Raw genomic sequence first — 54,275 nt, 5'->3', positions numbered from 1 at the left:
GGAGCGACGCCGAACGCTGGGCCGCCGTGCGCCGGGGCGAATGGCGGGCCGAGGCCCCGTTCGACGGCATCGCCGGCTTTCACCTGAACGAGGTCTATTCCTCCTGGGTCCGCCTGGAAGCCATGGTGCGCACCTTTCTGTCGGCGAAGGATCACGGCGACGAGGCGATGAAGACCTTCGTCAACACATCGCTGGGCGAAACCTGGGTCGAGACGGGCGAAGCGCCGGACTGGCAGCGGCTCTACGATCGCAGGGAGAGCTGGCCGGCCGGTACGGTGCCGATGGGCGGCTTGTTCCTCACGGCCGGCGCCGACGTCCAGAAGGACCGGATCGAGGTCGACGTCTGGGCCTGGGGGCGCGGGCTGGAGAGCTGGCTCGTCGACCACATTGTCATCGAGGGCGGCCCCGAACACGCCGCCGCCTGGTCCGCGTTGGACGGTCTCTTGGGCCGCAGCTGGCCGCACGCCTCTGGGGTGGCGATGGGCCTGTCGCGCCTCGCGATCGACACCGGTTTCGAGGCGCCGTCGGTCTACGGCTGGGCCCGGCGCGCCGGCTTCGCGCAGGTGGCGCCGGTCAAGGGTGTCGAGGGTTTCAATCGGGCGAGCCCGGTCTCCGGCCCGACCTATGTCGATGCGACCGCCGGCGGCAAGCGATTGCGGCGCGGCGCGCGGCTATGGACGGTGGCGGTGTCGACCTTCAAGGCCGAGACCTATCGCGTCCTCCGGCTCGAACGGCCGACCGACGAGGAGCGTGCCGGAGGCGCGCGCTTCCCCGCAGGGACCATCCACCTGCCGGCTTGGGCCGACAGCGAGTGGTGCAAGCAGTTCGTCGCCGAGCAGCTGGTGACGGTGAAGACCAGGCGCGGGTTTCAGCGGCTCGAATGGCAGAAGCTGCGCGAGCGTAACGAGGCGCTGGATTGCCGGGTCTACGCACGAGCCGCCGCCTGGATCGCCGGCGCCGACCGCTGGGGCGAGGAGAAATGGCGTGATCTCGAACGCCAGGTCGGCTCGCTCGATCCACGCGACACAGCGGCGCCAGAGACGACGGCCTCTGACCCCGGCACGCCAGAGATCGCCTCCGCGGGTCTGGTGCGCCGAGCACCAGCCCGGCGCGGCCGACGGGTGTTCACGCCCAGCTATCTGAGTTGAGACCATGACGCTTGAGGACATGATCGCGCGCCGCGATGCGCTGCTCGCCGCCCGATGGCGCGGCGTGCGCACCGTCGAGGTCGAGGGGCGCCGCATCACCTATGCGAGCGATGCCGAAATGGCGGCCGCCCTCGGCGACCTCGAACGTCGGATCGCCGAGGAGCAAACCGGCGCGCGCCGTCGCATCGTTCGCACGACGGCAAGCAAGGGGCTCTGACCCGTGCTGGAATCGATCACACGGTGGCGCCGCCGCATCGGCGCTCTGGTGGGCGGCTTTGAAGCGGGACAGGGAAGCCGAAGGCTGCGGCACTTCCAGCCGAGCCGGGCGCATCTCAACACGCTGATCGCGGCCGCCGGCGCCGACATCACCGCGCGCGCCCGCTGGCTCGTGCGCAACAACGGCTATGCGGCGAACGCCATCGAGAGTTGGGCCGGCAATGTGGTGGGCGACGGCATCAAGCCGTCGTCCCTGATCGCCGATGCCGATCTCAAGGCGCGCGTGCAGCGCCTCTGGCTCGACTGGACCGACGACAGCGATGCGGAGGGGTTCACCGACTTCTACGGCCAGCAACGGCGCGCCGCGCGCGAGGTGTTCATCGCCGGCGAAGTGTTCTTCCGCTTCCGTCCGCGCCGGCCCGAGGACGGGCTCATGGTGCCGCTGCAGCTGCAGATGATCCCCTCCGAGATGCTGCCGCTCACCCGCAACGAGCAGCTTCCCGGCGGCAACGTCATTCGCCAAGGTATCGAGTTCGACCGGATCGGCAGGCGCATGGCCTACCACTTCCTGCGCCGCCATCCCGGCGACGTGACCGATCCGGGCCTCTCCGGCGAGACGGTGCGGGTGCCGGCGTCCGAGGTCATCCACGTCATCGATCCGGTCGATGCGGGACAGTTGCGCGGGATTTCCCGCTTTGCGCCGGGTATCGTGAAGCTGTTCCTGCTCGACCAGTACGACGATGCGGAGCTCGACCGGAAGAAGGTCGCGGCAATGCACGCGCTGTTCATCACCACACCGGCGCCGGCGGAGCCCTTCGACGTCGCCGAGAGCGACGAAGGCGGCGAAAGAACGATGGACCTGCAGCCCGGCCAGATCGTCATGCTGGAGCCGGGCGAGGAAGTGCAGACCTCGGCGCCTGCCGATGTCGGCCAGACCTACGAACCGTTCCAATACCGCACGCTGCTGCAGGTCTCGGCGGCGCTCGGCATTCCGTACGCGTATCTGTCGAACGACATGCTGAAGGCGAACTACTCGAACTCGCGGCTCGCGCTGCTGGAATTCCGCCGCCGCATCGAGGCCTATCAGCATTCGGTCATGGTCTGGCAGATCTGTCGACGGGTCTGGGCGCGATGGCTCGATACGGCGGTCATGACGGGCGCGATTGCCTTGCCCGATTACGAACAGCAGCGGCGCACCTGGCTCGGCTGTTCCTGGTTGCCGCCCAAATGGGACTGGGTCGATCCGTTGAAGGACGCGCGCGCCGAGATCGAACAGATCGAGGCGGGGCTGAAGAGCCGGACGCAGGCGCTCGCCGAGCGCGGCTATGACGCCGATCAGGTCGATGCCGAGATTGCTGCGGACCGTGCGCGAGAGCGTCAGCTTGGCCTCTCCTTCGGCAGCGCATCCTCCGACCCCACGCTGCTGAACGATGCTCAGGCAGCACCAGCGGACAACCAGGCGAACGTCGCCGCCGACTGAGGTTTCCATGACACGATTGAATCCGCTGCTCACCCGGCTCGGTGGCCGGCCCTTGGCGATCGCCCCGCGGGCGCTCGACGGCCTGCTCGCCGCCGGCCCAATGCTCGATACACGCCAGGCCATGCTTCCGGCCCGCGATGCGCCGCCGGTGGCGAGCCATTCCGTTACCGATCCCGGCATCGCCGTGGTGCCGATCCTCGGACCGTTGGTGACGCGTGGCGACTGGCTCACCAGTCTTCTGGGCGCCAGCGACTATGGCGAGGTCGCCTCCGCCGTGGAAGCCGCGCTGGCCGATCCTACTGTGCGGGCCGTGTTGGTGGAGATCGACTCGCCGGGTGGCGAGGTCGGCGGTCTCTTCGACCTGGTCGATCGCCTCGTGTCGTTGCGCCAGGATGCGCAGAAGCCGCTCTGGGCTGTCGCGAGCGAAAGCGCGCTGTCGGCTGCCTTTGCCATCGCCAGCGTGGCGGACCGCCTCTACGTCACCCGGACGGCGGAGGTCGGATCCATCGGCGTCGTCGCCATCCATGTCGACGAGAGCGTCGCCGACGTCATGGCCGGCCTCAAATGGACGCTCGTTCACGCGGGCGATCGCAAGATCGAGGGCAATGCCCACGCGCCGCTCTCGGATACGGCGTTGTCGGCGATCCAGGCGGATGTCGACGCGCTCCATGCCGACCTCGTCACCCTGGTGGCGCGCAATCGGAACATGAGTCCCGACGCCGTGCGCGCCACCGAAGCCGCGATCTATCGGGGTCAGCGCGGCATAGGCGCCGGCCTGGCCGACAAGCTCGGCACTGTCGATCTCGCTCTTGTGGATCTCGCCCGGGCGCTGGACCCGCCACGCCTCATCACGGGCGCATCGCAACGCGCCCGCGCTCATCAACCGTCAAGGAGAAAGACCGCAATGACAGTAGAACCCGACCTCAACCCGGCTGCCGAAGACGCCGCCGTCAGCGAGACCTGCGCACCCGATCCGGAAACGCCCGAGGCTCCGCTGTCGGCACCGCCTGCTGGCGCACCGGAAGCAACCGACACGCCCAATACCGATCAAACGGCCGAGCGGCTGCGCGCCGAGTATGCGGAGATCGCCGCCATCGCCGCCCAAGGGGCCCGGCTTGGCGTCGCCATCGACGCCGCCGACGCCATGGCGAAGGGAGTGGCGCCGCATGCGCTGCGAAGCTCCATCCTCGACGCCCTCGCGGCACGCGCCGAGGCGAGCTCTGTCGTCGCCGTGGCGCCGTCACTGGCCGGCTCGCCGTCCTCGAACGGCGGCGAAAGCCCCATCGTGCGTCGTGCGCGTGAGCGCGCCTCGGCCAACCGCAGCTGACGACAAGGAGGATCATCATGACTGTTCTCACCATGTCGCCGACCCGTGGCGACCTGCTCAAATACGAGCTCAATGCGAGCTACTGCCGCGAGGCTGTGACCCTCAAGGCTGGCACGAACTACGCACTCGGATCCGTCCTCGGCCGGATCACCGCCTCGGGCAAGTACCGCCTGTCGCCGGACGCCGAGGTCGTCGGAGACGAGGGTGCGGAGGTCGCAACGGCCGTCCTGATCGAGGCGGTCGACGCGACGGCCGGCGACAGGACCGGCCTCGTGGTTGCCCGCGGTCCGGCGATCGTCTCCAAGGCGGCGCTCGTCTTCGACGCCTCCGTCGATGACGCGGCCAAGACGGCCGTCAAGCACGCCGAGCTGAGCTCTGCCGGCATCGTGCCGCGCGACACCGCCTGATCCACGCTCGTCAGATCCAATCCGTCACCGGCTCCGAGGCGTCCGCCTTCGGGGCCTTTTTCATGCCCGTTCCATCCCAGGGAGACCCGACATCATGGTCGCCATGATCAACCCGTTCGACGCGGGCGGCTACTCGCTCGCCGAGATGACCCAGGCCATCAACATCCTGCCCAACGTCTACACCCGGCTCGGGCAGATGGGCCTGTTCCGCTTCGAGGGCGTCACACAGCGCTCCGTCGTCATCGAGCAGGCGGAAGGCGTGCTGAACCTCCTGCCCACGGTGCCGCTCGGCGGTCCCGCCACCGTCGCCAACCGCGACACGCGCTCCATGCGCTCCTTCACGGTGCCGTGGATTCCCCACGACGACGTGATCACGCCCCAGGACATCCAGGGCGTGCGCGGCTTCGGCGTGGCCGATGCCGCCGACCCGCTCGCCACCGTCATGGAGCGCAAGCTCACCCGCATGCGGGTCAAGCACGCCCAGACCCGCGAGTACATGGAGGTCAATGCGCTGCGCGGCATCGTCAAGGACGGCGCCGGCACCACGCTCTACAACTACTTCACCGAGTTCGGGCTCACGCAGCTTGAGACGGACTTCGTGCTCGGCACCGCCGGCACCCAGGTTCAGGGCAAGGTGCGCGACGTGCTGCGCAAGATCGAGACCGAGCTCAAGGGCGAGACCATGACCGGTGTGCTGGCGATGGTGAGCCCGGAGTTCTTCGACAAGCTGATCGGCCACGCCAAGGTCGAGGAGGCCTACAAGTACTACTCCTCGACCGGGGCGCAGCCGCTGCGCGAGGACACCCGCCGACGTTTTCCCTTCGCCGGCATCCTGTTCGAGGAGTACAACGCCACCGTCACGCTCTCGACCGGCACAACGGAAACGCTGATCCCCTCCGGCGAGGGCATCGCGTTCCCGCTCGGCACGCTCGACACCTTCGTCACCCACGGCGCGCCGGCCAACCTGATCGAGACGGTCAACACGGTCGGCCTTCCGATCTACGCGCGGCAGATTGCCCGCCCCGACGGCAGCGCCATCGAGGTCAAGACCGAGGCCTCGATCCTGCCGATCAACAAGCGGCCGCGTCTCGCCGTGCGCATCTTCTCCAGCAACTGAGCATGAGCATCTTCGCAGAGGCGATCGACGACCTCTTCGCCGATCCCAATCTCGCGCGGGATGCCATCTGGCGGGCAGGCGGCACGGGCGCGCCGGTGACCGTCCGGATTGTCTTGCGACAGCCGGATCGTGTCGAGAGCTTCGGCGAGACGCGCATCTGGAGCGAAGGCGTCATTGGTGATGTACGAACGCATGACGCCCCGAACCTGGCGGAAGCGGATGGCTTCGAAATCGACGGCGCGATCTACGTCGTGCAGGGAGAGCCCGTGCGCGACAGCGAACGCCTTGTCTGGACCGTGGAGCTGAGACCGGCATGAGGCTGTCCTCGACCATCATCGGTGACCTTGGTCGCATCATGGCCGAGGAGGTCAAGGCGGCCGAAAAGGCTGTCACGGCCGGTGTCGGTGAGGCGGCGGAGGGGCTCAAGACCGAGCTCAGAACACAGATCACCAATGCGGGGCTCGGCCCTCGACTGGCGCGCACCTGGCGGTCCGAGACCTTCCCCAAGGGCCAGAGCAGCATCCGGGCGGCGGGACTCGTCTGGTCGAAGGCGCCGGGCATCATTCGCATTTACGAAGACGGCGCCACCATCCGGTCGACCAAGGGTTTCTTTCTGGCCATTCCGACCGCTGCTGCCGGACGCTTCGGCGACGGTGGCCGCAAGATTACGCCCGGCGGATGGGAACGGCGTACCGGGCAGCGGCTGCGCTTCGTCTACCGGCGCAACGCTGCATCTCTGCTCGTCGCCGACAACATGCGGGCGCGGACGGGGAAGCGGGGCGGATACGCCAGAGCCAGTGCCGCCGCTGTGCGCAGAGGACGCGGCTTGGTGACCGTGCCGATCTTCATTCTGGTGCCGCAGGTCACATTCAGGAAGCGGCTCGATGTCGCTTCCGCAGCGAACACTTGGCAGGAGCGGCTGCCCGGCCTGGTCGTCCGCAACTGGGTCGATGGGCGGTAGCCCCGCCTTCGCCTTCTTCGCATCCCAGTGCATGTGCGCGCCGCATTCTGTGCGGCGAGATCACCTGGATTGGCCCCAAGCCTGAGGAAAACCAGTGTCCAGCCGTCGTGAAGCCATCCTCGGAGCTCTCTTCCAGACGCTCGACAATGCGTTGGACGCGAACGTGCGTCGAAATGAGGTCCTTCCCGAGAAGGTGCTGGCAGCCGGTCTCGTCATCCTGCGCGACGGCGATCCGGGCGAGCCGGACGTGACGCTCAATCCGCGCACGGAGTTCTACGCCCACCGGGTCGAGATCGAGGTCTATGTGCCCCGCGATCCGACGGGCGGAGGCGAAGCGGCGCTCGACACGTTGCTCGGATCGATCGGTGCGGCGCTCAGGATCGATCCCTCCCTCGGCGGACTCGCCGAGAACCTGACGCCGTCGGCGCCGGAAACCGGAGCGCTGGCGATCGAGGGGGCGGCCCCGGTCCTGACCGCCCGGCTCGTCGTCACGGTCGAATACCTGGTGAGCGATCCGCTCAGCGACTGATCTTCAGGAACAGGAGTTATCCATGCCCAAGGTACGCGCTTACGGCGCGGACGCCACGCTCAAGGCTTGCCGGGAGGCAAGCTATGGGGTCGCGCCGCTTACCGGCTATCGAAGCCTCGACTTCAAATCGACCGATCTGTCCTCGGCCCAGCCGCTCGGTGACGACCCGCTGCTGGGACGGGGGCGAAACGCGCAGGATCCTTATCGCGGCCTCATCACCGACGAGGGGCAGATCGATATCCCGTTCGACCTGCGCGGCACCGGCTTCTGGCTGACCGGCCTGTTCGGCGACCCCGTGACGACGCCGGTCAATGCCTCTGGCTCGATTTCCTTCGCGGCCAATCCGTCGCCCGGCGACACGATCACGCTCAATAGTACCGTCTGGACCTTCGTCTCCGGGACGCCATCGGGCGACGAGACGGAAATCCAGACGACGGTCACTCAGACCCTCGATCAACTGGTCAACGATCTCAACGCCTCGGCCGATGCCGAGATCGCCAAATGCACCTGGTCCCGGCCGACGAGCACCCAGACGCTCGTGATCGTGTTCGACACGGCCGGCCCGACTGGCAACAGCTTCACCCTTGCAGCATCCGCGGCGAGCGTGTCCGGCCCGACGCTGACCGGTGGCGGCTATGCCCATGTCTGGGAGAGCGGCGCCGACGACATCCCGAGCTACACGATCGAGATCGGCCACCCGAAGCTGACGACCCCGGTCTTCTTCCGCCATCTCGGCACGGTGATGGAGAGCCTCAATTTCGAGATGGGCCAGGAGGGACCGGCAAACGCCCGCCTCGAGCTCGTGGCGCAGGGCGAGGAACGTTTCGCCGCCACCGTCGACGCCAGTCCGGATGCATTCTCGCTGCGCCGTTTCAGTCAGGGACGCGGCTTCATCCGGCGTGGCGGTCAGCCGCTCGCGGGCGTCACCGGCGGCAGTCTCACCTTCTCGAACAATCTCGAACGGGTGCGGGTGATCCGCGAGGACGGCAAGATCGAGGCGGCCGATCCGACCTTCGCGTCCGCCGAAGGCTCGATGTCGGTGCGCTTCGACGGCGCGACGCTGGTCGCCGAAGCCGCCAATGGCGATCCCGTCGCACTGGATTACGGCTTCACCTTCCCCGAGGGTTATGCGCTCCGCTTCGAGCTACCGCGCGTCTTCCTGCCAAAACCCAAATACGCCGTCTCCGGCCCCGGCGGGGTCGAGGCGAGCTTCGACTGGCGCGCCGCCTTCGATGACAGCGAGGGCACCATGCTGCGCGCCCATCTCCTGAACGACGTCATTAGCTACGCATGAGGATGCATCCATGATCCGTCTTGATCTCTCCCGCGAGCCGCGCTGGCTCGATCTCGGCCACGGTGTGCGCCTGCACGTCGGTCCGCTCACGACATCCCTGATGGCGGCGGCGCGCAGCGATCCGACCGTCACCAGCCTGCCCGAAGGGGCATCGAACGAAACCATCGCGGTCGCCATGGCCAAGGCGCTGGCGCGGCTCGTGGTCGAGGACTGGGAGGGCGTCGGTGATGCGGACGGCAATCCCGTGCCGGTCACGCCGGAAGGGATCGATGCGCTGCTCGACATCCTGCCGCTCTTCGAAGCCTTCCAGCTGCGCTACGTCTCGAAGGGTCTGCTGCTGGAAGCGGAAAAAAACGGCTCCGCGCCCTTGCCGAATGGCATTTCAGCGGGGGCGACCAGTATTGCCGATCCTGTCATGTCAACACAGGGCGCATCTGCGGCGAGTGTCCAGCCGTCCTGAACCGCCCCCATACCCTCGAAGTCTGGCAGGTCTGGGATCTCGCCTTGCGGCTCACGGGCCAGCTGCGCGCCATCCCCGGCGCAGTCCTGGGGCTCGACATGACCGCCGCCCTCGCGATCGCCGAGGCGCTCGGGCTCAACACACTCATCTGCGCGGAGCTCTTGCCGGACATCGAGGCAATGATGGTCCGCGGCCTCAATGCGCAAATGAAGGCTGAACACGATGGCTGAGAAAAGGGTGTCCGTGCGCCTTGCCGTCGTCGGCGGCCGCGAGGTTCGCGCCGAGCTGCAGGGCATCGGCGATGCGGGTGAACAGGGCATGCGGCGCCTCTCCCGCGAAATGGATGCGGCGAACACGCGCGTCGCCGCCTTCTATCGCCGGGTTCAGATAGCAGCGGCTGCTGCTGCAGCGGCATTTGCAGCGGGCGCGGCGGCGATGATCCGCTCCGGCCTGCAGGTCATCGACAATCAGGCCAAGCTTGCCGCCTCACTCGGCACGACGGTCGAGAGTATCCAGGTACTGGAGCGCGCCGGTGATCTTGCCGGCGTCTCCATGGGCGAGATCGAACAGGCGACCATCCAGCTGACCCGGCGCCTGAGCCAGGCAGCAGCCGGAACCGGAGCCGCGGTCGGCGCGCTCGAACGTCTCAGGCTGACCTCTCAGGAACTGCAGCGCCTTCCCCTCGACCAGCGCATCGCCGCCATCCAGGAGGCTCTCGCCCGCTACGTGCCCGAGGCCGAGCGTGCGGCGGTCGCCTCCCAGCTCTTCGGCGATCGCGCCGCGCTCACCTTCCTGCGCATCGATACGGCGACGCTTAGGACGGCGACGCAGGACGTGCGGGACTTCGGGGTCGTGGTGTCGCAACAAGACGCGGCCCAGATCGAGCGCACCAATGACGCTATCTCTCGCCTCGGTCTGATCTGGCGTGGGGTCTCGAACCAGCTGGCGGTCGCCGCAGCGCCGGCGCTCGAAGCCGTTGCTGATGCGCTGGCCGCGATCTCACGCACGACCGGTCCGCTCGGGCAGGCCATTCGGCTTCTGTTCGACAATCTCGGACGGCTTGCCTCGATCGCCACCGCCTTCGTCGGGCTCATGGCGGGGCGCTTCGTCGCCAGCATGGTGGTAGCTGCCGTCTCGGTGCGTGGTCTTGCCACTGCGCTCGTTTTCCTGCGCGGGGCGATCATCCGCACCGGGATCGGCGCGCTGGTCGTGGCGGCGGGTGAGCTGATCTATCAGTTCGGGCGGCTCGTGCAGGCCACGGGCGGCTTCGGCGCGGCGCTCAATCTGCTGGGCGATGTGGCGCGTGAAGTGTGGGACCGGATCGGCCTGTTCGTCGAGGTGCTGAAGAACCGGATCGCCGCAGCCTGGCTCGGCATTCAGGCGAACGTCGCCGACGCGCTGCAAGGCGCTCTCGATGCCGTCGTCGCTTTCGGCAATCGGACCGTCAACGTCTTCCAGGGCGCGTTCGACGCCATGGTGGCGATCTGGCGTCGACTGCCGGCAGCGATCGGCGACTTTGCCATCCGGGCGGCCAATGCGCTGATCGCCGCCGTCGAATGGATGCTGAACGGCGCCACGCGCGGCATCAACGGCCTGGTGCAGGGAATTGGCGCCGCGCTTTCAGCGATCGGCATCGAGACCGAAATCAGACTCGTTCCGGATATCGATCTCGGCCGGATCGAAAACCAATTTGCGGGCGCGGCCGAAGGCGCTGGCGCGGCTGCGCGCGACGCCTTCGCGGCCGCCTTCGAGACCGATGCATTTCGCGTTCCGGATCTCGGATTCTCCGCCTTCGCGGAGGATGCCCGTCGCGCCGCGACAAGCGCCCGTGAAACCGCGAGTGCACTTGGTGAACTTGCCGGTGCGCCGCTGGAGTCGGTCGCTGCGCTCCGCGAGGCGATGGCCGGGGCGAACTCCCAGATCGATGAGGCTGCTGCGGCGACGGAGCGGCTTGACACGGCGTTCGGCGCGATTGGTGGCAGTGGCGATGAGGCAGGTGATGGAGCGGGCGGCAGAGGCTCGGCAGGGCGCGCCGCCGCGGCAAGTCGCGAGGCCGGCCGGGAGATCAAGGCGGCGGCTGACGAGGCCGCAACGGGCTGGGCCGCCGTCAGGGACGAGCTCGCGCGCTATGCCGAAGAGGCCGCGAATTGGGGCAAGGGCCTCGGCAATGCGCTCACCAGTGCGTTCCGGTCGGCCGAAGACGCTGTCGCGAAGTTCGTGACGACCGGCAAATTCGACTTCAAGGCGCTCGCCGATAGCATCCTGGCAGACATCACCCGCATCGCGCTGCGCTCGGCGATCCTCGGGCCCCTCGCCAACGCGCTCGGCGGCATGGGTAGCGGCGGTGGGATCTTCGGCAATCTGTTCGGCGGGGGCGGCGGCATCCTGTCGGGCATCTTCCACGCGGGCGGCATCGTCGGCGCTCCTGCGCCGCAGCGGCTCGTCCCGGCGTTCGCTTTTGCCGGTGCGCCGCGCCTGCATGGCGGCGGCATTGTTGGCGGACGGGCGGGCCTGCGTCCAGACGAGGTGCCCGCCATCCTGCAGCGCGGAGAGATGGTGCTGTCGCGCTCCCAGCTCGCAGCGATGGGCTCGGGCCGCGACACGCGCCCGCCTGTCAATGTCGTGATGAACATCTCGACACCCGACGCGAACAGCTTCCGCCACGCGCAAGGCCAGATCGCGGCGGACGCTGCCCGCGCCATGGAACGAGCGCGGCGCAATCTCTGACGGGTCGACAGATGAGCGGATTTCATGAGGTGCAGTTCCCGCCCGACATCTCCTACGGGGCGTCGGGCGGACCGGGTTATTCGACGACCGTGGTGACGACCGTGTCGGGGCACGAGCGCCGCAATGCCAACTGGGCCGCCGCGCGAGGCAAATGGAACGTGGCGCATGGCCTCAAGAAGCGCGAGCAGGTCGCGGCGCTGATCGCCTTCTTCCGCGCCCGCAAGGGGCGCGCCTACGGATTCCGCTTCAAGGACTGGACCGATTATCAGGCATTCGCGCAGGTGCTCGGCGTCGGCGATGGGGCCAACAAGACTTTCCAGCTCGTCAGGCGCTATGCGAGCGGCGGCGAGATCGAGAGCCGCATCATCGCCAAACCGGTTCCTGGCACGGTCAAGATCTATCGCGACGGCGTCGAGGCGGTCACGGGCTGGACGGTGAACACGGCGACAGGGCTCGTGACCTTCACGACCGCGCCAGCGTCGGGTGTCCAGGTGACGGCGGATTTCGAGTTCGACGTGCCGGTTCGCTTCGACAGCGACCAGATGGACATCACCATCGAGACCTATCAGCTCGGCAGCTGGGGCCAGATCCCGGTGCTGGAGATCCGCCCATGAAGTCGACATCGACAGCGCTCGCCACTCACCTGGCGGGGCCCGTGACCACGCTCGCCACCTGCTGGCGCATCACGCGCGTGGATGGCCGGGAGTTCTTCTTCACCGACCATGACCGCGATCTCGTCTTCGACGGCGATCTCTATAAGGCGAGCTCCGGCTATTCGCGCACGGCGATCGCCAATGATGCGAGCCTCAGCGTCGATAATCTCGACGTCGAGGGCGTGTTCGATGACGAGGCGATCACCGAGGAGGAGCTGCGCGCGGGTCTCTTTGATCAGGCGGAGGTGCGCATCTTCCTCGTCAACTGGGCCGATCCTTCGATGGGCGCGCTTCGCATGCGGCGCGGCTGGTTTGGCGAGGTGGTGCTGACCGAGCAAGGCGTTTTCCGCACAGAGCTGCGCGGCATGACGCAGGCGCTCTCCCAGCGTATCGGCGAGCTCTACAGCCCTGAATGCCGCGCCGATCTCGGCGACCCGCGCTGCAAAGTGCCGATCCATCCGCCCGAGATCCAGCGTTCGACGTCCTATGCCGTCGGCGACACCGTCCGCGTGCGTACCTCCTCGGCGCTCGCGACGATCGGAATTCCCTTCGTCAATCCTGGCTTCGATGCCGGCAATCTCTCCGGCTGGACCGTAGCTTCCGGCTCGGCGGCGGCGAAAACTGCGAGCGGCGCGCTCGGGCCAAAGACTGGAACGCATTTTCTTGAAGGCGGCAATGTCGCCAGCTTCGAGCTGCGTCAGACCGTCGATCTCGCCGATGTTCTCGATGAGGCCATCCTCGATGCCGGCGACTACCGCCTGACCGTCGGCGGATGGCGGGCCAATGGCGGCGGCAACACCGTCGATCAGGGACGGCTGCGCGTGCAGTTGCTCGATGAATTGGGCGCTGTGTTGGCCACACCGCTCGACACCGGCAGTGAGGCGATGACCGGCGTCTGGACGCTCTGCCAGGTCGCCGACGCGCTGGTTCCCTCGGGCACCCGGCAGCTGCGCGTGATCTTCAACGGCACGAGGGTCAGCGGCTCGGTGTGCAATTCCGCGCTCGACGCCGTCAGCGGCTTCTTCACCGACACGACGACAGGCGTCGGCACAGCGACCGTGTTTGAGAATCGCGTCTACCGCTGCGTCGGTGCGGGTACGACGGCTGCTGACCAGCCAGCCTATGACACTTCCGTCGGCCAGCAGACCACCGACGGAACGGCCGTGTTTGAGGCCATGGAGTCCTGGAGTCGGGCCGGGATCGTCACCGATGTCGTCGACCGGGCGGTGTTCACGGCATCGGTCGACGAGTCCCGCGCGAGTGACGGCTGGTTCGCCGGCGGCGTGCTGGCCTGGGAGAGCGGGCCGAATGCCGGACGCTCGATCGAAGTGAAGGCGTGGACCCAAGCAACGGGCCGCGCCGAGCTGTTCCTGCCCATGGGCTATGCGATCCGGGTCGGCGACCTCTTCCGCATCCATCCCGGCTGCGACAAGCGCCTCGACACCTGCATCGCCCGCTTTGCCAACGTCCTCAACTTCCGCGGCGAGCCCTACGTGCCGGGGCAGGACGCCATGATGAGCTATCCCGATGCCCGCTGAGATCATTACCCCTGAGGCCGTCACACCCGAGGCGGTCGTCACCGATGCCCGCGGCTGGCTTGGCGTTCCCTGGCGGCATCAGGGGCGCACGCGTTCGGGCATCGACTGCGTCGGGCTGGTGGTCTGCGTCGCCCGGGCGCTCGATCTCTCGGACTATGACAGCACCGGCTACAGCCGCCGCGCTCAGGGACAGGGTTTCGTCGAACATTTCCGGGGCAACATGGACGGCGTGGCCATCCCGGAGGCCCAGCCCGGTGACGTGCTCGTCTTCGCCGATCAGGCCTATCCCTGCCACTGCGGCTTCCTGACCGAGCGGCTCGGCCATCCCCATCTGCTGCACGCCCATGCGACCCGCAGGCAGGTCATCGAAGAGCCCTATGCCGGCGAGTGGCCGGCCAAGGTCAAATTCGCCTTTCGCTTTCGCTCTCCCGGACACTGAACTCTCATGGCCATCCTCGTCGCAGTAGGCGGGGCCGCGCTCGGCTCCGCCGTCGGTCTCGGCTGGCAGGCCGGCTGGCTGGTGGGCTCCGTCGTCGGCAGCCTGCTGTTTCCCGCCAAGGGGCAGAACGTCACCACCGAGGGTCCGCGGCTGGGCGATCTGACCGTCTCGTCCTCCGCCTACGGCGCATCGATCCCGATCGGCTACGGCACGCTGCGCATGGCCGGCAACATGATCTGGTCGTCGGGCATTCGCGAACAGCAGAACGTCACCCGCACCCGATCCGGCGGCAAGGGCGGCGGCGGGCGCAGCACCCAGACCTCGATCAGCTATTCCTATTTCGCGTCCTTCGCGCTGAGCTTCGGTGAGGGCCCAGCCGAGGACGTGCTGCGCATCTGGGCCGACGGCAAGCTCATTTATGACAAGACCGGATCGAGCCCTGACGTCGCCAAGCCAAACCTGCGCTTCCGTTTTCATCGCGGCAGCGAGGCTCAATTACCGGATCCGCTGATCGAAGCGCATGTGGGCGCCGGTCGCGCACCTGCGCATCGCGGGCTCTGCGTCATTGTCTTCGAGGATCTGGCGCTCGCCGATTTCGGCAACCGCATCCCAAACATCACGGCGGAAATCACCTATCGCCGCGCCGCGCAGCAGCCCTATCAGCTGCTGGATTTCATCACGACGGGCGAAGGCGGCTATTTCGGGTCCTACCAGATCAGCGACCTCGCGATCGATTGGCGGCGCGGCTACGGCTATTTCGTCTCGTCGAGCAGCAACGCCGAAGCCGCCGGCATCCGCCGTTTCGATCTGCGCACCATGGCGGAGGACCGCCAGGCGCGAATGACGGACGTTGCCGCCGTCACGCCCAACAATTTCCCGAGCACGCTGTTCTGCGGCGAGGACGGTCACCTCTACCTGACGGTAGGCTCGGGCAACTCGCGGCCGATCATCCGTGTCGAGCCGAACGCGCTGAAGGAAGTGGGCCGCTTCGGCTTCACCAGCACCGGCCTTTCCAACACCACGACCCGCTTCGTGACGACGACGTGGATGGGAATGATCTCGGCCTACGGGCCGTCCGGTCGGGTCGATTTCCTGCTGACCGGATCGCTGTTCAACGACATCGGGCTCTTGCGCGCCGACAGCATGGGCTACGTCTGGGGCGCCGGCCAGACTGTGACGGAATCCCGCATCCGGGGTGCAATCGGCGGCGCCGTCGGAGAGGGTTATGGCGATGGCTGGATTCTGGCGAGCGCGACATCGAGCAGTCTGAACCACACCAGCCTCGGGCTCTACCGCATCCGGGTTTCAGCCTTCGCGCAGTATGACGGTCTCACCGGCCAGTCGCTCGGCGTCACCTTCGAGAAAGTGGCGAGCTTCACGCCTGCGCAGATCGAAGCTGGCGCGACGGGGTTCTACAGCGATGCCGGCGGACTGACCTACGACGCCACCGACGACAGCGTCATCTTCCAGATCACGATGTCGAACGGCGGCTCGGCCGGGACGATCTACACGATCAAGTGGCGCGCCGACAACGGCATCGTCTGGAAGACGGCGGTCCCGCACAAGATCAACTACGAGGGCCCGTTCTTCGGTCAGAGCCGCTTGCGGGGCCAGCGCTGGACGCTGATGCGCTCGACGCGCGTCGTCCAGCTCGACACGGCAACGGGCGCCATCATGCTCAATGAGATCTGGCCGGGTGCGGTCAGCGAACAGGGCGCGCAGGTCTACGACGCCGTCACCGACACCCATCTGGTGCGCGGCAGCAGCGGCTGGGCCCGGCTGTTCCTCAATCGCGGCGGTGGCGAGGGTGAGGCGCTGTCGTCCATCGTCGCCGATCTCTGCGGGCGCGCCGGCCTCGGGCTCGCCGACATTGACGTCGCCGAGCTCACGCCATCCGTGCCCGGCTATGTGATCGGCCGGCAGACCACCGTGCGCGGCGCGATCGAGCCGCTGGCGCAGGCCTATTTCTTCGACGCCGCCGAAACCGACGACACGCTTCGCTTCCGAAATCGCGGGCGCGCGCCGGTCGCCACGATCCCGGCCGAATACCTTGTGCCGCTCGACAGCCAGACGGGCGAAAGCTGGCGCGAGCGCCGCACGCAGGAAGTCGAGCTGCCCGAGCGCGTCGCCGTCGTCTACATGGACCGCGACGCCGACTATCAGCAAGGCACGCAGAGCGAGAAGCGGGCCTCGCTGCCGCTCCCCACCATGCACTCGCGCAACCAGGCGAGCCTCGAGCTCGCGCTCGCCATCGACGCCACAACGGCCAAGCGCATCGCCGCCAAGACGCTCTACAGCGCCTGGATCGAGCGCAGCGCCTACGAAGCCGAACTGCCGCCAGACTGGCTGCGGCTCGATCCGACCGATGTGGTGGATGTGGCCTTCGCCACCGGATCGACCTTCCGGACGCGGATCAACCGGCTCGATGTGGGCGCGGATTTCTCGCTCGCGGTGAAGGGCGTCTCGGAGACGTCCGCCACCTATGTCTCCTCGGTCGTCGCCGATGGCGGTTCCGGCAAACCCGTCCAGCTGGTGGGCGCGAACGCCGCCACGCGGCTTATCCTGCCCGACCTGCCGCTCCTGCGCGATGTCGATGATGCGGGCGGTGCGGGCTCGCGGATCTACTATCTGATGGCGGGGTTCGGCGGTCCCGGCTGGCCGGGCGCTGCCCTCTATCGCAGCGCCGACGGCTCCGCATGGGCGCAGGTCGGGCGGGCCCTCAGCGAAGCCGCATGGGGCGCCACGGCGAATGCTCTGGGCGCGCCTCGTTCGCCGTTCGGCACCGACGAGGAGAACAGCCTCACCGTCTTCATGACCACCGGCGGCGAGCGCTTGGAGAGCGTCACTCAGGAGGCTCTGGTCAATGGCGCCAATGCGGCCCTCGTGCTGAAGGCCAATGGCGAGCCCGAGATCATCCAGTTCCGTGATGTCACGCTGAACCCGGATGGCTCCTACACGCTCACCGGCTTGCTGCGCGGCCGACGCGGCACGGACGTCTTCGTCGATGGCCATGCGGCAGGTGAGGTCTTCGTGCTGCTTGATCCTGATGACGTCGAGACGCTTGTCACGGCGCTCGGCGATCTCGGACTGCCGCGATCCTGGCGCGCCGTCGGCTTCGGCACGCTGTTCGAGGATGCCGAGACGCTCGTCCAGAGCCACGGCGGCCGCGACCTCAGACCCTACGCGCCGTGGAACGTTCGCGCGACTACGAGCGGCAGCCCAGCGAACATCACGCTCTCCTGGATCCGTCGCACGCGTATTGGCGGCGAGCTGAAGGATGGGACCGGCGTGGTGCCGCTTGGGGAAGCCAGCGAAGCATATGAGGTCGACATCCTCGATGGTCCCGGCGGTGCGGTGAAGCGCACGCTCACCTCCACCAGCCCGAGCGCCGTCTACGCCAATGCTGACATCCTGGCCGATTTCGGCGCTGTTCCCACGGAACTTTCGGTCGCCGTCCATCAAATGAGCGCGGTCGTGGGTCGCGGGTTTCCGCGCGCCGTCACCTTGGAGGTTACCTGATGCCCAGCCCCAATCTGGCCGTGACCCATGTCGCCGCCGCCCAGAACCAGAAGGAGGTCACGATCAACGACGCGGTCGATGCCCTCGACAACTCCATGAATCGGGCGTTGTCACTGGCTATGGCTGACGCCAACGTGACGTTGACCAGCGCGCAAGCCAACCGCAACGGCCTGATCGTCCTCACCGGCACGCTCACGGCTGCGCGCGTCCTGACGCTGCCCGCCAATCACCGGCGGCTCGCGATCCGGAACGCGACCAGCGGCGGCCAGGAGGTCCGGGCCAAGTACGCGGGTTCGGGCGCGGAGGTCATCATCCTGCCCGACGCCACCGTGCTGGTGCAGGGCAATGGCAGCGATCTCTTCGGGGTCGGCGGCGGCGCCGGTGCTCTCAACGACCTGACCGACGTCGCGATCGGTGCCGCCGTCGCCAGCGACGTGCTCCAGTTCGATGGCGTGTTCTGGGGTGCTGCCGGTGTCGGCATCTTCCAGCGCGCCCTGCTGCCCTTCCGGGGCGCGCTGGTGCGGCGGACCACCAACTTCAGCGTCTCGACGACCGGCGCCTATGTTCCGATCTCCTGGCAGAGCGCCGTCTACGATAGCGACGCGCTCTGGGACGCCGGCCAGCCGACGCGGCTTACCGTGCCGGCCGGTGTAACCAAGGTCCGGCTCACGGGCAATATCGAGTGGCAGACCTCGCCGACGAGCCAGCTGGTCGAGATTCGCATGAACGGCGGCGGCGTGATCGGTGGCGGCTCCTTCATCGTCCGCGGCGACAGCGGCTACAGCAACCAGATGCGGAACATCGCGAGCGCGGTCCTCCCGGTCGTCGCCGGCGACTGGTTCGAGCTTACGGTGTTCGTCAGCGCCTCAGGCGAGCTCCGGGGCATGGAGCGCACCTGGCTCGCGCTCGAAGTGGTCGAGACCGAGGACGCCGCCGATCCGCCGGCGGACTTCGCCTTCGCTAAGGCGGGCGCGACCGCCGCCTCGGAGGTGCTGCTGCGCACGGTCGTGGCCCGGCGCTCGCGGCTCAAGGTCGATCTTGCTGGCAGCCAGGGCACGGCTGGGGTCGCGGCCACCGCAGAGACGGACCTCGATGTCCAGCGCAACGGCACGAGCATCGGCACCATCCGCTTCGCGGCGAGCGCCTCCATCGCCGTCTTCATCGCCGTGAGCGAGACCGCCCTCGAACCGGGCGACCTCCTCGAGGTGATCGCGCCCGCGAGCCCCGACGCCACGCTCGCCGACATCGCGATCACGCTCGCCGGGACGCTGGTGATCTGATCGACAGTTTGAGAACCACGACGATGGAACAGAAACGCGACAGCGGCAGGCTGGTCAGTCTGCCGAGCGACGAGTTCGAGGCGCTGCTCGAACGCGCCGCCGAAGCCGGCGCCCGCCGTGCCCTGCATGAGGTTGGGCTCGACGGGACGGAGGCGGCCGAGGACATCCGCGATCTGCGATCGCTGCTGGCCGGGTTTCGGCTGGCCAGGCAGACGGCCGTGCAGACCGCCGTTCGCATCATCACCACCGGCGTCCTGCTCGCCCTCATGGCCGGCATTGCCATCAAGCTGAGACTGTTTGGCAACGGTCCCTGACCGGCGCTTCCGATCCTCAACCCACCGACCCGCCGTTCGGCGAGTTTTTTTATGTGCGGAGACCAGCCATGACGACCACCCCCTTCAACCACTGGCGCGACGTGCCGACCGCCCGCTGGCGTTGGAAGAACTTCTCGCCTGCGGAGATCGCCTGCCGCGGCAGCGGTAGCTTGCGCATCCACGATGAGGCGCTCGACAAGCTGCAGGCGCTGCGCGACCGGCTGGGCAAGCCGCTGATCGTCCGCTCCGCCTACCGCAGCCCAGAGCACAACCGTGCCGTGGGGGGCGCGGGCCGGTCGAAGCATCTCGACGGCGCCGCCTTCGACATCGCCATGGCGAACCACGATCCGGTGGCCTTCGAGGCTGCGGCGCGCGAGGTCGGATTCCTCGGCTTCGGCTTCTACCCGCGATCGGGGTTCATCCATGTCGATCTCGGGCCCGCGCGGCAGTGGGGCGAGCGGTTCCCGGTTCGGGCGACTGCCTTCGCCGAAGAAACGCCACCAGCGCGCGAGGTTTTGGCCGACAGCCGCACCATGAAGGGCGGTGGCGCGGCTGGCGTGGCGACGCTGGGCGCAGCCGGGGTCGAGATCGCGCAGAGCGTCCTGGCCGAGACCCAGACCGCCATCCTGCCGCTGGTGCCGTATCTCGATACGCTCCGCTGGGTGTTCATCGCCGTCGCGCTCGGGGGCATCGCAGTCACGATCTACGCCCGCCTCGATGACTGGCGCCGGGGGCGGCGGTGATCTGCGGGCTCTTCGCCACGCTCGCTGGATCGGCATGGACGCGCACGGCGATCCGCTACGTCATCACTGCCATCGCAATCCTTCTGTTCCTGCTGGCTCTGCGCCGCTCCGGCGAGCGCGCCGGCCGGCTGGCCGAACAGCTCGAGACCATTGAGAGGGCTCATGACGTACAAAGGCGGATGCTCGAAGCGGCGGCGTGTCGCCCTGCTTCTCGCAATGATTTGGCTGAGCGGATGCGCGACGGGCGCTTCTGACGGCGGTGGGCCAGGGGCGTGTCCGCCGGTCGTCGAGTACAGCCGGGAGTTCCAGGCGCAGGCAGCAGACGAGCTGGCTTTGTTGCCGGAGAACTCGGCGATCGCTGAAATGCTGAGTGACTACGCTGTTATGCGGGAGCAGGCGCGGGTGTGTTGATGTTTCGGCGCCTGCCTCCAACTACGCGTCGCGCCTCGCAGGAGGGTCCTGGCCATCGGTCGGCAACCTGAGCGACGCCTGGAAACCGGAAGATGCACCCGGACGCGGCGACTCCAGAACGAGCGAGCTACCGATCCGGTCCGCAATGGCGGCGACGATGGCGAGCCCGAGCCCGCTGCCGTCGGCACTCGCGTTCGCCCGTTCGAAGCGCGCCGTCAGGCGGTCGAGAGTGTTGAGTGGCAGGACCGGCCCGTCGTTCGCGACGGAAAGCAGTCCGTCGGCGGTCAACGCAACCTGGACCGTCGTATTCTCGGCTCCGTGCCGGAGCGCGTTTTCCACGAGGTTGCGGCACAGGATGGCGAAGGCGTCGGGATCGATGTCGGACATGACGGCTGTACTCGGCAGCGTCAGCGCGATGCGGTCCTTCGTGCTGGCGCGCTCAAGATCGTCCACCACCACGCGGGCGACCGCCCTCAGGTCCCCGCTCCGGTCCATCCGCAGCCGCCCGCCTTCGGCCCGCGCAAGCTGCATGAGGCGTTCGGAAAGCCGGGTCAGGCGCTTGAGCGTCGCCTCGATCTCCGCGGCGCGCGCTTCGGTAACGGGCTCGCTCGTCTCGGAGCGAAGCCGCTGCGCCTGCGCGATGGCGCCCGCCAGCGGTGTCCGCAACTCGTGAGCGGCGTTGGCGGCGAAGCTGCGTTCGGCCTCGAACGCCTCACGAAGTCTGGCCAGAAGGCTGTTCAGGGTTTCGGCCAGCGGGCCGATCTCCGTCGGCAGTCCTTCGGCGGGAACCTCCGACAGGTCGCGGGCGCCGCGCGCCTCGAGCCGCGACCGAAACCGGCGCAGGGGATCGAGGCTGAAGCGGACCGCCAGGATGATGGCCACAAGCGCGACCGGCAGGACGACCAGCAGCGGCAGGCCCAGGCCCATCCGGATCTCCCGCGCGACCGACGCGCGATGGGCCAGCGGCTCGGCCACGGTGATCCGGATCGTGTCCTGAAGCGCCGCGTCGCTGTAGAGCCGGTGGGTGGCGGTCTGCCGAAACCCCGGACCGTCCCAAGGCGGGAACACGGCAGGGTCGGCCGCATGAGATTGCAGCAGGATGCGTCCCTCGCCATCGCGGACGATGTAGGTGAAGAGCTCGTCATGCTCCCGGATGGGCGCAAGCCGTTGCGTCACTCCCTGATCTTCCCTCCCGACAATATCGGTCACAGCCAGCGGCAGGATCCGCTCCGCCGTTTCGCGCAGCGCGCTGTCGAAGACCTCTTCCAACTCGCCCCGCACGATCACGGCCGTCACCGTCGCAGCCAGCAGCCACAGCACCGTCAGCGCGAGGCCAAGCGACAGGCCGAGTCGGCCCTGAAGGCTCGCGGGCCATTTCATGGACGGCCGAGCCTGTAGCCCATGCCGCGCTCGGTCTCGATGACCGAAGTCCCAAGCTTCTTGCGCAGGCGGCTGACATGCACCTCGATGGTGTTGCTCTCCACCTCGGCGTCGAAGGCGTAGAGCTTCTCCTCCAGCTGCGCCTTGGACAGAAGCTGCCCCGGGCGCGCGAGGAAGGCCTCGAACAGCGCCCATTCCCGCGCCGTCAGCGGCACCGGCCTGCCATCGCGATGCACGCTGCGCGCGGCGAGGTCGATGTCCAGCGCCCCGTGGGTCAGGATCGGGTTCGGGTTACCGCTGTAGCGTCGGGCGACCGAGCCGATCCGGGCCGACAGTTCCGCGAGGTCGAAGGGCTTCACGAGGTAGTCGTCAGCGCCCGCGTTCAGCCCCTCGATTCTGTCCGACACCTGGTCGAGCGCGGTCAGAATGATGACTGGGGTCACGTCGCCCCTCGCGCGCAGGCCCTTGAGGAAGGTGATGCCGCGCCCATCCGGCAGCATGAGGTCGAGCAGGATAAGGTCGTAGGAGGTTGAACCGATCGCGTCGCGTGCCGCATCGAGCCGCGTGACCCAGTCCACCGACTGGCCATCGGCTGCGATCTGGTCGCGCACGGCCGCGCCGAGTGTCGTGTCGTCCTCGATCAGCAGTATGCGCATGGTCGTCCCCGTCCTGTCCCGATGACCCTCCATGATCCGTCTGACTGACGCGAAGCTGAAGCCGATGGGCCGAGCCCCTTCAGGCTGCCGTCAGCTTCGCCGCGCATGAAGTGCATCAAGAGGCGAGCGACGAGGAGTTTGGCCCATGAAGAAGACATTGACAATTCTTGGCTTTCTCGCCGTCTTCCCGGCCGGCGTCGCACTGGCGGACGACGACTGCTTCGTGCCGATGGCCGATTGGCAGCCGCGCGACGCCGTCGCCCGGCTGGCCGAGGGCAACGGCTGGACGGTGCGCCGCATCAAGATCGACGACGGCTGCTACGAGATCGACGGCAGGGATGCCGAAGGGCGCGCGATCGAGGTGACGGTCCACCCGGCCACGCTGGAGGTGATCGAGATCGAATACGAGGACGACGAGGGCGATCGGCGCGACCGGAACCGAGAGGGAGGCGACGATGACTGATGCAGTGCATCGCGCCGGTGATGTCCCGGCGCCCGGCTTTCCGACACCGCCCCGGCTTCCCGTCATATCGCCTCTGCCCTTGATGGGCCCGTTGCTGGTAGCGCTGCCATGCCTGCTGGCGGCGCTGCTCGGGTTCAACACCTATGCGCCCTATGGTGCGGATGCGGCGCTCGGCATTGCAGTTGGGGCCGCGGCGGTTGTCGCAATGGCGCAGACCCTGATCCTCGCCGCACGGCCGCCTCTGGTGGAGCTATTGTTCGGCGGACTCGACCGCATGTACCGGGTCCACAAATGGCTGGGCATCTCCGCGATGGTCCTGATGATCCTGCATCAGCAGATCGAGCCGGACTTCGAGCGGACGGTTCGTGAAACCGGCCTTGGTGAACTGGGTGCGGAGGCGGGCGAGTTCGCCTTCAACGCGCTTCTCGCGCTGATTGCTGTCAGCTGGTTCCGGCGGCTGCCCTTCATCGGGCTGGAAATCCCCTATCAGATCTGGCGCTTCAGCCATCGTTTCATGGGAGCCCTGTTTGCCATCGTGGTCTTTCACCAGTTCTTCGTCGACATGCCGACGGGGGTAGATCCATCGCTCTCGATGCTTCTCAACACATTCGGCATCGCCGGAGTCGCTGCGTGGATCTTCACCGAGCTGGTCGCCCCGCAGCTGCGGCGTCGGGAGTTCACCGTCAGCGAGATCAGCCAGACCGGCGACACCACCACGCTGACGCTCAGCCCCATGGGTCGGGCCATGCGGTGGCGGCCGGGGCAATTTGCCTTTGTTCGCGCGCCGGAGGCTGGACTGTCCGAGCCGCACCCTTTCACGATCGCCAGCGCCCCGCGTCCTGACGGCGCCCTGACGTTCTCCATCCGGGCGCTGGGCGGCTGGACGCGGAGTCTTCCCGCGACCTTGCGGACCGGGACGCGCGTACAGGTCGAGGGCCCATATGGGCGGTTCGACTTCCGCAAGGGCGGTGCGCGCCAGATCTGGCTCGCCGGCGGCATCGGCATCACGCCCTTCCTCGCCTGGGCGGAAAGCCTGACCGAGGCGGAGAGGCGCGACATTCACCTCGTCCATTGCGTCCGGACACAGGAGGAAGCGATCGGGGTGGAGACGCTGCGCGCTGCGGCCGCCCGCAACCCGAGGTTCAGTTTCGAGGTGGTCGTCACGACGCGCGATGGCCGACTCACGGCCGAGCGCCTGATCAGCGCGGCGCCGTTCGCGGTCAAGGATGCAGATCTGTGGTTCTGCGGCCCGACCGGCCTGAAGGACGGGATCCTCAAGGGCCTGAAGGCACAGAACCAGATGCCGCGGCGGGTCCGCTTCGAGCAGTTCGAATTCGCCTGAGAAAGGGCCTGTCACATCGCCACGCCAGCCGTGTGGCTCTCGCCTGCGCCTTTTGGCCCCGCTCTCACCGGCGGGGCCATTTCTTCCTGACGGCAACCTGAAGCGGAAATCGCTGCGCCGTCAGCAAGCCCTCAGGTCGGTTCTCCAGATTGTCTTCAGCAGACGAAAGGAGACCCTGCCATGAAGAAGACCCTGACATTTCTCGCCGCGTCCACGGCGCTGACCGTCGTGATCGGCGTCCCCGCCTGGAGCGCGATGCAGGCCCCGTCCGACGGCGTCCTTCGGCCGGTCGCCGCGCTCTTCGATGACGCCGCGCAAGCGATGCCGCTCGTTCTCGCAAGCGACGACGATGACGACGACAATCGCTGGCGGGAAGGCTCGCGTCGCGGCCACGACGATGACGACGATGACGACGATGACGAAGACTGCGACGACGATGATGACGACGACGAATGCCGCGGTGGCGCTCGCAATCCCGCGCCCGCGGGCACGGTCGCCCCTCCGCAGAACGGCCTCTTCGGGAACGGCGCACCTCCGCAGGTTCAGGTGAACTGAACCGCTTCGCAGCCCCTCTCCGAACAAGGATCCATCCGATGAAATCGCTTCTCGCAACGCTTGCGCTGACCACGGCGCTGACACTTCCCGGTCTCGCCATGGCGCGGCCGGTGACGCTCACCACGACCCTCAACACCTACGGAGGCGACGGGGCCTACCTCGCGCTCTACGTCACCGACGCCTCGGGCGCCTATGTCGGCAGTCTCTGGATGGCCGGCGGCAAGTCCAAGTACTACGAGCATCTGAGCGACTGGTACCGCGCCACGGGCGGCGACGCCGCGCAGATCAACGGCATCACCGGCGCCAGCGTCGGCGCGGGCCGCACGCTCGAGATCACGCTCGACCTGGCCGACGCGCTGTTCGACGCGGGCTACACGCTCCACATCGACGCTGCCGTCGAGGACATGCGGGACAGCCCGAACGATGTGGCGGTGCCGCTCACGACCGATGGCGCGGGCACCCCCGTGACCGGACGCCGCTACGTCGCCAGCTTCGCCTACGACATGTGAGGGGCTGGGCCATGATCCGTGCACTCCATCGCTGGCCGGGTCTTCTGGCCCTCGCGCTCCTCACCATCCTGAGCCTGAGCGGTGCGGCGCTCTCGGTCTTCCCCGCGGCCGAGCGCATCGCCGCGCCGCAGTCGCAGGCCGGCCTGACCGTCGCTGCACTCGCGAGCCGCATTCAGGCCGTCTATCCGGGCGTCGAGCAGGTCCGCCGGTCGCCCTCCGGTCGCATCACCGCCTACTGGTTCGATCAGGGCGCGCCGGGAGCCGCCGTGATCGACCCGGCGACCGGTGAAGGCGTGGCCTCGGCCGACCCCAACCAGGTCGAACGCTGGCTCACCAACCTTCACCGCTCGCTCTTCCTTGGGGATAGCGGCCGCATCGCCATGGCCGCAGGGGCTGCCGCGATGCTGATCCTCTCGCTCTCCGGCGCGGCGCTGGTCGCGCGCCGCGCGGGCGGCTGGCGGCACTGGTTTGCGCGCTTGCGTGGCCCGCTCGCCGGGCGGCTGCACGTCGAGATCGCCCGGATCGCTGTCGTCGGCCTCGTTCTGTCCTCCACGACCGCTCTCTGGATGACGGCGTCCACGTTCGATCTGCTGCCGGATGGCGGCAGCATACCGGTCGCCCCAGCGGAGGTCAGTGGAGAGACGGGGTTCGCGCTCGACCAGATGCCAACGCTGCGGCAGACGCCGGTCGCCGAGCTGCGCGAGCTGAGCTTTCCCTATCCGGGCGACGCGACGGATGTCTTCACGGTCAAGACCGACCGGGGCACCGGCTATCTCGACCAGGGTACCGGCGCGCTTCTGGCTTGGGCCGACCTGACGGGATGGGAGCGCGTCTCGGAGACCATCTACATGCTGCACACCGGACAGGGGGCGGCGACGCTTGGCCTCGTGCTCGGGCTTATGGCGCTCGGCGTGCCCGCGATGGGCGCGACCGGCATCCTGGTCTGGCTCGCCGGGCGGCGCGGGCGGCCGCGCATCCGGGGCAACCAGCCCGCCGTGCGGGCGGAGACGATCCTTCTCGTCGGCAGCGAGGGCGGCAGCACCTGGGGCTTCGCCGCGACCCTTCACGCCGCACTGACGGAGGCCGGGCAGAGCGTCCATGTCGGCCCGATGTCGGGCTTCGCGCCGGAGCGCTATGCGCGGGCGGAGCGGATCATCCTGCTCGCCGCGACCTATGGCGACGGGGCGGCGCCGGCCTCGGCGAAGGGCTTTCTCGACCGGCTGAGCACGCTCGAGCGCGCGCCGGACATTCCTCTTGCGGTGCTCGGCTTCGGCGACCGCAGCTTTCCGGCCTGGTGCGCCTTCGCCAGGGACGTCGCGGCAGCGGCGCAGGCGAAGGGTTGGCCCGAGCTTCTGCCGCTCGACACGATCGACCGGCAATCGCCGCAGGATTTCGCCCGCTGGGGTCGTGCGCTTGGAGACGTGCTCGGCATTGGACTCGAGCTGTCGCATCAGTCGGTCCAGCCGCAAACGACCACGCTGACCCTTGTCTCGCGGCGCGACTACGGCGCCGAGGTGCAGGCCCCGACGGCGATCCTGCGCTTCGCGCTTCCACGCGTCCCGCTCTGGCAGCGGCTGCTCGGGGGCGGGTTCGCTCGGTTCCAGGCGGGGGACCTGATCGGCATCCTGCCCGAGGGCGGCGCCGTTCCGCGGCTCTACTCGCTCGCGTCCGGGCGTCTCGACGGCTTCATCGAGATCGTGGTCAAGAAGCATCCCGGCGGCCTCTGCTCGGGACAGCTGACGGCGCTGGAGCCGGGTGACACCATCGCTGCCTTTCTCCGCCCCAACCCCGGTTTCCGTCCGGGCCGGAGTCGGGCGCCGCTGATCCTGATCGGCGCGGGGACCGGCATCGGGCCGCTCGCGGGCTTCGTGCGCGGCAACGCGCGCCGTAGGCCGATTTACCTGTTCTTCGGCATGCGCCATCCCAACAGCGATTTCTTCTACGGCGAGGATTTCCCCGACTGGCAGGACGAGGGACGCCTGACACGCCTGGTCACGGCCGTCTCACGCGGGGCGCGGCCTCATTACGTCCAGGACGCACTGCGCGGCGAGGCCACGGAGGTCGCGGAACTCATCCGCAATGGGGCGCGTGTGATGGTCTGCGGCGGACGCGACATGGCGGCCGGCGTGGCCGATGCGCTGGCCGAGTTTCTCGCGCCGGCCGGGCTGACCCCGGCAGTCCTGAAGGCGGAGGGGCGGTATGTCGAAGATGTCTACTGAACTGGTCCGGGTCGCCCTGAACGGCCCCACGATGGGCACGCGCTGGTCCGCGCTGTTCTTCGCTGGTCCCGACGTCGACAAGGAGGCAATCCGGGGCGCGCTGCAGGCGGCCGTGGAAGAGGTGGACGGACAGATGTCGACCTGGAACGCGGGCAGCGACCTGATGCGGCTCAACGCGGCGCCGGTGGGAGAATGGGTGGCGGTGCCCGCGCAACTGGCTGCGGTCCTGCGCCTCGGCATCGAGATCGGGCGCGCCTCGGGCGGGGCGTTCGACATTGGCATGGGCGACGCGGTGACGGCCTGGGGCTTCGGCCCCGGGGACGCCGCGCCGGATGGCATCCGCGCCGCGATGACCGCCTCGCGCCGCCCGGCACATGAGGCGCTGGAGATGGACGACGCCCGCGTGCGCAAGGCCGCAGCCCTGAAGCTCGACCTCAACGGCATCGCCAAGGGCTATGGCGTCGACCGGCTCGCCGAGACCCTGCGCGATCATGGGATTTCGGACGGACTCGTCGGGATCGATGGCGAGATGCGTGCAATGGGCCTCAGGCCGGACGGCGAAGCCTGGACCATCGCGGTCGAGGCGCCGGACGCCGAGCGCCGGACGCCGCATTCGATCCTCGCGCTTCAGGATGCCGCCGTCGCGACCTCGGGCGACTACCGTCACTGGGTCGAGGTGCAGGGGCGCCGCCTGTCGCACACGATGGACCCAAGGCGCGGCGCGCCGCTGATCGCGTCGCCGGCCTCCGTCACCGTCGTGGCTCGAACCTGTGCCGAAGCCGATGCGTGGGCGACGGCCCTCATGGTGCTTGGGCCGGACAAAGGCGCGACGCTCGCAAGACGAAGCGGGCTCGACGCCCTGTTCCTCTTGCGCGACCATAATGGCGACGCACGGAGCTTGGGAGTCGGACAACTGTTTTCATAGCCATCGCCATCGATCGTCACGGCGGCGGAGTCCGCACTGGTGAGTGTTGCGAGCGTCGTATGACGCCGCCCCGCGGGGGCGCAGATTCATGCTTCAAATGCCCTCTCATGGGGAAGATCGTCCTGCTTGAGGTATCCTTCCTCGGCGGGGGTCGAATTGCGACCAAGAACCTGATTGCGGTGAGGATGACGGCCGAATGCCGCGATCACGTCCTTCACGTCCCGGGCCTGCTTTACCAGCGGCCGGTAAATCGGCTGCAGGTGCGCGGGGGCTTCTGCGGCGATCTCTCCTTGCGAAGCCGGATGAGGAGATCGAGGCGCTCAAGGTGCTCGGGTCCCTCGCAATGGCCGAGTGGCAGACCATGAACGACCTTGAACCATGGCGTTGGCAGCGCGGCGTACTGGCCGTTGGTTAGGCCTTCCATCGCCAGCGCCAGCGCCGCCTTGTCCTGCGCGAAAGCGCGGACATTGCCTCGCCAGACCGATCGCGAGAACTGATCGAGCACAATGATGAGCGCGAGCCTGCCTTCGGAATCGGAGGCCCGAGGGTCGAGATTTCCTACGGCTCCTTCAGCAGTGAGTTCCGAAAAACGGGACTCAATTTCGCTGTCCGCGCCGCCACGCATTCGCCAGAACCAACGATCTCTATGGGTCTCCGCATCGATCTGAAATGAGCGGCCCTCCGGAAACCAGAATTCGAGAACTTCCCGCCATATCTGATCGTCAGTTTTCTGGTTCATGGCCGCACCTCCATGGAGCACACTTGTATCTGCTCCAGACAATGATAAAGCAGCCGCCATCGCGCAGCCGCGAAAGCCCCCGCGCGAGGGCGCGGGGGCTCTTGGTGATGGAACAGGCGTTCACGTCCTGGTGGCGGCTGCGGGCCCAACGGCAGTCCGGCCTCGGCGAGCGGCAGCGTCCGGTCTGGGTGCTCCGGGCACCCGCAGAAGCCGCATGCCATTGGCGATGACAATCAGCACCGAGAGCTGGTGGACCAGCATCCCACCCGCCATGTGGACATGGCCGCTGAAGACGCCGGCGAGCAGCCCCGCCACCGTCAGAAGCGCGATGACCAGGTTCTGGCGCATGTTGCCAAGCGTCGCGCGCGAGATCGCCATCGCCTCTGGGATCTTGCCGAGATCATCCTTGAGCAGGGCGATGTCTGCGGTCTCGATGGCGACGTCGCTGCCTGCCGCGCCCATGGCGATGCTGGTATCGGCGGCCGCAAGAGCGGGCGCGTCGTTGATGCCGTCACCGACCATCGCGACATGCGCGCCATCGGCCTTCATTCTGCGGATCAACTCCAGCTTGTCCTCGGGCATCAGGCCGGCGTGGACCTCGTCGATGCCGATCTCGCGGGCGATGGCATGCGCCGCGCCATGCTGGTCGCCAGTCAACATCACCACGCGGCCGATGCCGATGTTGCGCAGGCGGGCGATGGCTTCCTTTGCGCCCTCTCGGGCCATGTCGGACATGCCCAGCAAGCCGATCAGCTTTCCGTCCGCCGCCACGAGGATCGGCGTCTGCCCGGCCTCGAGCAGCCGGCCCAGAGCGGCTTCGCCCTCGGCTCCCAGCGGGATGCCAAGCCTGTCCATCAGGCGGCGGTTCCCTGCGGCGACTTCGCGCCCCTCGATGCGGGCGCTGATACCCATACCGGCGTGCTCGTCGAGCGATTCGGGCGTGGGCAGCTGACCCTGCTTGCGACCAGCCTCGACTATCGGGCGGCCGAGCGGGTGGTCCGATCCGGCCTCGGCTGTCGCGGCCAAGCGCAGCAGTTCGTCCTCGGTTGTGCCGTCAAGCGCGATCACCGTAGCCAGACGCGGCTTGCCTTCGGTCAGCGTGCCAGTCTTGTCCAGCGCCAGCGTGTCGATCCGCCCCGCGCTTTCCAGATGCTGGCCGCCCTTTATGAGGATGCCGCTGCGCGCGGCCCGACCGATACCGGCGACGATCGACACGGGCGTCGAGATCACCAGCGCGCCGGGGCAGCCCACGACCAGCAGGGTCAGCGCCAGCCGGATGTCCTGCGTGAAGGCGAAGGCGACAACCGCGAGCCCGATGATCGAGGGCGTGTACCACTGCGCGAAGCGCTCGATCATGCGCTGGCTCGGGGCCTTTTCCTCCTGCGCTTCCTCGACGCGCTGGATGATGCGGGCCAGCGTGGTGTCGGCACCGACATTGGTTGCCCGTATGCGCAGAAGGCCGTTCTCAGCGATGGTTCCGGCATGGACACGGCTGCCGGGCGCCTTCTCGGAAGGCATCGGCTCGCCAGTAATGGCGGCCTCGCTGACCGCGGCTGTACCCTCGGTCACCTCTCCGTCGACCGGAATACGCTGGCCAGCCTTGACCAGCACGGTTTCACCCAGTTGCACGGCAATGGCAGGAACCTCGACCGGCTGGCCGCCCCGCAGGACGGTGGCGGTGGCCGGGGCAGCGTCGAGCAGCGCTTTCAGCGCGCCGCGGGTCTGGCCCATGGTCCGCATCTCCAGCCACGCACCCAGCATGAACAGGAAGGTGACGGCGGCCGATTCCCAGACTTCGCCGATCACCAGCGCGCCCACGGCGGCAACCGTCACCAACAGCTCGATGCTCAGATGCCTGACCTTCAGCGCCCGCCAGGCGCGGACCGCGATGTCCGAGCCAGCCAGCAAAGCGGCGGCGACCATGAGCGCCCACCAGAGGTCGATCATTCCGAAGCCGTAGCGCGCGATCAGACCGACTGCGATGAGGCTTCCGCTGCTGACGGTAAGCCAGAAACGTCGCCGTGCAGGATGTGTGATGGCGCCGCTGATATTCGCAACAAGACTGCTCATCTCATCCCTCCTTTCATTCATTTCTTGCGAAGTGGATCCGCCGCACCGGATTGCGGCGCGGCGGGATCACCATTAAGGTCAGAAGGCCGAGGGCCGCGCTTCGTAGCCGGTGCCGCGGATCGCTTCGACCAGCGCATCGACGCTCGACCGGGCAGGGTCGTGCTCGACTTCGATCTTGCCGGTGTTGAAGCGCACCTCGGCCTTCTCGACACCGGGCAGTCCACGCAAGGCCTTCTCGATCTTCGGCACGCAGGACGGGCACGAAAGCTCGTCGCTGCGGAGGATGGTTTTCGTGATGCTGTTCTGTGACATGATTTTCTCCTTTCTCGGTCGGGCTCTCTGTGAGCCCTGCCTCTACTGAGGATCTATGTTGTTCTCCTGTGCACTGCGATTAGCGAAACCCGAAAGCTTGTCTTGCAGGAATGCAAAGGCCCTCTCCAGTGGGCAAAGCGCCACTGACGCGTAACGGCGGAGCGCCGTCGCGCTCCGCCGCCACATGTCTCACATCGCCAGTGCTCGGGCTGGGGTCAGTGCCCGGCGAGGGTCTCCTGGTGCTAGTGGCTGGCTCCGGCATCGGCCAGGTGGTCTGCCTGCTCGGCGAAGTGCGTGAACTGCACGTAGGCTTCGACGTACTCGCGACCCTGCTCGACGGAGTCCTCCGCCGTCTGGCGCTTCTCGTAAGCTACCGCGAAACGTTCCTCGACTCCGTGCCGGATCGCGGAGGCGAGCTCTTCCGCCAGAGGCTCCACGTTGCCGTCCTCCAGAGCCTGGTCGGCGGCTGCAATCGCCGGCTCGACGCTGCCCGCCGGCTTCAGTCCGGTGAAGCCCGCGCCCTCGCTCGCGCGGTGGACCCGGATCAGGGTTTCGAAGAAATACCGGTCAGCAACTGTCTTGGCGGCATCGGTTTCCTCGCGAACCTCCAGCGTCATGTCGAAGGCACTTCGGATCTCGTCCTCGTCCTCCGCTGTGACCCACTTGAGAACCGGGGTCACGTCCTGCGCTTCGAGGGCGCGCTGCGCGTCCTGGACCACCGGGCCGTCCATGCTGTCGCAGTGCGCGAAAGCGGGGCTGGCGAGAAGGCCGAGGGCGGCGGTTGCCATGAGTAGTCTGCGCATTGGAATGCTCCTTCGCTTGTCGATCTGCGGCGCGGCTCGGTCGAGCCCGCCTCGACCAAGAAGGTAAACTGTGCGAGAGTGCGGCGGGATTGGCGATTTTTGAAAGCTTTGCTTGCATGGATGCAAAGGCCGAGAACTGGGACGACTTGCGCGTCTTTCTGGCCGTGGCACGGGCCGGGTCGCTCTCGGGCGCGGCTCGAACGCTCGGCGTGAACCATTCCACCGTCTTTCGCCGCATCGGTGCCTTCGAGGAGGCGTTGGGGGTACGCCTCTTCGAGCGACAACCGGGGGGCTATCTGCTCACGCCCGCTGGAGAGGAGCTGCGTGACGGCGCCTTGCGCGTCGAGGAGGAGATCGCAAGCCTGAGCCGCAAGGTGACCGGGCAGGATCTGCGTCTCAGCGGCGCCGTGCGGTTCACGACCATCGACATGCTGGCATTCGGACTACTGCCGCGGCACCTCGCCGGGTTCCGGGATGCGTATCCCGGTATCGAAGTCGAGCTTGTCGTCGGCAATGTCGCCCTGAACCTCAGCCGGCGTGAGGTTGACGTCGCGCTGCGCGTCGGCAATGCGCCAGCCGAGACCCTGGTCGGGCGCCGGGTCGGACGGCTCGCCTTTGCCGTCTACGCCAGCGCCGACTACCGCGCGCGGCGGCCGGAGCCTGACCTCTCGCTCCACAACTGGATCGGCTTCGACTCGGAGCATGAGGCGCTTGTCCGTCGCATGGCCGGCTTTCTTCCGGAGGTGAAGCCGGTGCTGCGCACGAACTCGGTGGCGGCTGCTCTCTCCGCCGCCAAGGCCGGGATGGGACTTGCGCCGCTGCCTTGCGGACTTGCGGACCTCGAGACCGATCTCGTACGCATCGCCCCGCTGCCTGACGAATTCACCCTCGACCTCTGGCTGTTGACTCATGAGGATCTGCGCCAAACCGCGCGCATCCGGGCTTTTCTCGACTTCCTGGCCGAGGCATTGGCAAAGGAAGCGCCTCTGCTGGAGGGCATGAGCCGCGAGGCAATGGATGCGCCTTTGCACGGCGACTTATCGAAGCTCGACGAGCATGCCCCAGCAGCCGGGAGATAACATGGGAAAGCCGTTTCAGATCGACCGCTCATTCGCGCTGACGGCCCTCACCGTCCTTGGGATGCTCTTGGCCATTCTCGCGCTATGGCCGCTTCAGGGCGCCACGGCGGCTTCCTTCTCTCTCGCAGGTCTTTTGCTTGTTTATCTGGCAGGCGGCTTGCCCGCCGCATGGCGGGCCGCCACCACATTGTGGGAAGAGCGCATTCTCGACATCGACCTGCTGATGGTCGTTGCCGCCGTTGCGGCCGCGGCTGTCGGCGCGCCCTTCGAGGGTGCGGTCCTGCTGACGCTGTTCAGCATCTCCACGACACTGGAGGAACGGGCGCTCGGCCGCGCGCGCCGGGCCATCGAGGCGTTGATGGAGCTTCGGCCGGAGACGGCACTTCGCAAGGCGCCGGACGGGTCAGTCTCGGAAGTCCCTGCTGCCGATCTTCAGGTGGATGACGTCGTGGTGCTGCGGCCCGGCGCGCGGGTTCCGGCGGACGGGGTGATCGTCAGCGGCCGGGGCTCTCTCGACGAAGCCCATATCACGGGCGAGTCCATGCCCGTCGCCAAACAACCCGGCGCCCCGGTCTTCGAGGCGACGGTCAACCTCGACGGCGTGCTCGAGATGGCCGTGACGAAGACGATCGAGGAAAGCACCGTCGCCCGCATGATCGCGCTCGTGACCGAGGCGCAGGCGGCCAAGGCGCCATCGGAGCGCTTCAGTTCCTGGTTCGGGCAACGCTACACGGTCGCGGTCATGGTCGGAGCCGTCCTGGCCTTCGCCGCCTTCTACTGGCTGGGGCGCGACTGGGAGGAGGCGCTCTACCGATCAGCGACTCTGCTGGTGGCGGCGAGCCCCTGCGCGATCGTGATCTCCGTCCCTGCCGCGATTCTTTCCGCCCTGTCGGCTGCCGCGCGCGGAGGTGTGTTGTTCAAGGGCGGCGCCGCGCTCGAGACGCTGGCGGCGGTCGACACCTTCGCCTTCGACAAGACGGGAACGCTGACGACCGGCAAGGCCTCGGTCACAAGGGTGGTGGCGCTCGATGGCGACGATCGGCGCTTCCTCTCGCTGCTTGCCGGGCTCGAGGCCCAGTCGGAACATCACAGCGCGGCTGCCGTGCGGCAGGAAGCCCTCAGTCGCGATGTTGAACCGGCCCAAGTGACAAACGTGATCACCCGACCGAGTGCCGGCATCGTCGGTAACGACGGCGAGGGGCAGGTGTGGGCCGGCAATCCGCGCCTCGCATCAAAGATGGGCGCCTCAATCGACCACCCGAAGCTACAGGCGCTAGCTGCGGACACCGAGACGGTCATCTATTTCGGCCGGGATCGGCAGGTGATGGGGGCTGTCACCATCGCGGATCAGGCTCGCGCGACCTCTGCGCCGGCGCTTGCCGCGTTGCGCGAAGGCGGCGTCGGCGAAATCGTCATGATGACCGGCGACCGCCGCGCGGTTGCTTTGCGGATCGGCGAAGAGCTCGGCTTGAAGCCCGGGGAAATCCATGCCGACATGCTGCCGGAAGACAAGGTCCGGATGGCCGGCGAGCTGGCGGCCAGAGGCAAGGTCGCCTTCGTCGGAGACGGCGTCAACGACGCGGCCGCGCTGGCCCGTGCCGATGTCGGGATCGCCATGGGTGCTGCCGGATCGGATGTCGCGCTGCAGGCAGCCGACGTGGCGCTCCTGTCGGAAGACATGGGACGGCTCGCGGAGGCGCATCGACTGGCGCGGCGCACGGCGCGGATCATTCGGCAGAACCTCGCCTTCTCCATGGGTGCCATGGTCATTCTGGTGACGGGCGCGCTGTTCTTCGAGCTGCCTCTGCCGCTCGCAGTGATCGGTCACGAGGGCGGAACGGTTCTGGTGGTGCTCAACGGGCTGCGTCTGCTGCGGGACCCCATCCGCCGCAACGAAAACAAGTCAGCGTCACCAGATCAGGTGGTGACTGTCGACAGCATCAGCGCCCCCGTCCAACGTCATGCCTATCGCAGAAGGATCCCGCGGCGCGCGGGTTGAAGACAACGACTTCAACTCGTTTCCGGCCCAGAGAAGGTTGGACGTCAGGCCCATCCCCTCCGCCATTTTGCTTGCGCGCAGCCGCCACACTAACCCTGCGCGCGTGCCTTCGGGTTCGGACTGTGTCCTCCACCCTCCGCTAGGCCATTTCCCGCTCTTCATCAGTCAAGCGGACCGCAGAGCTCCGTGATTGTCGAAACGGGCGATCAACCTGAAACAGGATTGGCGTCGCCTGCCTGTCGCGCGAGGTGTCGTCCGTCGCCGTCCTGAAAGCTGTCCGCCAGGGAACCGGCCGGGACACGCACTCCTGCCGCGCGGACGATCGGCCCGGATGATCGGCAGGGCGCGGAAGGAGCGGCGGAACCTAGGCGCTGTCGCGTTCCCACTGGAGCTTGGCAATCCGCGGGTCGGCCGCGAAGCTGTCGCGCGGAAACTCGATTTCCTGTCGCGGAAACGCGCAAAGGGCCTGAACGCCGGAACGGCTCAAGCGGATGTGTAACGCGCAAGAACACATGGCACTGAACCGGGATTAGGTGGGAACAGGCGGGAACAGGCGAAAATGATTTGAATTCAGCGGCTTGCCGAGCGGTTGGGCGGGGTGGGCGAAAAAGGGGCGCGCAAGATCAAATGGCACAAAAAGGCCCGCGTGGCGCGATGAGGGTGCCTGGAAAACGGCAGAAAACAGCCAATTTGTCGATTTAAGTCGGAAGTGACTTCCGACTTAAAAACGGCGGAAAACAGCCATTCTAGCGAATTAACTCGGAAGTCGCGATTTCCTGAAACCAACCCTAAAACCGGCCCCGACCCCCGAGCTGGAGGCCACGCGGATCGCGTGCGGCGATCGGGTTGTAAACGGGCGCGAGACGACACTTAATACGATCATTCAGACTTCCAGAAGCATCACGCCTGACGTTTGCCGGTGCCGGGCTCGGCGGCGGCGGTTTGCAGCTTCCTGCGCAGGCGCGCCTCCAGCCAGGGCAGCAGGCTGTGGAGCTCGGCGGCGTCGGCAGGATCCTCGGCGCGCGCCAGCAGGGCGTTGTAGGCCTCGGCCTGCTCGTCCAGAACGGCATCCGGCGGCAGCTTGATCCCCTCTTCCTTGTGCACCCGCGTGACGAGACGGCCGACCTGGCGAAACAGCGCCGGGTCGATGGAAGGCATCGCCCGAGCCGGAGCCTTCGCCGGATCGGCGAACATCTCCCCCTCGCCAGTGAGAAGCCAGTTCAAATTTACACCAAAAACATCCGCATAGGCGGCCAGAACAGATGCCGCTGGCTCTCTCTCTCCTCGCTCATAAGTGGCCACGGCGGTGACGCTAATTCCCAGCTTTCCGGCTAATTCGCCGCGCTGAGGATCTCCGTGCTGCCGGCGCAGCTCCCTAAGTCTCTGCGCTAAAGGCGTCTTCGGATCCGTTTCGGGTCGAGCCAAGACAGCACACTTAAACGCATTCGAGCTTTACAAAAGCGCAAACGCATTTTATCCCTATCTTATCGGCCCGTGATTTGGGGCCGGTGTTTCACATCGACAGTTCAAGGAACCCGGCCTGTTGCAGCAGGCCGGGTTCGAAGGGGAGCCCATGACGAAGCCCAGGTGGGACCAGCATTCGATCAAGGCCGAGCTGCATCGCCGCGGCATGACGCTGTCCGCGCTGGCCGAGAGCATCGACATGAAGCCGAATTCCTTCGGCCATGTCTGGAAGAGAACGAACCGCAAGGCCGAGGCGGCGATCGCCCAGTTCCTCGAGGTGCCGGTCGAGCAGCTGTTTCCCGATCGGTATCCGATCACGACAACCCGCATCCTGTCTAGCAGGTATGCGCCGAAGGCCACCAGTGCCAATCGCGCCCCGAAGAGCGGCCAGGACCGCGCGGCGGCATGAGCCTCTCGCCAGCTGAGATCCTCGCCAGGAAGCGGGCGGCGCAGGGGCCCTTGCTGACAGGCTCCCGCGATCCCCTTCGCACCGCAAAGGAGCCTGCCATGAAAGCGATCCTGAAGAAGGTGTCGGCCTCGGGCCGCGCCTATTACCACACGGGCCGCGTCCATCAGGTCGAGGTTGCCGGCGGCGGGTCGGCGCTGGTCGCCGAGACCGGCCTGCTGGCGGGCGACGCGTACCGGTTCGCCAGCGTCGGGGAAGCGCAGGCGGAGGCCGACTGGATCAACGCGCGCGGCATCAGCGACGCCAAGTGGGCGGTCGCGGAGGTGGCGGGATGACGGGCGCGTGGAACTGGCAAGACTTGCGGTTGCCGGAGGCCTTCACTGTGGCCGGAGCGGCGTATCAGCGGGGAAAGCTGGAAAGTCTTCGGGCGACGATCGATCAGGCCATTGAGAAGGGAATTCCGTACCAGGACCTCCGAGACAGAATAGCAGCGCTGCCACTGCCTGAACTTCGACAGGTGCGTGAGAGCCGGGAGTGGGATCATGAAGCCGGAACCCGCCTCGCTTCCATGGTCAGTGCAACAATGCTCCATGAGGCCCGTTCATACAGAACACGTCCCGCGCCTGCGCTGCAGTCATCGATTGGGTCGAGATTTCCGGCCTCGACCATGCGCCAGAGCGCCGCATTCGCCTCTGGGTCATATCCGCGGTCGAACCGTGTCGACGTGAGGACTTCCATTTTCGCCCGAAACTTCGACAGAAGCGGCCAAATGAGGCGAGCGACTGTATCGGCATCCGCATTCATGATCTCAGGCGGAAAGGACGGTGGCACAAAGTGCCTTTGCAGATACGCCGCCCATAGCTCTCTTCCCAGCATTCCTCTTCCCTCCAGCTCGGGTGTTCGCGCCCCGAGTGTAGGGGAACGCGCGACCTGCGTCAGTGGCCGGGCGGCGGGGCTACCCGCGTTTCCTCCCGAACTGGCCGGGCCTCTGCACAGCGGCATGCCCGGCCGCTTTTTCGGGACACGATACAACAATCACCGGGACGAAACACGTGACCGCACACACCATCATGGATCTTGATCTTGCCGCGATCGACGTGACTGACCGCCTGCGCAAGGCGCTGCCGGCGCGCGTCGAAGCGCTGGCCGAGGATATCGACGAGCGCGGGCTGCTGACGCCGATCGAGGTTGTCGGACCGACCGACAATGGCGGCTATCGGCTGATCTACGGCGCGCATCGGCTGGCGGCGGCGAAGCTGCTCGGTTGGGCGGAGATCCCGGCGATCATCCATGCGCCGGACGCCTTCGCCGGCGAGGCCGAGACGGGCCTGCGCGAGATCCGCGAAAACCTGATGCGGTTCGAGTTGAACCCGCTGGAGCGCGCCGTGGCGATCGCCGCCTGGCGCGACATCTACGAGGCCGCACAAGGCCAGGTGAAGCGCGGGGGAAACCGGCGGGCGGCATCAAAGTTTCACGATGAAACTTTGATCGACGCCGACCCGGTAGCTGCTGCCGCCGAGCAGTTCGCCGCGTCCTTCGGCGAGGCGGCGCAACGGGCGCTTGACCTCAGCAAGGTCACGGTCTGGCGCTGCCTGAAGATCGCGACGATCTCGCCGGAGATCCGCGACCGGATCGCCGACAGTCCGCTTGCCTGCAACCAGTCCGAACTCCTGAAACTCGCCGATCAGTCGCCGGAGCGGCAGGCGCAGATCGTCGGGCTGCTGCTGGCCGAGCCGGCGGCGGCGGCGACAGTCGAGGAGGCAATCGCAGTCATCGACAAGTTGCCGCCTGCGCCGAAGCCGGGTGCCTGGGAGAAACTGTCGGACACGTTCTCGCGGCTGAAGAAGGCCGAGCAGCGGGCGTTCTTCGAGGCGCATCGCGAGGCCATCGACCTCTGGCTGGCGGAGCGCGGCTAACCCATGTCCCGGCGCCGCGACCCGCTCTGGCAGGACCTGTTCTCCTGGGCTCCGCCCAAGGCGACCGTGAGCCTTGGCGCGGAGGGTCCGGGGCGCGGCGCGCTGGACAGCCAGATCGCCCGGCTGGTGTCGCGCGCCCTGCGCGAGGCGCGCGAGGAGGGGGCCTCGCGCGCCGACGTCGCGCGCCGGATCGCCACGACCCTCGGACGGTCGGTGTCCGAAGCCACACTCGACAAGTGGGCCAGCGAGGCGGCGGAGGAGCACCGCATTCCGCTGGACGCGTTCCTCGCCCTGGTGGAGGCGACCGGCTGCAACGGGCTGCTCGGCGCGCTGGTCGAGCGGTTCGGCTTCGTCGTGGTCGAGGCGCGCTATGCCGACCTGATCGAGTTGCATCTCGTGGAGGAACAGCAGCGGAAGATGGACGCGCACCGCTGCGCCCTCGAAGCGCGGTGGAGGGCACGGCGATGACCGAGTGGCTGACCGCCCGCGAGATCGCCGAGCTGGGCCTGCCGGGCCTGCCGGGCACGGAACGGGGCGTCCGGCTGCTGGCCGAGAGCGAGCGCTGGCACGCCAATCCGGCCTATGCGCGAGATCGCGTCGGACGCGGCGGAGGCCTCGAATATCACATCGCCCTGCTGCCGACGCTCGCCCGCCTCGCCTACGAGACGCTCCATCGCCGGATCGAGACGCCCGCCCCGGACGAGACGGCGGAACCGTCTGCCGCCCCCGCCCCCGCCCCCGGCACCGGCACCGACCGCGCGGCGATGGAGCGGGACGCGCGGCTGGCGATCGTTGCCGCATACGAGGACTATGCGAAGGGCCAGCGGCTCGGACAGGCGAGCCTGACGCAGACCTTCGTTGCGCGCTACAACGCCGGCAAGCTCTCGGTCGACGACTGGATCGGCGCGATGGTGCCGCATCTGTCCAAGCGGACACTCGCCCGCTGGCGCGCCGCCAAGAAGCAGTCGCCCGACCTGCTCGGCTTCGACCCATCCACCGCGCGCAAGGGCAAGGCGGTTCTGGAAACCGCCAACGGCGGGGCGCTGCGGACTTTCATCCTCGCGCTCATTGCCCACCAGCCGCACCTTTCCGGCGCGCATGTGCGCACGCTTTGCAGGGACGAGTTTGGCGACGAGATCCGCGCGATCAAGGGCGGCATCGAGACGGCGCTCCCCATGCCGCCGGTGCGCACGTTTCAGCACTTTTTGAGGCGGCTTAAATCGGCGGAAAAAGTCGCGCTGACGCGGCTCACAAACCCGGACCGCTACCGCTCGACGATGGCACCCTCCGGCGTCGGCTCTCTGCGCTTCATCACCGAGGCGAATACGCTCTGGCAGATCGATGCGTCGCCGGTCGACGCCTACTGCACGGATGGGCGGTATTCAATCTATGCCTGTACCGATATCGCGACGCGGCGGATCTGCTGGTACGTCTCGCGCACGCCGCGCGCCTCGGCCGTGGCGCTGCTGATCCGCAAGGCGATCCTCGCCTGGGGCGTGCCGGCCAAGATCAAGACGGACAACGGCAGCGATTTCGTCGCGCGGGATACCAAGCGGCTGTTTGCCGCCCTCGACATCGAAATGGAGCTTTCCGCGGCCTACACGCCACAGCAGAAGGGCCACGTCGAGCGCGCCATCAAGACGTTCCAGCACGATTGCGCCACCCTGTTGCCGGGCTACGTCGGACATTCGGTCGCCGACCGAAAGGCCATCGAGGACCGCAAGAGCTTCGCCGACCGCCTTGGCGCCGACACGGCCGACATGTTCGACGTGTCTCTGACCGGGCCGCAGCTCCAGGCTTACGTGGACGATTGGGCACGGTACATCTACGAGGCCCGGCCGCATGCCGGGTTGTCTAAGGGCATGACGCCGGCCGATGCGGCGGCGGCTTCGAGCGCCCCAATCCGCACGGTCGCTGCGCGCGCACTCGACGTGTTGCTGATGCCCGCGGCCGGCAAGGACGGCCTGCGGAAGGTCACGAAGTTCGGCGTGCGGATCGACGGTTTCCACTACGTGATTAATGCCGCGATGCCGGGCGATGCCGTATTCGTGCGGATGGACCCGAACGACAGTGGCAAGGCTTACGCGTTCGACGCCGATGACGGCCGCTACATCGGCGAGGCCGTCTGTCCCGAGTTGGCCGGTCTGCATCCCAAAACCATCATCGCCGCGAAGAAGGAAGCGCAGGCCCAGGCGCTCCTCGAGGCGACGCGCGAGGTCAAGGCGCGGATCCGCGACATCACCTCCGGCCGACCGCTCATCGAGCGCGCGATCGATGTCGCCAAGCGCGACGCGTTGGCGCGCGAGGACGGCAAGGTGGTGGCCCTGCCGAAGCGGCAAGAGGAGCACTCCACGCCGGAAATCGCCGCCGCGCTCGATGTGACCGCGCCGGAGCCGGTCAAGACGCGCCTCTCTGGCCGCGCCGCGGAGATCGCGGCGGACCTCGCACAAGGCGCCGCGACGAGGTCGGCGCCCGTGACGCAACTCCGCAGGCAGGAAACCCCGCAATTGCGGTTCCGCCGCGCGCTCGCCCTGGAAGCCGCGATCGCGGCGGGCGAACCGGTGGAGACGGCCGATGCAATGTGGCTCGGCGGCTACCAGACCGGCCCGGAATACAAGGCGATGAGCCAGATGTACGAGGATTTCGGCGAGATCTGACAGCTTTGTCAGGTCTAGCCCAAGAAAAAAAGAGCCCCGGAAAACCGGAGCCCTCAAGACCGTTTTGAAGGACCATAGGATGACGGCACCACTCAAGAACGTCAAGACGGCAGCACGCGGATCGATCGCGCCGCTGAAGAACGTCGCCGCACTGATGACCCTGATCGAGGCGTTGCGCACCCGCGCGGTCGGCCTGCCCGGCATCGGCGTGTTCAGCGGCGACAGCGGCTACGGCAAGAGCGTCGCCGCGCAGTACGCGATCAACAAGACCGGCGCGGTTTATGTGGAAGTGCGCCACTACTGGCGGCAGAAGCGGTTCTGCGAGGCGTTGTTGCAGGAACTCGGCCAGCCGCGGCCGCGCGGCACCGTGGCTGCGTTGATGGACGACATCATCTATCGGCTCGGCGACGCGCCCCATCGGCCGCTGATCATCGACGAGGCCGACAAGCTGGTCGACGGCGGGATGATCGAGTTCGTGCGCGACATCCACGAGACGACGCAGGTGCCGGTCATCCTGATCGGCGAGGAATTGCTGCCTCGGAAGCTCGAAGCGCATGAACGCGTGCACAACCGGGTGCTCGACTTCCAGCTGGCGCAGCCGTGCGACAGCGAGGACACGACGGTGCTCGCGCGGTTCCTGTGCCCGGGGGTGGAGATCGCGCCGGATCTGCTCGAAGACGTCCGCCGCCAGACGGCCGGCAAGGCGCGCAGGATCGCCACGACCCTTCACGAGATCGGTCAGTTCGCCCGCAACAGCGGCCTGACGGCCGTCGAAAGAGGCTCCTACGGAGGGCGCATCTTCACGGGCGAGACGCCGATCCGGCGGGCGGGAGGGCGCGGCTGATGGCGGCGATCCTTACCCTCAAGACGATCGCCGGCCGTCCGGTTTTGCGCGGCTACGAGCATGTCTGGTCGGTCATCCTCGACCTGACGCGGACCGGCGCACCCTTCACGAAGCACGACATCGACCAGGGGTGCTGCGATCCGGGCGACAACGTCGTCACCGATTACCTGCGCAGGCTCCGTCTGGCCGGCGTCATCGAAGAGATCGGGGCCGAAGGCGCCGACCGCCGATATCAGAGGCGGGTCTATCGGCTTTGCCGCCGCCAGGCCGAGGCGCCACGCCTGCGCCGAGACGGTTCGGAAGCGCCGGTGCCCATCCAGCAGCTTCTCTGGAACACGATGCGGCATCTGTTGCGTGACGGATGGACGGCGAAGGAACTCGCCGACTTCTCCTCGACCGATGAGGTCCGCGTGTCGGTTGTGACGGCGCACAGCTATGCCAAGCATCTGGCGGCAGCGGGATACCTCCACTGTGTGGTGCCGGGCCGCCCTCGACACCTCGCCAAGTGGCGGCTCAAACCGTCGATGAACACGGGTCCGAAGCCACCGAGGCTCCTCAGAACGCACACGGTCTACGATCCGAACACCAACGACGTTTACGGAACGCCGGTCACCGAGGAGGTCGCGCCATGACCGCTCCTGTCCCGATGGCCGTCAAGGCGCTGGCCGCGTGGGGCGCTGCCATTCCGGATTGGGTTCCAGAACTCGCGGCCCTTGCCGATCGCGAGGGCCTGAACGGTGCCGCCAGGCGGGTCGGCTATTCGCCGGCCGTCGTCAGCCAGGTGCTGAACGCCCGCTACGCCGGCGATATGGCGCGGGTGGAAGAACGCGTGCGCGGCGCGCTGATGGGCCTGACGGTCGATTGCCCCGTCGTCGGCGAGCTCAGCCGCGACCAGTGCCTCGACTGGCAAGGCAAGGCCTACGCGCCGACGTCGGCGCATCGGGTCCGCATGTACCGGGCGTGCCGAGGCGGCTGCCCACACTCTCGCGTGAAAGGAGGCGGTGATGCTTTCTGACGATCTCCGCGCACTGCGCGACGGCCTGGCCGAGCACCGGTCGCACGACGGCCGGCTGGTGCTGTCCGGCACTGTGACAAGCCTGGTCGAGCTGATGCTGACCGACTGCATGCGACAGGCCAGGCACCTGGAGGCGGCCGTGCCGGCCGGGGCGGTGACGATCACGGCGGCGGACCTCGCCTCCGGCAAGGTCACGCGGATGCCGGTCGTGCCCAGGCCGCGCCCGCAGGATGGGGGGGCTGCGTCATGAGCGAGGCCCTGCACGACCTGGTCGACGACATCCTGGCATCGGTCTTCGACGGCTGCGGCCCGGACACGCCCGCCTCGATCGCGGCCGCCGAGGTGGCCGCCCGGCTGCTCAGCGGCGGCACGAGCCGGGCCGACCTCGTCCAGTCCATCAGCCGACTGATCGTCGCCGTCGATCAGGAGTTGCGCCAGCGCGAGATGCTGCATCGGGAGGCGGCCGAGCGGGCGCGGCTCGTGCCTGCCCCGACCGGCCGGCGCTGGCGGGTCACCCCGCTGCTGGACCTGATGCTCCCCGACCTAAGGCGCGACGGCCAAGCCGACCCGACCCCGACACTCATGGGCGACCCGGCGCCGGGCCGCTCCGCACTCGACCAAATGACATCCATCAACCGGAGGATTTGACATGAACAGCCCCGAAACCCGCGCCGCAGCCGGCGGTGTCATCGACGTCAACGGCAGGCCCTACATGGCCGATGCCAAGGGCAAGCTTGTGCCGCTGGAGCTGATCAAGGCCCAGGACAAGCTGGAGGACGAGGTGGTTCGCAAGATCATGCGTTACAGCGAGGAGCTGTCGGCGCAGATCGAGCGCTTCAAGGGCCACACCTTCACCGATCTCGGCGAGTTCGACGCGCTGCTGCAGGAGGTCTACGGCCAGACGCGCGGCGGCATCAAGGGCAACCGGACCTATCAGACGGTGGACGGCTGCATGAGGGTGAGCGTCCAGGTCGCGGATTTCATCGACTTCGGGCCGCAGCTGCAGATCGCCAAGGCGCTGATCGACGAATGCCTCAACGAGTGGTCGGCCGACGCCCGGCCGGAGATCCGCGGGATCATCACCCGGGCGTTCAACACCGACCGCGAAGGCCAGATCAACCGGTCGGAAATCTTCATGCTGCTGCGGCTGGAGATCGAAGACGCGCGCTGGAATCAGGCAATGGAGGCGATCCGCGACGCCATGCGGATCACGGGATCGAAGACCTACGTGCGCTTCCACAAGCGCGACAGGCCCGACGGCAAATGGGAGCCGGTCACGATCGACTTGGCCAAGGTGGCGTGATGAGCGATGATCCGACGCTCCAGTCACCCTATCGGCCGGCCGTGAAATCCGCCGATGAGCGCAAGCTCTGCCGCCTCACCGATCTGCTGGAACGCGCGCTCGCCGTGCTGCGCGGCGAGCTCGCATCGATGGTCGAGTGCTGCTGTGAGCTTGCCTGGGACGGCATGGATCATGTGCCGGTGGCTGGCACGGCCAGCCCGGAATCGGTGCCCGTCATCGCCGAGCTCGCGCTGCTCATCATCGAGATCGAGGCGGAGATCGGCAGGCCGGCCGACCATCCGGAGCCGCAGTGGCTGGACGATCTGCTCGACGGCAAGTGGGGGCTGATATGGCCTGTCGCCGCACGCTGACCGCGCAAATCCAGGAGGTCGAGCACGAGCTCGCGATGCGGCGGCGTGTCTATCCCGGTCTGGTGTCCCAGCGCCGCCTGCGCGAGGGCGAGGCGACCGAACACTGGAATGCGTGCTCGACACTTTGCGCTGGCTGGCCGGCAACCGGGACCGGATCAAGGCGGCGCTCAAGGAGGGAGACGGAGGGCTTTGACATGTCCATCCACGGCCACGATCCAGGGGCCGCGCGCGCGGCCACGGCGTCAACCGAGGGTCCGGACGAGGCGCGTCCGGACCGATTGAGATGGTGGGACAGATGACAGCACACGCACTCATCCATGTCGGGCTCAAAAAACTCGGCATCGCCGGCGACGACGCCCGCGACCTCTACGAGCGGGTGACAGGCGCGCGGAGCCTGCGCGCCATGACGCCGCCGCAGCACCAGGCGGTGGTGGACGAGCTCGAGCGCCTCGGCTTCAAGCGGTCTTCAAGGCCCATGCCGGCCAAGCGGGCCACCGGATCCTACGCCGGCAAGCTGCAGGCGCTTTGGATCGCCGGCTGGAACCTCGGGATCGTGCGGGACAACACCGACGCTGCGATGCTCGCCTTCGTCAAGCGCCAGACCAGTCTGGGTCACTCCCGCTTCCTGCGGGCGCCGGACGAAGCCGCGCGCGCGATCGAGGCGCTGAAGGCGTGGCTGCGGCGAGAGACCGGCAATGACGGACTGTACCGCTGGGAGAAGCAGCGGCCGAAGCTGCTGAATGACTGCCGTTTCCAGATCCTGCTGACGCAATGGGCGTGGCTTGCAGCCCGCGATGCGGCGCCGGCCGCCTCGCTGGATGCGTGGGTCGAGCGGATGCAGGCCGGCAGGACCTACGCCGACTTCGGTCGTGACGACTGGATCGACCTGATGAACGTGCTCGGCCTGCGTCTGCGCAAGGCGATGGCCAAGGCCGAGGCCTGACGCCATGGCGGGCGACCATTCCTACCTGCCCGGTATCCTGGTCGAGATCGCGGAAGTTGCCGGCATCGACGCTGCCTTGAAGCTCGCAGCCGAAAAAGGCGGGCAAACGGTCTATATCCCGAGCCACGCAAGCGACGATCACTGGCTGACGGCAACGGTCGGATGGGACGCGGCGGCGCGGATCTGCGATCATCTTCGCGTTCGCAACACCGGCGGCCGCTTCCTGATCCCGATCGCGCGGGAAGCGAGCGCGCGTCGGGCGCTCGTAAAGGCCCTTGAAAGCGGCGCCTCGGCGCGCCAAGCTGCGGCGGCGAGCGGCTGCCACGAGCGCACCGCATACCGCACGCGCGCGCGGTTGCGCCGCCGCAAGGACCCCCGCCAAGGCGATCTGTTCTAGGTCCCGGCACGCCTGAGGCTGACACTGTCAGGCTCATATCCCCGACACCGATCCCGCACCCTACCGGCATCCACCAGCCGGGGCGAACGCATGTCGACGATCACCAGATTGAGCCCGCAGGGCGCACGCGACGTTGTCGCGCATGAAGGCTTCGTCAGCCGTGCCTATCGCGATCCGGTCGGCGTGCTGACCATCGGCACCGGCTACACCAACCGGTCGAAGGTCTTCCGCGGCTACTGGATCGCGACGCGCGGCCGGCAGCTGAAACCAGGTGACACGATCACCCGCGAGGAATGCCTGAAGATCCTGCCGAAGATCGTGGACGAGGAATATGGCGCGGCCGTCGTGCGGCACATCCGGCCGAAGTTCCAGCACCACTACGACGGCGCGGCATCGGTTTGCTTCAATCTCGGTCCAGGCGCCGCGACGTGGAAATGGGCGAAGGCGCTCGCGGCCGGCGACGCCGCCGGGTCGGCCGCGCTGCTGCGCAAGACCGGCACCACGGCCGGCGGGCGCCGCCTGCCGGGCCTCGTCAAGCGCCGCCAGGCCGAGGCGCTGCTCGTCCAGCGCGGCATCTACGCGACATCCGGCGCGATCCGCGTCATCCCGCGCGACACGGTTGCGTCGACCGCGTCCGACGAGTTGCTGCACTATCAGGCGATCCTCGCGCGCCTCGGCCACTATGACGGCGCGCTGGACGGGCTCGCCGGACCCAGGACCACAAAGGCCGTGCGCGCGTTCCAGTCGGGCCACCCGCATCTCAAGGTGGACGGTCTGCTCGGCCCGGCAACTGCGGCCGCGCTGGAGCGCGCGGCGGCCGCCCGCGAAAGCGGCACCGCGACCGGCGTGGCGGGTCTCGTCTCGGGCGCTGGCCTCGCGGCCGCCCTGGGCGGCGCGCCGGAGTGGGTCCTGTGGATCGCCGGCGGGTCGCTCGCGCTTGCCGCGATCGGCGGCATGGTCTTCGCCTGGCGCTACCGCGACGAGATCCGTCATCGCATGACCGGGCTCCTCAAGCAGAGGGCGACCGCATGAAAGGCTTCCGGACACTGATCCTCAACGCGCTGGTCGCGCTCGTTCCGATCGTTCTCGAGCTGCTGCGCTTCCTCGGCGAGTTCGACTGGTATCTCTACCTCGAACCGCGCGACGCGCTCTGGGCCATGCTGGTCATCGGCGGGCTCAACATCTTCCTTCGCACCGTCACCACGACCCGGATCGGAGGCGGGACATGAGCTGGTTGCTGTCGCTTGTCCTGCGGCTTGCATCGTCCGGCCTGGTCGAGCGCACGCTCGCCTATCTGGAGCGCCGGGCCGCCTCGGAAACCGACCGGGCGGCGTTGCGCACGCAGGTCGAGATCGAGGCGATCCGCGCCGCCGTCGCCGAAACCAGGGAGATGACCGCATTCAACGGGGCGAAGCTCGAGCATGCCGCCTTCTGGATCTTCGCCGCGCTGTTCGTGCTGCCGCTGGGCCTGTGGTGGGGCGCGGTCTGTCTCGACAGCGTGTTCCGCTTCGGGTGGAGGGTGGCCACGGTGCCGATCCTCGAAGCCTGGGGCGGGCAGATGATCCAGTGGCTGTTCTATGTCGGCGGCGGCGTCGCCGCGCTCCGGTCGCTGCGGTGATGCGATGACGCTGCATCCGTTCGCCCAGGTCCTGCTGATCCTTCTTGCAGGTGGCCTCGCCGCCCTCGCGCTCGCCCCGCACGATGCCGGGCGCTGCGCTTCCGCATCCGTTACCACCATCGTCAAGGGAGATCGCCGGTGAGCCTGAGCGACATCACCCCGCTTGTCAGCGCCATGAGTGGCGCACTGGCGATCGCCTCGCTGATCTACACCTGGCTGACCGCGCGCAGCCGCGTCAATGCCGATGAGATCAAGGCGCTGCGCGATCGCAGCCAGGAGCACGACCGCCGGCTCGACGTGATCGAGCGGGACATCGAGCACCTGCCGGACCGCAACCACGCGCACACGATGCAGGTGGAGCTGGCGAAGATGAGCGGCGAGATCCAGATCCTGTCGGAACGCCTCAAGCCCGTGGCGGCGATTTCCGAGCGGTTGCAGGAGTTCCTGATCGCCGAAGCGAGCGGACGGCGGGGAGCGTGAACCATGATGAACCGGATCCTGCGCGAGGAAGCACGGCTGATCGTGCTGAAGGCGTTGCGACAGCAGCCCGACGAGCAGCTGAATTCCGAACTCCTCCGCCTGACCCTGGAAACGTTCGGGATCAGCCGCGAACGCGCCTGGGTGCATGACGAGCTCCGGTGGCTGCGCGACATGGGCGCCGTGACGCTCACCGAGGCCGGATCCATCCTGGTCGCCACACTCACGGAGAAGGGGGCACGGCATGTCGAGCGCAGGACGGTTATCGAGGGCGTCAAGCGTCCCGCGCGGCCGGAGGCGTGACGATGGCACCGCGCGGACGGGGGCGCCTGTCGGCGATCGACCTGCTTCCCGACGACTGCTCCGCGATCATCGCCTGGGCGGCCGATCAGCTTGCGGCGCGCGACAGGACCCAGCTGGACATCTATGCCGCATTCCGCGAGAAGCTGATCGCCGTCCAGGGCGAGACGGGCGTCGGCTTCGACATCCCCTCGTTTTCCGCCTTCAATCGGTTCTCGGTCAGGCTGGCGCAGATGACACGCCGGCTGGAACAGACCCGGGACATCGCTGCGACGATCTCGGAGCGCTTCGACGCGGCCGCCTCCGACGATCTGACGCTGATCGCCGCCGAGGCGATCAAGACGCTCATCTTCGAGATCCTCCAGTCGGCCGGCGACGGCGGGCTTTCCACCAGGGGCGCGCAGGAACTCGCCAACGCGCTGCGGGCGGCCGTCGCGGCGCAGTCCGTGTCGACCGCGCGACGGCAGGCGGTCGAGGCGGCTTTCGCCGAGAAGGTCGAGGACGTCGTCGAGACGATCGGCAAGGAGGCCGGACTGTCGGCCGAGCGCGTTGCTCAGCTGCGCCGAGACTTCCTTGGCGTGCGGACATGACGAAGGACCGCGACATGTTCGCCGGGCCGCCGATCCTGTCGCGCGAGGCGGCCGGGTTGCCCGACGCCCTGCCGCGCGGCGCGGAGGTGCCGGACGATCTCGACCCGCTCGCCGAAGGCGTGCTGATGCGCCACCAGATCGAATGGATCGAGGACAAGTCGGACCTGAAACTCGCCGAAAAGGGGCGGCGAACCGGCATCACCTTCGCCGAAGCCCTGGACGATACGCTGATCGCCGCCGCCTCCCGGTCGGCCGGCGGCGACAACGTCTTCTACATCGGCGACACGAAGGACAAGGGCCGCGAGTTCATCGGCTATGTCGCCAAGTTCGCCCGCACGGTGTGCGGCAGCCTCGGCGAGATCGAGGAGTTCCTGTTCGAAGACCAGAAGGCGGACGGCACCACGCGGATGATCTCCGCGTTCCGCATCCGCTTCGCGTCCGGGTATCGCGTCGAGGCGCTGTCGTCACGGCCGGAAAACATTCGCGGCCTGCAGGGCGTCGTCGTGATCGACGAGGCCGCGTTCCACCAGGACGTCCGCGGCGTGCTCGATGCCGTCAACGCCCTGCTGATCTGGGGCGGCAAGATCCGGGTGATCTCGACGCACAACGGCGTTCTAAACCCGTTTAACGAGTTGATCCGCGAAGCGCGCGCCGGCAAGACCGATTTCAGCATCCACCACATCCCCTTCGGCGCCGCCGTCGCGAACGGGCTGTTCAAGCGGGTCTGCCTGGTCAAGGGCGAGACCTGGTCGGAGGAAGGCGAACGCGCCTGGGAGCGCAAGATCCGCGGCGCCTATGGGCCGCGCCTGGCCGCGATGCGCCAGGAGCTCGACGCCATCCCCGCCGAGGCGGAGGGCTCGGCGCTCACCCGCGTGCAGATCGAGGCCTGCATGGAGGCCGGCATCCCGATCGTGCGGTGGGCCTGCGACGACGATTTCAAGAACGCGCCCGAACACATCCGCAAGGCCGAGACGTTGAATTTCTGTGAGCGCGAGCTGAAGCCCCATTTGGCAGCGCTCGACCCGCTGTTGCCGCATGTCTTCGGCGAGGACTTCGCGCGCAAGGGCGATCTCACCGTGATCGCCGTCATGGCGATCACGCGCTCGCTCGTGCGCCGTTCGGGCCTGATTGTCGAACTGCGCAACGTCCCCTTCGACCAGCAGCGCGACATCCTGTTCTATATCGTCGACGCCCTGCCGCGCATGTCGGGCGGCGCGCTCGACGCCACCGGCAACGGCGCCTATCTCGCCGAGGTCGCAGCCCAGAAATACGGCCCCTCGATCGTCGAGGTGAGCCTGTCGCGCGCCTGGTACCTGGCTGAAATGCCCGCCTATCTCGAGGCTTTTGCGGACAAGACCGTCGTGCTTCCAGCCGACGAGGACATCCTGCGCGACCATCAGGCGCTGCAGTATTGCGACGGGGTGGTGAAGGTGCCGGACGATCACGCCACGACGGGCGCGGACGGCCTCAAGCGGCACGGCGACAGCGCTGTCGCCTCGGCTCTGGCCTACTTCGTGAGCCGTCAGGACCTTCCGGAATTCGACTACACGGCCGCGAGGCACTCGCCGTTCGCACAAGCAGGGCACAACGGCGGCCCGCCGCTCGACGACGACGACTTCGCCCGCATCGGCGGGATCGATCCCGGACATTCAGGAGGTTTGTGGTGAGCGGCTATCAGATCGTGGATCCCTACGGCCGGCCCATATCCTCGGCGGAGCTGCTGAGGGAGGAAGCCGCGCCGACCCTGACCGGCGTGCGCTCGATCTGGAGCGAACCGGTCGCGTCGGGCCTGACGCCGGCCCGGCTCGCCCGCATCCTGCGCGATGCGGTGGAGGGCGAGGCGGGAGACTATCTCGCGCTGGCCGAGGAGATGGAGGAGCGCGATCTCCACTATGCCGCGGTCCTTGGCACCCGCAAGCGCGCCGTGCTGGCCATCGAGCCCGTGGTCAATGAGCCGAAGGCGGGTCCGGTCGACGAGAAGATCCTCGACGCCGTCCGGGAGCTGATCGAAGCCCCCGACTTCGAAGACATGCTGATCGACCTGCTCGATGCGCTCGGCAAGGGGTTTTCGGTGGTCGAGATCCTCTGGGAGCGCGGCAAGATCTGGCGCCCGCGCGGGTATGTCGGCCGCGATCCGCGCCATTTCCAGTTCGACCGCAAGACGGGCCGCGAGTTGCGCCTGCGCGAGGACGGATCGGCGGACGGCCGGGAGATCTCGCGCTATTCGTTCATCCGCCATGTTCCGAAGCTGAAATCCGGCCTGCCGATCCGGGGCGGCCTGGCGCGTCTCGCCGCCTGGGCCTTCCTGCTGAAGAGCTACACGCTCAAGGACTGGGCGGCGTTCCTGGAAGTGTTCGGCATGCCGATGCGCGTCGGGCGCTACCCCAGGAGCGCCACGCCCGACGAAAAGCGCGTCCTGCTGCGCGCGGTGCGCGACCTTGGCGCCGACGCCGCCGCCATCATCCCGACCGGCATGGACGTCGAATTCATCGAAGCCAAGGGTGGGTCGGGCAACGCGGTCTTCGGCGCCATGGCCGAGTACCTGGACGCGCAGATCTCGAAGGCTGTCCTTGGCCAGACCATGACCACCGACGACGGATCGTCGCTTGCCCAGGCCCAGGTGCACGAGAACGTGCGCTACGACATCCTGCGCGCCGACGGCCGGCAGGTTTCGACCACGCTCAACCGGGATCTGGTGCAGCCCTTCGTCGCGTTCAACTTCGGGCCGCAGGAGCGCTATCCGACCGTCGACCTGCCCGTGGCGGAGGCGGAAGACATCGAGACGCTGTCGGAAGCGCTCACGAAACTCGTGCCGCTCGGCTTGCGCGTGTCATCGTCGGAGGTGCGCGATAAGGTCGGCCTGGGCGCACCGAAGGACGAAGACGATGTCCTGCGGGCGCCGGGCGCCGGCCAGCCCGAGGCGACGCCATCGGGCGATCCGCAACTCGCCCGCGCCTGTCCGCATTGCGGCGGGGTGCACGCGACAGCTCGGGCCGGCCAGGATCAGGACGAGCTCGACGCGCTTCTGGAGGGGGCGCTCCAGGAGTGGGGTGCCGACCTGGCGCCCGTGCTCGAGCAGCTGCAGGAGGCGTTCGCCGCGGCAACGTCCTACGAGGACTTGCGCGCCCGGCTCGATCGCCTGTCCGGCGCCCTCGATGTCGGGCCGATCGCCCGCCGGCTGGCGGACCTTGCGATGATCGCGCGCGGGCTCGGCGATGCCGGTTGATCTTCCCGAACAGGCCCTCACGGCCTCGCCGGAGGTTATCCGCTACTTTCGGGGTAAGGGATCGCGGCCGACTTTCGACTGGCGCGACATCGCGCCGGTCGAGCATGCCTATGCCTTCACGGTGGCGAAGACGGCGGGCTTCGACGTCCTGGACGACCTGCGCGCCGCGGTCGAGGACGCGATCGTCAACCGCGTGCCGTTCGAGACGTTCCGGGAGCGCCTGACGCCGACCCTGCAGGCAAAGGGCTGGTGGGGAAAACGCTTCGCGCAGGATCCGGCCGACGGGGCGACGAAGCTCGTGCAGCTCGGCAGTCCGCGCCGGCTGCACACGATCTACTGGGCGAACATCCGCACGGCGCACGCGGCTGGCGAGTGGGAGCGATCCCAGCGCACAAAGCGCTTTCTGCCGTATCTGGTCTACACCCTGTCGCTTGCAGAACGCCGCCGGCCGGAACACCGCGCCTGGGTGGGGATCGTTCTTCCGGTGGATGATCCCTTCTGGGACACGCACTATCCGCCGAACGGCTGGGGCTGCAAATGCGGCGTGCGCCAGATCTCCCGGCGCGAGGCGGAGCGGCTCGGCTACGATCCGCAGGCCGGCGGCCCGCAGATCGTCATGCGGCCCTGGCGGAACAAGCGCACCGGCCAGACCGTGCGCGTCCCGGTCGGGATCGACCCCGGCTGGGACACCAACCCCGGCAAGACGCGCGGACGCAACGTGGCGGAGCTGCTGTCCGGTCGCCTCGGCGATCTGCCGACATCCGCGCGCCGTGCCGCGATCGCGGATTTCACCGCCTCGCCGGCGTTCAAGGTCTTCGTCCAGGACGCGATCGAGACGGGATTGCACCACGCCGCGCGAGCTCCAGCCCTAAGGACCCGGGGCCTCACAGGCTTTGACCTGCTGGAGCAACTCGAGGCCGAACGGCGCTATGCCCTGACAAGGTTTCCGATTGCCATCGCGCCAGGCCGCTTCGGCGACGACCATCTCCCGGTCATGATCGACGCGCGCACGATTGGACATGCCGCTGATCATCGGCGCTTGCCAGATGTTGGCGCCTGGCCGGCGATCGGCGACATCCTGAAGCGCGCCGAAGCCAGGCGGGATCCGACCGGGACCGTGAGGATTTTCGATGCAGCGACCGGAATTTTCATGGT

62 protein-coding genes and 1 pseudogene (2 of these 63 cut by a window edge) are annotated in these 54,275 nt (G+C 67.7%); 53 read left to right on the top strand and 10 right to left on the bottom strand.

Annotated features, from left to right (window positions below; translation table 11 throughout):
• The 21 genes from SL003B_RS20430 to SL003B_RS20330 form a co-directional block, all read left to right on the top strand.
• Positions 1-1,148, top strand: partial view of a phage terminase large subunit family protein gene (locus SL003B_RS20430; protein ID WP_041375668.1) — the 3' portion only. Its footprint begins 829 nt before the window's first position; the window shows 1,148 of its 1,977 coding nt (coding positions 830-1,977); its start codon lies off the left edge, out of view; its stop codon occupies positions 1,146-1,148.
• A gap of 4 nt (positions 1,149-1,152) precedes the next feature.
• Positions 1,153-1,365: a phage head-tail joining protein gene (locus SL003B_RS20425; RefSeq protein ID WP_041375667.1), complete on the top strand. Its 213-nt coding sequence runs from the start codon at positions 1,153-1,155 to the stop codon at positions 1,363-1,365.
• Positions 1,366-1,368: 3 nt separating this feature from the next.
• Positions 1,369-2,844 carry a phage portal protein gene (locus SL003B_RS20420; protein WP_041375666.1) on the top strand — a complete coding sequence of 492 codons (1,476 nt, stop codon included), beginning with the start codon at positions 1,369-1,371 and terminating at the stop codon, positions 2,842-2,844.
• Between the two features lie 7 nt (positions 2,845-2,851).
• Positions 2,852-4,171: a S49 family peptidase gene (locus tag SL003B_RS20415; RefSeq protein ID WP_013654774.1), complete on the top strand. Its 1,320-nt coding sequence runs from the start codon at positions 2,852-2,854 to the stop codon at positions 4,169-4,171.
• A gap of 17 nt (positions 4,172-4,188) precedes the next feature.
• Entirely contained in the window at positions 4,189-4,578 is a 390-nt protein-coding gene (locus SL003B_RS20410; protein WP_013654773.1) for a head decoration protein, read from the top strand.
• A gap of 94 nt (positions 4,579-4,672) precedes the next feature.
• Positions 4,673-5,695, top strand: a complete 1,023-nt coding sequence (locus SL003B_RS20405) for a major capsid protein (protein WP_013654772.1) — start codon at positions 4,673-4,675, stop codon at positions 5,693-5,695.
• 2 nt (positions 5,696-5,697) lie between these two features.
• Complete coding sequence (locus tag SL003B_RS20400; protein ID WP_013654771.1) at positions 5,698-6,012, top strand: head-tail joining protein; 315 nt, start codon at positions 5,698-5,700, stop codon at positions 6,010-6,012.
• A 38-nt stretch (positions 6,013-6,050) separates the two neighbouring features.
• Positions 6,051-6,656 (top strand): DUF6441 family protein, encoded by a 606-nt coding sequence (locus SL003B_RS20395; protein ID WP_242390288.1) that lies wholly within the window; start codon positions 6,051-6,053, stop codon positions 6,654-6,656.
• Between the two features lie 94 nt (positions 6,657-6,750).
• On the top strand, positions 6,751-7,185 hold the full coding sequence (locus SL003B_RS20390; protein ID WP_013654769.1) for a hypothetical protein: 435 nt from the start codon (positions 6,751-6,753) through the stop codon (positions 7,183-7,185).
• Between the two features lie 22 nt (positions 7,186-7,207).
• Complete coding sequence (locus SL003B_RS22530; RefSeq protein WP_013654768.1) at positions 7,208-8,479, top strand: phage tail tube protein; 1,272 nt, start codon at positions 7,208-7,210, stop codon at positions 8,477-8,479.
• A gap of 10 nt (positions 8,480-8,489) precedes the next feature.
• Positions 8,490-8,939 (top strand): hypothetical protein, encoded by a 450-nt coding sequence (locus SL003B_RS20380; RefSeq protein WP_013654767.1) that lies wholly within the window; start codon positions 8,490-8,492, stop codon positions 8,937-8,939.
• 44 nt (positions 8,940-8,983) lie between these two features.
• Positions 8,984-9,169 (top strand): DUF7697 family protein, encoded by a 186-nt coding sequence (locus SL003B_RS20375; RefSeq protein ID WP_013654766.1) that lies wholly within the window; start codon positions 8,984-8,986, stop codon positions 9,167-9,169.
• Positions 9,162-11,666 carry a phage tail tape measure C-terminal domain-containing protein gene (locus SL003B_RS20370; protein WP_041375665.1) on the top strand — a complete coding sequence of 835 codons (2,505 nt, stop codon included), beginning with the start codon at positions 9,162-9,164 and terminating at the stop codon, positions 11,664-11,666. The genes SL003B_RS20375 and SL003B_RS20370 overlap by 8 nt, the downstream gene beginning before the upstream one ends.
• An 11-nt stretch (positions 11,667-11,677) precedes the next feature.
• Positions 11,678-12,280, top strand: a complete 603-nt coding sequence (locus SL003B_RS20365) for a DUF2460 domain-containing protein (RefSeq protein WP_013654764.1) — start codon at positions 11,678-11,680, stop codon at positions 12,278-12,280.
• Positions 12,277-13,857, top strand: a complete 1,581-nt coding sequence (locus SL003B_RS22525) for a DUF2163 domain-containing protein (protein ID WP_013654763.1) — start codon at positions 12,277-12,279, stop codon at positions 13,855-13,857. Before SL003B_RS20365 ends, SL003B_RS22525 begins: the two co-directional genes overlap by 4 nt.
• The gene (locus SL003B_RS20355; RefSeq protein ID WP_013654762.1) at positions 13,847-14,296 is read left to right on the top strand and encodes a C40 family peptidase; all 450 of its coding nucleotides are present in this window, start codon (positions 13,847-13,849) and stop codon (positions 14,294-14,296) included. The genes SL003B_RS22525 and SL003B_RS20355 overlap by 11 nt, the downstream gene beginning before the upstream one ends.
• Before the next feature lie 6 nt (positions 14,297-14,302).
• Positions 14,303-17,815, top strand: a complete 3,513-nt coding sequence (locus SL003B_RS20350) for a phage tail protein (RefSeq protein WP_013654761.1) — start codon at positions 14,303-14,305, stop codon at positions 17,813-17,815.
• Positions 17,815-19,095, top strand: a complete 1,281-nt coding sequence (locus SL003B_RS22520; RefSeq protein ID WP_013654760.1) for a hypothetical protein — start codon at positions 17,815-17,817, stop codon at positions 19,093-19,095. Before SL003B_RS20350 ends, SL003B_RS22520 begins: the two co-directional genes overlap by 1 nt.
• A 23-nt stretch (positions 19,096-19,118) precedes the next feature.
• A complete protein-coding gene (locus SL003B_RS20340) occupies positions 19,119-19,409 on the top strand; it encodes a DUF6127 family protein (RefSeq protein WP_013654759.1) in 291 nt (96 codons plus the stop codon).
• Positions 19,410-19,477: 68 nt separating this feature from the next.
• On the top strand, positions 19,478-20,152 hold the full coding sequence (locus SL003B_RS20335; protein ID WP_013654758.1) for a YcbK family protein: 675 nt from the start codon (positions 19,478-19,480) through the stop codon (positions 20,150-20,152).
• On the top strand, positions 20,149-20,406 hold the full coding sequence (locus tag SL003B_RS20330) for a hypothetical protein (RefSeq protein WP_013654757.1): 258 nt from the start codon (positions 20,149-20,151) through the stop codon (positions 20,404-20,406). Before SL003B_RS20335 ends, SL003B_RS20330 begins: the two co-directional genes overlap by 4 nt.
• 178 nt (positions 20,407-20,584) lie before the next feature.
• Here SL003B_RS20330 and SL003B_RS20325 read toward each other — a convergent pair whose 3' ends face one another.
• Both SL003B_RS20325 and SL003B_RS20320 read right to left on the bottom strand, forming a co-directional pair.
• Positions 20,585-21,943, bottom strand: coding sequence for a sensor histidine kinase (locus tag SL003B_RS20325; RefSeq protein WP_013654756.1), 1,359 nt, complete (start codon positions 21,941-21,943; stop codon positions 20,585-20,587).
• A complete protein-coding gene (locus tag SL003B_RS20320) occupies positions 21,940-22,599 on the bottom strand; it encodes a response regulator transcription factor (RefSeq protein WP_013654755.1) in 660 nt (219 codons plus the stop codon). The genes SL003B_RS20325 and SL003B_RS20320 overlap by 4 nt, the downstream gene beginning before the upstream one ends.
• Positions 22,600-22,744: 145 nt before the next feature.
• On the opposite strand from SL003B_RS20320, the gene SL003B_RS20315 reads away from it, so the two are divergent.
• The 6 genes from SL003B_RS20315 (at position 22,745) to SL003B_RS20290 (ending at position 28,612) form a co-directional block, all read left to right on the top strand.
• Complete coding sequence (locus tag SL003B_RS20315) at positions 22,745-23,062, top strand: PepSY domain-containing protein (protein ID WP_013654754.1); 318 nt, start codon at positions 22,745-22,747, stop codon at positions 23,060-23,062.
• On the top strand, positions 23,055-24,404 hold the full coding sequence (locus SL003B_RS20310) for a ferredoxin reductase family protein (RefSeq protein ID WP_083812136.1): 1,350 nt from the start codon (positions 23,055-23,057) through the stop codon (positions 24,402-24,404). The genes SL003B_RS20315 and SL003B_RS20310 overlap by 8 nt, the downstream gene beginning before the upstream one ends.
• A gap of 180 nt (positions 24,405-24,584) precedes the next feature.
• On the top strand, positions 24,585-24,959 hold the full coding sequence (locus SL003B_RS20305) for a hypothetical protein (RefSeq protein WP_013654752.1): 375 nt from the start codon (positions 24,585-24,587) through the stop codon (positions 24,957-24,959).
• A gap of 38 nt (positions 24,960-24,997) precedes the next feature.
• Complete coding sequence (locus SL003B_RS20300; protein WP_013654751.1) at positions 24,998-25,468, top strand: DUF2271 domain-containing protein; 471 nt, start codon at positions 24,998-25,000, stop codon at positions 25,466-25,468.
• A gap of 11 nt (positions 25,469-25,479) precedes the next feature.
• Entirely contained in the window at positions 25,480-27,687 is a 2,208-nt protein-coding gene (locus SL003B_RS20295; RefSeq protein WP_013654750.1) for a PepSY domain-containing protein, read from the top strand.
• Entirely contained in the window at positions 27,668-28,612 is a 945-nt protein-coding gene (locus tag SL003B_RS20290; protein WP_041375664.1) for an FAD:protein FMN transferase, read from the top strand. Before SL003B_RS20295 ends, SL003B_RS20290 begins: the two co-directional genes overlap by 20 nt.
• An 86-nt stretch (positions 28,613-28,698) precedes the next feature.
• On the opposite strand, the gene SL003B_RS24035 is transcribed toward SL003B_RS20290, so the two are convergent.
• From SL003B_RS24035 to SL003B_RS20270, 5 genes are all read right to left on the bottom strand, one after another.
• Entirely contained in the window at positions 28,699-28,830 is a 132-nt protein-coding gene (locus SL003B_RS24035; protein WP_277914610.1) for a DUF924 family protein, read from the bottom strand.
• 14 nt (positions 28,831-28,844) lie between these two features.
• Complete coding sequence (locus SL003B_RS20285; protein WP_277914609.1) at positions 28,845-29,351, bottom strand: DUF924 family protein; 507 nt, start codon at positions 29,349-29,351, stop codon at positions 28,845-28,847.
• Between the two features lie 120 nt (positions 29,352-29,471).
• Positions 29,472-31,421, bottom strand: a complete 1,950-nt coding sequence (locus SL003B_RS20280) for a heavy metal translocating P-type ATPase (protein WP_013654748.1) — start codon at positions 31,419-31,421, stop codon at positions 29,472-29,474.
• Between the two features lie 78 nt (positions 31,422-31,499).
• On the bottom strand, positions 31,500-31,733 hold the full coding sequence (locus SL003B_RS20275) for a heavy-metal-associated domain-containing protein (RefSeq protein WP_013654747.1): 234 nt from the start codon (positions 31,731-31,733) through the stop codon (positions 31,500-31,502).
• A 242-nt stretch (positions 31,734-31,975) separates the two neighbouring features.
• The gene (locus tag SL003B_RS20270) at positions 31,976-32,536 is read right to left on the bottom strand and encodes a DUF6448 family protein (protein ID WP_013654746.1); all 561 of its coding nucleotides are present in this window, start codon (positions 32,534-32,536) and stop codon (positions 31,976-31,978) included.
• Between the two features lie 89 nt (positions 32,537-32,625).
• Here SL003B_RS20270 and SL003B_RS20265 point away from each other — a divergent pair, with 89 nt between their 5' ends.
• Complete coding sequence (locus SL003B_RS20265; RefSeq protein WP_242390287.1) at positions 32,626-33,615, top strand: LysR family transcriptional regulator; 990 nt, start codon at positions 32,626-32,628, stop codon at positions 33,613-33,615.
• A 1-nt stretch (position 33,616) separates the two neighbouring features.
• Entirely contained in the window at positions 33,617-35,614 is a 1,998-nt protein-coding gene (locus SL003B_RS20260) for a heavy metal translocating P-type ATPase (protein ID WP_013654744.1), read from the top strand.
• Positions 35,615-36,514: 900 nt separating this feature from the next.
• Here SL003B_RS20260 and SL003B_RS23890 read toward each other — a convergent pair.
• Positions 36,515-36,808, bottom strand: a complete 294-nt coding sequence (locus SL003B_RS23890) for a hypothetical protein (RefSeq protein ID WP_242390286.1) — start codon at positions 36,806-36,808, stop codon at positions 36,515-36,517.
• Positions 36,809-36,814: 6 nt separating this feature from the next.
• Positions 36,815-37,039: pseudogene (locus SL003B_RS24140) on the bottom strand (helix-turn-helix domain-containing protein); the annotation flags it as partial.
• 148 nt (positions 37,040-37,187) lie between these two features.
• Between SL003B_RS24140 and SL003B_RS20250 the strand changes: the two are divergent.
• Positions 37,188-37,487 (top strand): helix-turn-helix domain-containing protein, encoded by a 300-nt coding sequence (locus SL003B_RS20250; RefSeq protein ID WP_041375662.1) that lies wholly within the window; start codon positions 37,188-37,190, stop codon positions 37,485-37,487.
• Positions 37,488-37,585: 98 nt separating this feature from the next.
• A complete protein-coding gene (locus SL003B_RS20245) occupies positions 37,586-37,819 on the top strand; it encodes a hypothetical protein (RefSeq protein ID WP_013654741.1) in 234 nt (77 codons plus the stop codon).
• 205 nt (positions 37,820-38,024) lie between these two features.
• Here SL003B_RS20245 and SL003B_RS23445 read toward each other — a convergent pair whose 3' ends face one another.
• Positions 38,025-38,360, bottom strand: a complete 336-nt coding sequence (locus SL003B_RS23445) for a hypothetical protein (RefSeq protein ID WP_148259356.1) — start codon at positions 38,358-38,360, stop codon at positions 38,025-38,027.
• A gap of 176 nt (positions 38,361-38,536) precedes the next feature.
• On the opposite strand from SL003B_RS23445, the gene SL003B_RS20240 reads away from it, so the two are divergent.
• The 22 genes from SL003B_RS20240 to SL003B_RS22515 form a co-directional block, all read left to right on the top strand.
• Positions 38,537-39,400, top strand: a complete 864-nt coding sequence (locus SL003B_RS20240) for a ParB N-terminal domain-containing protein (RefSeq protein ID WP_013654740.1) — start codon at positions 38,537-38,539, stop codon at positions 39,398-39,400.
• Positions 39,401-39,403: 3 nt separating this feature from the next.
• On the top strand, positions 39,404-39,868 hold the full coding sequence (locus SL003B_RS20235) for a hypothetical protein (RefSeq protein WP_013654739.1): 465 nt from the start codon (positions 39,404-39,406) through the stop codon (positions 39,866-39,868).
• Positions 39,865-42,057 carry a Mu transposase C-terminal domain-containing protein gene (locus tag SL003B_RS20230; RefSeq protein ID WP_013654738.1) on the top strand — a complete coding sequence of 731 codons (2,193 nt, stop codon included), beginning with the start codon at positions 39,865-39,867 and terminating at the stop codon, positions 42,055-42,057. The genes SL003B_RS20235 and SL003B_RS20230 overlap by 4 nt, the downstream gene beginning before the upstream one ends.
• A 79-nt stretch (positions 42,058-42,136) precedes the next feature.
• Positions 42,137-42,901 (top strand): AAA family ATPase, encoded by a 765-nt coding sequence (locus SL003B_RS20225; protein WP_013654737.1) that lies wholly within the window; start codon positions 42,137-42,139, stop codon positions 42,899-42,901.
• Positions 42,901-43,533: a hypothetical protein gene (locus tag SL003B_RS20220; RefSeq protein ID WP_013654736.1), complete on the top strand. Its 633-nt coding sequence runs from the start codon at positions 42,901-42,903 to the stop codon at positions 43,531-43,533. Before SL003B_RS20225 ends, SL003B_RS20220 begins: the two co-directional genes overlap by 1 nt.
• Positions 43,530-43,916, top strand: a complete 387-nt coding sequence (locus tag SL003B_RS20215; RefSeq protein ID WP_013654735.1) for a transcriptional regulator — start codon at positions 43,530-43,532, stop codon at positions 43,914-43,916. The genes SL003B_RS20220 and SL003B_RS20215 overlap by 4 nt, the downstream gene beginning before the upstream one ends.
• Entirely contained in the window at positions 43,906-44,166 is a 261-nt protein-coding gene (locus SL003B_RS20210) for a hypothetical protein (protein WP_013654734.1), read from the top strand. Before SL003B_RS20215 ends, SL003B_RS20210 begins: the two co-directional genes overlap by 11 nt.
• Complete coding sequence (locus SL003B_RS20205) at positions 44,163-44,564, top strand: hypothetical protein (RefSeq protein ID WP_013654733.1); 402 nt, start codon at positions 44,163-44,165, stop codon at positions 44,562-44,564. Before SL003B_RS20210 ends, SL003B_RS20205 begins: the two co-directional genes overlap by 4 nt.
• 1 nt (position 44,565) lies before the next feature.
• On the top strand, positions 44,566-45,219 hold the full coding sequence (locus SL003B_RS20200; protein ID WP_013654732.1) for a DUF3164 family protein: 654 nt from the start codon (positions 44,566-44,568) through the stop codon (positions 45,217-45,219).
• Positions 45,219-45,569: a hypothetical protein gene (locus SL003B_RS20195; RefSeq protein WP_013654731.1), complete on the top strand. Its 351-nt coding sequence runs from the start codon at positions 45,219-45,221 to the stop codon at positions 45,567-45,569. Before SL003B_RS20200 ends, SL003B_RS20195 begins: the two co-directional genes overlap by 1 nt.
• Before the next feature lie 295 nt (positions 45,570-45,864).
• Complete coding sequence (locus SL003B_RS20185; protein ID WP_013654729.1) at positions 45,865-46,512, top strand: regulatory protein GemA; 648 nt, start codon at positions 45,865-45,867, stop codon at positions 46,510-46,512.
• A gap of 4 nt (positions 46,513-46,516) precedes the next feature.
• On the top strand, positions 46,517-46,909 hold the full coding sequence (locus SL003B_RS20180; protein WP_013654728.1) for a helix-turn-helix domain-containing protein: 393 nt from the start codon (positions 46,517-46,519) through the stop codon (positions 46,907-46,909).
• 90 nt (positions 46,910-46,999) lie between these two features.
• Complete coding sequence (locus SL003B_RS20175; protein ID WP_013654727.1) at positions 47,000-47,941, top strand: glycoside hydrolase family protein; 942 nt, start codon at positions 47,000-47,002, stop codon at positions 47,939-47,941.
• Positions 47,938-48,138 (top strand): hypothetical protein, encoded by a 201-nt coding sequence (locus SL003B_RS20170; RefSeq protein ID WP_041375660.1) that lies wholly within the window; start codon positions 47,938-47,940, stop codon positions 48,136-48,138. The genes SL003B_RS20175 and SL003B_RS20170 overlap by 4 nt, the downstream gene beginning before the upstream one ends.
• Positions 48,135-48,527: a hypothetical protein gene (locus tag SL003B_RS20165; protein WP_013654726.1), complete on the top strand. Its 393-nt coding sequence runs from the start codon at positions 48,135-48,137 to the stop codon at positions 48,525-48,527. The genes SL003B_RS20170 and SL003B_RS20165 overlap by 4 nt, the downstream gene beginning before the upstream one ends.
• A gap of 4 nt (positions 48,528-48,531) precedes the next feature.
• Complete coding sequence (locus SL003B_RS23590) at positions 48,532-48,669, top strand: hypothetical protein (protein WP_158306647.1); 138 nt, start codon at positions 48,532-48,534, stop codon at positions 48,667-48,669.
• Positions 48,666-49,007 carry a DUF2730 family protein gene (locus SL003B_RS20155; RefSeq protein ID WP_013654725.1) on the top strand — a complete coding sequence of 114 codons (342 nt, stop codon included), beginning with the start codon at positions 48,666-48,668 and terminating at the stop codon, positions 49,005-49,007. Before SL003B_RS23590 ends, SL003B_RS20155 begins: the two co-directional genes overlap by 4 nt.
• Before the next feature lie 3 nt (positions 49,008-49,010).
• Positions 49,011-49,307, top strand: coding sequence for a VpaChn25_0724 family phage protein (locus SL003B_RS20150; protein WP_013654724.1), 297 nt, complete (start codon positions 49,011-49,013; stop codon positions 49,305-49,307).
• A gap of 2 nt (positions 49,308-49,309) precedes the next feature.
• On the top strand, positions 49,310-49,894 hold the full coding sequence (locus SL003B_RS20145) for a DUF3486 family protein (RefSeq protein ID WP_013654723.1): 585 nt from the start codon (positions 49,310-49,312) through the stop codon (positions 49,892-49,894).
• On the top strand, positions 49,891-51,561 hold the full coding sequence (locus tag SL003B_RS20140; protein WP_013654722.1) for a hypothetical protein: 1,671 nt from the start codon (positions 49,891-49,893) through the stop codon (positions 51,559-51,561). The genes SL003B_RS20145 and SL003B_RS20140 overlap by 4 nt, the downstream gene beginning before the upstream one ends.
• Positions 51,558-53,120 carry a DUF935 domain-containing protein gene (locus tag SL003B_RS20135; protein ID WP_013654721.1) on the top strand — a complete coding sequence of 521 codons (1,563 nt, stop codon included), beginning with the start codon at positions 51,558-51,560 and terminating at the stop codon, positions 53,118-53,120. The genes SL003B_RS20140 and SL003B_RS20135 overlap by 4 nt, the downstream gene beginning before the upstream one ends.
• A protein-coding gene (locus tag SL003B_RS22515) for a phage head morphogenesis protein (RefSeq protein ID WP_013654720.1) crosses the window boundary here: on the top strand, positions 53,110-54,275 show its 5' portion. The gene runs 97 nt beyond the window's last position; the window shows 1,166 of its 1,263 coding nt (coding positions 1-1,166); the start codon lies at positions 53,110-53,112; its stop codon lies beyond the right edge, outside the window. The genes SL003B_RS20135 and SL003B_RS22515 overlap by 11 nt, the downstream gene beginning before the upstream one ends.

The sequence above is a fragment of the Polymorphum gilvum SL003B-26A1 genome, assembly GCF_000192745.1.
Classification (GTDB): Bacteria; Pseudomonadota; Alphaproteobacteria; order Rhizobiales; family Stappiaceae; genus Polymorphum; species Polymorphum gilvum.
The sequence above is the reverse complement of the archived record's forward strand: the minus strand, read 5'-3'. Positions and strand labels throughout refer to the sequence as shown.

Coding starts and splice junctions, on each gene's coding strand:
- SL003B_RS20425 (WP_041375667.1), top strand. CDS start 1,153: ATGACGCTTGAGGACATGATCGCGCGCCGCGATGCGCTGCTCGCCGCC.
- SL003B_RS20415 (WP_013654774.1), top strand. CDS start 2,852: ATGACACGATTGAATCCGCTGCTCACCCGGCTCGGTGGCCGGCCCTTG.
- SL003B_RS20410 (WP_013654773.1), top strand. CDS start 4,189: ATGACTGTTCTCACCATGTCGCCGACCCGTGGCGACCTGCTCAAATAC.
- SL003B_RS20405 (WP_013654772.1), top strand. CDS start 4,673: ATGGTCGCCATGATCAACCCGTTCGACGCGGGCGGCTACTCGCTCGCC.
- SL003B_RS20400 (WP_013654771.1), top strand. CDS start 5,698: ATGAGCATCTTCGCAGAGGCGATCGACGACCTCTTCGCCGATCCCAAT.
- SL003B_RS20395 (WP_242390288.1), top strand. CDS start 6,051: ATGGCCGAGGAGGTCAAGGCGGCCGAAAAGGCTGTCACGGCCGGTGTC.
- SL003B_RS22530 (WP_013654768.1), top strand. CDS start 7,208: ATGCCCAAGGTACGCGCTTACGGCGCGGACGCCACGCTCAAGGCTTGC.
- SL003B_RS20380 (WP_013654767.1), top strand. CDS start 8,490: ATGATCCGTCTTGATCTCTCCCGCGAGCCGCGCTGGCTCGATCTCGGC.
- SL003B_RS20370 (WP_041375665.1), top strand. CDS start 9,162: ATGGCTGAGAAAAGGGTGTCCGTGCGCCTTGCCGTCGTCGGCGGCCGC.
- SL003B_RS20365 (WP_013654764.1), top strand. CDS start 11,678: ATGAGCGGATTTCATGAGGTGCAGTTCCCGCCCGACATCTCCTACGGG.
- SL003B_RS22525 (WP_013654763.1), top strand. CDS start 12,277: ATGAAGTCGACATCGACAGCGCTCGCCACTCACCTGGCGGGGCCCGTG.
- SL003B_RS20355 (WP_013654762.1), top strand. CDS start 13,847: ATGCCCGCTGAGATCATTACCCCTGAGGCCGTCACACCCGAGGCGGTC.
- SL003B_RS20350 (WP_013654761.1), top strand. CDS start 14,303: ATGGCCATCCTCGTCGCAGTAGGCGGGGCCGCGCTCGGCTCCGCCGTC.
- SL003B_RS22520 (WP_013654760.1), top strand. CDS start 17,815: ATGCCCAGCCCCAATCTGGCCGTGACCCATGTCGCCGCCGCCCAGAAC.
- SL003B_RS20340 (WP_013654759.1), top strand. CDS start 19,119: ATGGAACAGAAACGCGACAGCGGCAGGCTGGTCAGTCTGCCGAGCGAC.
- SL003B_RS20335 (WP_013654758.1), top strand. CDS start 19,478: ATGACGACCACCCCCTTCAACCACTGGCGCGACGTGCCGACCGCCCGC.
- SL003B_RS20325 (WP_013654756.1), bottom strand. CDS start 21,943: ATGAAATGGCCCGCGAGCCTTCAGGGCCGACTCGGCCTGTCGCTTGGC.
- SL003B_RS20320 (WP_013654755.1), bottom strand. CDS start 22,599: ATGCGCATACTGCTGATCGAGGACGACACGACACTCGGCGCGGCCGTG.
- SL003B_RS20315 (WP_013654754.1), top strand. CDS start 22,745: ATGAAGAAGACATTGACAATTCTTGGCTTTCTCGCCGTCTTCCCGGCC.
- SL003B_RS20310 (WP_083812136.1), top strand. CDS start 23,055: ATGACTGATGCAGTGCATCGCGCCGGTGATGTCCCGGCGCCCGGCTTT.
- SL003B_RS20305 (WP_013654752.1), top strand. CDS start 24,585: ATGAAGAAGACCCTGACATTTCTCGCCGCGTCCACGGCGCTGACCGTC.
- SL003B_RS20300 (WP_013654751.1), top strand. CDS start 24,998: ATGAAATCGCTTCTCGCAACGCTTGCGCTGACCACGGCGCTGACACTT.
- SL003B_RS20295 (WP_013654750.1), top strand. CDS start 25,480: ATGATCCGTGCACTCCATCGCTGGCCGGGTCTTCTGGCCCTCGCGCTC.
- SL003B_RS20290 (WP_041375664.1), top strand. CDS start 27,668: ATGTCGAAGATGTCTACTGAACTGGTCCGGGTCGCCCTGAACGGCCCC.
- SL003B_RS20285 (WP_277914609.1), bottom strand. CDS start 29,351: ATGAACCAGAAAACTGACGATCAGATATGGCGGGAAGTTCTCGAATTC.
- SL003B_RS20280 (WP_013654748.1), bottom strand. CDS start 31,421: ATGAGCAGTCTTGTTGCGAATATCAGCGGCGCCATCACACATCCTGCA.
- SL003B_RS20275 (WP_013654747.1), bottom strand. CDS start 31,733: ATGTCACAGAACAGCATCACGAAAACCATCCTCCGCAGCGACGAGCTT.
- SL003B_RS20270 (WP_013654746.1), bottom strand. CDS start 32,536: ATGCGCAGACTACTCATGGCAACCGCCGCCCTCGGCCTTCTCGCCAGC.
- SL003B_RS20260 (WP_013654744.1), top strand. CDS start 33,617: ATGGGAAAGCCGTTTCAGATCGACCGCTCATTCGCGCTGACGGCCCTC.
- SL003B_RS23890 (WP_242390286.1), bottom strand. CDS start 36,808: ATGTTCGCCGATCCGGCGAAGGCTCCGGCTCGGGCGATGCCTTCCATC.
- SL003B_RS20250 (WP_041375662.1), top strand. CDS start 37,188: ATGACGAAGCCCAGGTGGGACCAGCATTCGATCAAGGCCGAGCTGCAT.
- SL003B_RS20245 (WP_013654741.1), top strand. CDS start 37,586: ATGAAAGCGATCCTGAAGAAGGTGTCGGCCTCGGGCCGCGCCTATTAC.
- SL003B_RS23445 (WP_148259356.1), bottom strand. CDS start 38,360: ATGCTGGGAAGAGAGCTATGGGCGGCGTATCTGCAAAGGCACTTTGTG.
- SL003B_RS20235 (WP_013654739.1), top strand. CDS start 39,404: ATGTCCCGGCGCCGCGACCCGCTCTGGCAGGACCTGTTCTCCTGGGCT.
- SL003B_RS20230 (WP_013654738.1), top strand. CDS start 39,865: ATGACCGAGTGGCTGACCGCCCGCGAGATCGCCGAGCTGGGCCTGCCG.
- SL003B_RS20225 (WP_013654737.1), top strand. CDS start 42,137: ATGACGGCACCACTCAAGAACGTCAAGACGGCAGCACGCGGATCGATC.
- SL003B_RS20220 (WP_013654736.1), top strand. CDS start 42,901: ATGGCGGCGATCCTTACCCTCAAGACGATCGCCGGCCGTCCGGTTTTG.
- SL003B_RS20215 (WP_013654735.1), top strand. CDS start 43,530: ATGACCGCTCCTGTCCCGATGGCCGTCAAGGCGCTGGCCGCGTGGGGC.
- SL003B_RS20210 (WP_013654734.1), top strand. CDS start 43,906: ATGCTTTCTGACGATCTCCGCGCACTGCGCGACGGCCTGGCCGAGCAC.
- SL003B_RS20205 (WP_013654733.1), top strand. CDS start 44,163: ATGAGCGAGGCCCTGCACGACCTGGTCGACGACATCCTGGCATCGGTC.
- SL003B_RS20200 (WP_013654732.1), top strand. CDS start 44,566: ATGAACAGCCCCGAAACCCGCGCCGCAGCCGGCGGTGTCATCGACGTC.
- SL003B_RS20195 (WP_013654731.1), top strand. CDS start 45,219: ATGAGCGATGATCCGACGCTCCAGTCACCCTATCGGCCGGCCGTGAAA.
- SL003B_RS20185 (WP_013654729.1), top strand. CDS start 45,865: ATGACAGCACACGCACTCATCCATGTCGGGCTCAAAAAACTCGGCATC.
- SL003B_RS20180 (WP_013654728.1), top strand. CDS start 46,517: ATGGCGGGCGACCATTCCTACCTGCCCGGTATCCTGGTCGAGATCGCG.
- SL003B_RS20175 (WP_013654727.1), top strand. CDS start 47,000: ATGTCGACGATCACCAGATTGAGCCCGCAGGGCGCACGCGACGTTGTC.
- SL003B_RS20170 (WP_041375660.1), top strand. CDS start 47,938: ATGAAAGGCTTCCGGACACTGATCCTCAACGCGCTGGTCGCGCTCGTT.
- SL003B_RS20165 (WP_013654726.1), top strand. CDS start 48,135: ATGAGCTGGTTGCTGTCGCTTGTCCTGCGGCTTGCATCGTCCGGCCTG.
- SL003B_RS23590 (WP_158306647.1), top strand. CDS start 48,532: ATGACGCTGCATCCGTTCGCCCAGGTCCTGCTGATCCTTCTTGCAGGT.
- SL003B_RS20150 (WP_013654724.1), top strand. CDS start 49,011: ATGATGAACCGGATCCTGCGCGAGGAAGCACGGCTGATCGTGCTGAAG.
- SL003B_RS20145 (WP_013654723.1), top strand. CDS start 49,310: ATGGCACCGCGCGGACGGGGGCGCCTGTCGGCGATCGACCTGCTTCCC.
- SL003B_RS20140 (WP_013654722.1), top strand. CDS start 49,891: ATGACGAAGGACCGCGACATGTTCGCCGGGCCGCCGATCCTGTCGCGC.